The sequence below is a fragment of the Lampropedia hyalina DSM 16112 genome, from assembly GCF_900129055.1.
Lineage (GTDB): Bacteria > Pseudomonadota > Gammaproteobacteria > Burkholderiales > Burkholderiaceae_C > Lampropedia > Lampropedia hyalina.
Genome location: NZ_FQUZ01000019.1, coordinates 1 through 57,671 on the forward strand (window position 1 = coordinate 1; position 57,671 = coordinate 57,671).

Consider the following 57,671-nt stretch of genomic DNA (forward strand, 5'->3'; position numbering starts at 1 on the left):
TGGTCGGGCGGGATGTTGGTGGCCGTGCCACCGAAGAACACCAGCAGAACCTGCCCGGAATGCGGCTGCGTCAGCAAAGACAACCGGCAAACGCAGGCGCGTTTTGCGTGTGTGGAATGCGGTTACGAAGAAAACGCCGATGTGGTCGGCGCGATCAATGTCTTAAGGGCGGGACACGCCCGGTTAGCCTGTGGAGAGGACGTAAGCCCCGCCAAGCCTGCAAAGGCAAGGTGCGCAGCCTCGGTGAAGCAGGAACCCACCGAAGCGACTCATACTGGCTTCGGGCCGGTATGAGCACCGTAGGAATCCCCTGACTTTAGGCAGGGGAGGATGTCAAGCCATTCAATGTCTATGGATATGGCAATGGGCGATAAGCCATTGCTGCATCTGGCGCAAATGCGGCACTCAGGGCCATCGCGCCATGCCAAAAGCATTCGATACGTCCCCATTTTTGCCAGACACCAACCCCACACGATCCCGTCATGCCGGGCTTGACCCGGCATCCAGAAGCATTGCACGCCCCAGGCTATTGGAGTTTTCAATGCAGACGTTGCCACTGGATGCCGGGTCAGGCCCGGCATGACGCTGTGGGTGAGTTTCACCATCATGCAAACTGTATGCGGTACCGGCTGGACTGGCGGGCATCAGGCTTTCAGGTAGTCCCATTTGCCGCCCAGCCAGCGGGCCATGTGGGCTTCGGCCAGAGCGGGGTCGTGTTGCAGCATCCGGGGAGCGAGTGCGCGTGCCCATTCCAGCAGGTTCTGGTCGGTGGCCAAGTCGGCAAAGCGCAGCAGGGCCGCGCCCGACTGGCGCGCGCCCATGAATTCACCGGGGCCGCGAATTTCCAGGTCGCGCCGTGCAATCTCGAAGCCATCATTGGTCTGCGCCATGGCTTGCAAGCGTTCTTTGGCGGTGTCGCTGAGCTTGCCGTGGTCGTTGGTGGCGTACAGCAGAATGCAGGCCGATGCCGTGCTGCCGCGCCCCACGCGCCCGCGCAACTGGTGCAGTTGCGACAGGCCAAAGCGTTCGGCATGTTCCACGATCATCAGCGAGGCATTGGGCACGTCCACGCCCACTTCGATGACCGTGGTGGCCACCAGCAGGTCGATGTCGCCAGCGGCGAAGGCGGTCATGACGGCCTGTTTGTCGGCCCCGGACATGCGCGAGTGCAGCAGGCCCAGGCGGGCATGGGGCATGGCCTCGCCCAGCGTCTCGTAGGTGGCCGTGGCGTTGGAGAGGTCGAGGGCCTCGCTTTCCTCGATCAGCGGACACACCCAGTAGGCTTGCCGCCCCTGGGCAATCTGCCGTGCCAGCCGCTCGATGAGTTCGTCGCGGCGGTGTTCGGCAATCAGCCGCGTGACGATGGGGGTGCGCCCCGGCGGCAGTTCGTCGATGGTGGAGACGCTGAGGTCGGCGTAGTAGGTCATGGCCAGCGTGCGCGGGATGGGCGTGGCCGTCATCATCAGCATGTGTGGCTCCATGCCTGCGCCTGCGAGGGCAGTGGCTGCGTTATCCGCATCGGTTTGGGCATCGGCAGGGGTGTCGTGGCGGCGCAGGCTCAGGCGTTGCGCCACGCCGAAGCGGTGCTGTTCGTCGATCAGCACCAGCCCCAGCCGTGCAAACTGGACGTGCTCCTGAATGATGGCGTGGGTTCCGACCACCAGCGCGGCCGTGCCATCGGCAATGGCTTGCAGCATCTGCTGGCGTTGTTTCTTTTTCTGCGCGCCCACCAGCCATGCGACGCTCTGGCCGCGCTCGGCCAGCAGCGGGTTCAGCCATTCGGTGAGTTTGCGGAAATGCTGCTCGGCCAGAATTTCGGTGGGAGCCATCAGCGCACATTGCCAGCCCGCATCGATGCCGATGGCCGCCGAGATGGCCGCCACCACGGTCTTGCCGGAGCCGACATCGCCTTGCAGCAGGCGGTGCATGGGGGTGGGGCGGGCAATGTCGAGGGCGATTTCTTCACAGACGCGGCGTTGCGCCGCCGTCAGCGCGAAGGGCAGCCGCCCCAGCAGTTGCTCGTGCAGCGGCAATGGTGCATCGGTGCCAGCGGGGGCGGTGTGTGGCTTGAGCACGGGGGCGACCAACTGCGCGCGCGCCTGCCGCAGCTTGTACTGCGAGAGTTGCTGCGCCAGCAGTTCTTCGGCCTTGAGGCGTTGCCAGGCGGGGTGGGTCTTGTCCTCCAGCGTGGCCAGGGCCACATCGGGCGTGGGGTGGTGCAGAAAGTGCAGGGCTTCGTGCAGCGACCAGGTGCGCATCGGTGCGCCCTGTGTATTAGGGAAGGGCGGTGGCGGAGCCTGGGGTGGCAGGGTTTCGGGCAAGGCCACGCGCTGCAATGCCGTGGCAATGACGCGCCGCAGATACGCCTGGGGCAGGTTGCGGCTGGTCGGATAGACGGGGGTGAGGGCAGCGGGCAGATTGCCTTCGGCAGCCTTGACCTGGGGATGCAGCATCTGCCGCCCCCAGAAGCCGCCGCGCACCTCGCCCCGGATGCGCAGCCGCTTGCCCACCGCCAGGCTTTTCTGCTGGTAGGGGTAGAAATTCAGAAAGCGCAGGGTGCAACTGCCGCTGGCATCTTCCACCTGCACCACCAACTGCCGCCGGGGCGAGAGCTGCACTTGCTGATCGACCACGGTGGCCTCGATCTGCGAGGTCTGCCCCTCGCGCGTGGCGGCAATGGCGATGATGCGGGTTTCGTCCTCGTAGCGCAGCGGCAGGTGCAGCACCAGGTCGATGTCGCGCACCAGTCCCAGTTTTTCCAGGGCTTTTTTCAGAACCTCACTCATGGGAAAAAGCGGCGGGACGGTGGCTGGCGGACTCAGGCGACGCGGCGTACCCAGCCGCGTGTGTCGGCCTGCTTGCCGCGTTGCAGGCCGGTGAGTTCCTCGCGCAGTCGCAGGGTCAGCGGGCCGGTTTCGCCATCGGCAATCTGGAATTCACCGTCGGCAAACTTCACACGCCCCACCGCAGCGACCACGGCGGCGGTGCCGCAGGCAAAAACTTCCTTGAGCTTGCCGCTTTGTGCATCGGCCTGCCATTCGGCGAAGGAGTAGGGGCGTTCCTCGATGACGATGCCTTTTTCCTCGGCCAGTGCCAGCAGCGATTTGCGGGTGATGCCTGGCAGAATCGTGCCCGATAGCGGGGTGGTGACCAGGCGGCCATCGTCCATCACGAAGAAGATGTTCATGCCGCCCAGTTCTTCCACCCACTGGTGCTCGGCACAGTCGAGAAACACCACCTGATCGCAGCCCTGCTCATAGGCTTGGGCCTGTGCCACCAGACTGGCCGCATAGTTGCCGCCGCACTTGGCCGCGCCCGTGCCGCCCTTGGCCGCGCGGCTGTACTCCTGCGACACCCAGACGGTGACGGGCTTGGCCCCGCCCTTGAAGTAATCGCCCACCGGCGAGGCAATCACGCAGAACGTGTAGTGGTGCGAGGGGCGCACGCCCAGGAACGCCTCGCTGGCGAACATGAAGGGGCGCAGATACAGGCTGCCATTGCCCGCCGGAATCCAGTCCTTGTCGGCCTTGACCAGGGCTTCCACGGCTTCCAGGAATACTGCTTCGGGCAGCGTGGGCATGGCCATGCGCACTGCCGACTCGTTGAAGCGTTGCGCGTTCTGGTCGGGGCGGAACAGCGTGATGGCATCGTCCGCACCCCGGTAGGCTTTCAGGCCCTCGAAAATCTCCTGCGCATAGTGCAGCACCGCAGCGGCAGGGTCCAGCAGAAAAGGCTCGCGCTTGCGCAGCTCGGCCTTGTGCCAGCCTTGGCCTTCGGACCACTCGATGGTCACCATGTGGTCGGTAAAGGCCGTGCCGAAGCCACCGCGATCCAGCAAAGCCTGACGTTCTGCGGCGGGGGTGGGCGTGGGATGGGGGATATGGGTGAATTGCAATGGTTGTTGTGGCATGACGCCTCCTGAAAACACGGCCAGGGCGACACACAGAATGCGCCGGTCGTGACTGTGAAAAATGCAGTGCCCAGGGTCAATTCCTGTGCCGAATCGCACATGATACTATTTGTGCAGACTTGGCAGTGCAACCGCCCTGCCGACTGCGTTCGCGCCCCCATTCAACCCATGCCAGGAGAACACGCCATGCCAGCCACCCCCCAGTCTGCTCCAGCCCTGCCGCCCGCCGACCCGCAACGCCGCCAGACGCTGGGCTACCTCACCGCCACGGCATTGACGGCCACCTTCGCGCCCCTGACGGCATCGGCAGCCGGCTCCAGGCCTGCTGCGCCCACGCCTGCCAGCCCCAGCACATTGCCCGCACTGCCCTATGCCTACGATGCGCTGGAGCCGCACATCGATGCGCAGACCATGGAAATTCACCACACCAAGCACCATCAGGCGTATGTGAACAACCTCAATGCCGCCATCAAGGGCACGGCATGGGACGGTGTGCCTGCCGAGCAGTTGATCGTGCATCTGGACAAACTGCCCGACAACATCCGCACCGCAGTGCGCAACAACGGCGGCGGCCATGCCAACCACAGCCTGTTCTGGACGGTGCTGGCCCCGGCTGGCAAGGGTGGTGGGGGCCTGCCCCAAGGTGCGCTGGCCGCAGCCATCGAGCGCGATCTGGGCGGCTTCGAGCCGTTCAAGGAAGCCTTCACCAAGGCGGCACTGACGCGCTTTGGCAGCGGCTGGGCCTGGCTGTCCACCGACAAGAGCGGCAAGCTGCTGGTGGAAAGCTCCGCCAACCAGGATAGCCCACTGATGCAGGGCATCGGCTCCGGCCACACCCCGATTCTGGGGCTGGACGTGTGGGAACACGCCTACTACCTGAAATTCCAGAACCGCCGCCCCGAGTACATCGGCGCATTCTTCCATGTGGTGAACTGGGCCGAACTGGCACGCCGCTACCAGCAGGCGCAGGGCAGGGCATAAGCCCCGGACGGGCCTTAGGGAAGGTCTGCAAAGCCCGTTGCGCCGCCCGCATCCCGCCATTGACCGCAAAAGCCGCCTTGCGCTGCATCCCACTGGCGGGCGCGGGCTTACCGCAAGGGTTTTGCAGACCTTCCTTAGAACTGAATGCGTGCCACGCTCTCGTTGCTGCCGCGCGGGTCGTCCTTGCCGTTCTTGACGGTCACGAACAGGGCATTGCGCCGGGCATCCAGTGCCAGGCTGTTGGGGTGCGTGGGCAGGGCCACCGTCTGCAATGGCTGGTTGCGGGCACTGTCGAACACACTGACGGAGCCTGCGCCACGGTTGGTCACATACAGGCGTTGGTGGGCATCGTCCACCAGCACGGCAATCGGGCCTTCACCGGTCGGCAGGCTGGCCAGCAGCTTGCCATCGGCTGCATTGAGTGCCACTACGCGGTTGCCCTCACCCCGGCGGCGGTGGTTCTCGATGCCGCCCTGCTTGCCGCGCATCTCCTCGATGTTCTGCGCGCCCTGATCGGTGGCGAACACGCGCTGGCCGCTGCGGTCGAATGCCAGATTCAGCATCTGGTCGGAATCCACCTCTGCCTTGGACACGGCCAGCGTTTTCGTATCCACCGTGAACAACTGCCCCTGCTGGTTCGAGACGTAGAGCCTGCCGCCCTGCGCATCCAGGGTAATGCCGGTGGCAAGGAAGCCAAAGCCGCTCAGCACCTTCTCGACTTTCAGACTGCGGGTGTCCACCACATACAGCACACTGTCCTGGAACCACAGGCCGGGCATGTAGAGGCGGTGATTGGCCGCATCCACCACCAGCTCACGGAAGCCGTGCGGGAAACGCTCGACCTCCTTGCCTTCAGGGTTCGTGGTCTTGATTTTTTCGGCCAGTTGAATCGAGCCAATGGTCTGATGGGTCGCCACATCGATCACGGTGACTGCGGCATCGCTCCCGTTGCCCACATGCAGGCGACCGGCGGCATCATCCAGTGCCAGACCATAGCCCCTGCGCTCCAGCACGATCTCGGCCTGCACAGCCAGCGTTTGCGGGTGCAGGCGCAGAATGCGCGAGGGCGGCGCACCTTCGCCACGGCCACCAGCCGAAGCGACGAACACCGCATCCTGCCGGGCGGAATACACAATCTCATACAGGCCGGGTGCGATGGCCTGGCGCACCACCTGCGCTTGCGCTACCGCCGGTGTCGCCGCCGTGCTTTGTGCAGGGGCCTGTGCCGCAGAGGTCGTGCTGTCGGTAGCGCAACCGGCCAGCAATGCTGCGAGTGCAGCCGCAATGAGGGAATGACGGGCGAATGGTTTCATGTTCATCCGATTGCGCGAGAAACCCCGGCTTTCATGCCGGGTAGGGATAGCGCGGCACGCAAAGCGTGCCCCTGTCTCGCTTCCTTTCTATGGGAGCTATCTTTTAGTGAAACAATACCAGCGTGGACATCAAACGCGCCTACCGATTCCGGTTCTACCCGTCGCCCGAGCAAGCATCGACGCTTGTCCGCACGTTCGGCTGCGCGCGTTTTGCCTATAACTACATGCTGCGCCTTCGCACCGATGCCTGGATGCAGCGGCAGGAAAAAGTCGGCTATCACGAATCGTCTGCCGCGCTCACGGCTTTGAAAAAACAGCCTGAATATGAATGGCTCAACGAAGTCTCCAGCGTTCCGGTGCAGCAGGCCTTGCGCCATCTGCAAACCGCCTTTGGCAACTTCTTTGCCAGGCGTGCCCGCTACCCGCAGTTCAGGCGCAAGGACGGAAAGCAGTCTGCCGAATACACCACCAGCGCATTCAAGTGGGACGGCTCGGCCTTGAAGCTGGCGAAGATGGATGATCCGCTGGATATTTGCTGGTCGCGCCCGATTCCGAAAGCGGCCAAAGTCACCACCGTCACGGTTTCCAAAGACACGGCAGGCCGCTACTTCGTCAGCCTGCTGTGTGACGATGCCGTGGCCGCAAAGCCCGAGGCTGATGGCAAGGTCGGCATTGATCTGGGCCTGACTCACTTTGCCATCCTTTCCACCAGCGAGAAAGTCGCTGCACCCAACACATACCGCAAGAACGAAGCCAAGCTGGCCAAGCTCCAGAGCCGCCTTGCCAAGAAAACCAAAGGATCGAATCGAAGGAGAAAAGCCAAGCTCAAGGTTGCCAGGCTGCACGCGAAGATCGCAGACTCGCGCAAGGATTTCCTGCACAAACTTTCCACCCGGCTGATAAACGAAAACCAAGTGATCGCCGTGGAAAGCCTGTCTGTCTCGAACATGCAGAAAAACCGCCATCTCTCGAAATCCATTGCCGATGCAGGCTGGTCGGATTTCGTGCGGCAACTGGAGTACAAGGCCCATTGGTATGGCCGTGAACTGATTGGCATCGACCAGTGGTATCCATCGTCCAAACGCTGTTCGGACTGCGGATACACGATGCCAAAGATGCCATTGAATGTGCGGCAGTGGACGTGCCCGGAATGTGGAGAACACCACGACCGGGACATCAATGCTGCACGCAACGTACTGGCCGCCGGACTGGCGGTGTCAGCCCGTGGAGAAGCGGTAAGTCCTGTGGCTCTTTGAGGCATCGGCTGGGTTCTGTGAAACGGGAATCCCCTGCCTTTATTTGGGTAGGGGAGGATGTCAAGGCCTTGTGAAGTGAGGAAGAAAAAGAAAACAGAATCGGCAGGCAGCGGCTCTCAGCGCACCGCCATGTGCCGACGCTCCTGCCAGCGGTTGAACAGCAGCAGGAAGACAAACACCATGGCCGCTGCCGCACTGGTGTGGCCGCTGTAGGCCACCAGCCCCAGGCTCCAGCCGCGTGCCGCCACCGCCAGCCACAGGGCGGCCAGCAGCGATGCCCAGCCCGCCGCCCGCAGGCAGCGCGAGGTGCGCGGCTGGAGTTCGCGCCCCCACAGGTCTTCCTGGTGCCTGCCCATGGCCAGTGCCAGCGCAGCAAAACCCACCAGCGAACCCATGAAAACCAGCAGGTGGCCCAGCCAGGGAATGTGCAGCATGCTCATGCCATCTCTCCCTCGGCCTCGATGGCCTTGGCTGTGGGCTTCGTTTTGCGTACCGGCTTGGCCTTGGGCTGGTACTGGTGCGTGCGCCATGCCAGATGCGCGTGCAGGGCGGCAAAGGCCAGCAAGCTCAACTCGAAGCCAGCGAATACCCAGTCGCCCCCCCACAGACTGCGCCACAGCGGCCTGTCGGTGCTGAAGGCATTCAATACCGGCAGCAGGGCCAGCAGCACCGTCGCCAGGGCCAGCAGTTCCACCCAAGCCTTCTTGGCCGGGCGCACCAGTGCCCAGGCCAGCGTGCCGGCCCAGACGATGAAGAAGCCGTGAATCTCCCACTGGGCACGCTCGGCGGTGTGCAGCGGCAGCAGCCGGTTGCACCAGAAGAACGCAGCCATGGCCGCGCTCAATCCCGCAATCGCGGCAACATTGAGCCGCTCCACCAGTGCAAAGCCGAAGTAGGGTTTGAGCGGATCGGGCAGCTTGGTGCGGCGTTTGACCGTCCACAGCACCAGCCCGGAACCCACCATCGCCGTGCCCGCCAGACTGACGAGAAAGTACATCCAGCGCGTGACCGTGTCCGCAAAGCGGCCCAGGTGCAGGCCGTAGAGCACACCCCGGGTCTCGGCTGCTGCACCCACGCGATCCTTGGTTTCCATGATGTCGCCCGTGGTGCCATGGAAGACGATGTAGCGCGGGCTGGTGCTCACGCGGCCTTGCTCGCTCGGCACCAGCGTGACTCTGGCACTGGCATCGCCGGGGTTGTGGATGGTGATGCGGCCCACCTGCTGCCCCTGCCAGTGCTGCCGGGCCTTCTGCACCATCGGGGCAATCGGGGCCAGCTCTGCGGCCTGGCCGCTTGGCGGCCCGGCAGGCACGAAGGCACTCATTTCAGCGGTGAGCTGCTGGCGTTGCTGCGGGGTCTGGAAGGCCACATCGCTGGCAAACGGCAGGTACAGCAGCATCAGCGTGACCAGCCCGCTCCAGGTAATCATGAAGTGGAACGGCAGGCCCAGCACCGACAGCGCGGCATGGCCATCGAGCCAGCTGCGCTGGCCCTTGCCCCAGCGGAACGTGAAGAAATCCGCAAAAATCTTCTTGTGCGTAATCACCCCGCTGACGATGGCCACCAGCATGAACATGGCACAGAAGCCCGCCAGCCAGCGCGCCCACAACACCGGCATGTAGTGGAAATTGAAATGGAAGGCGTAGAAAAAGTCGCCCCCGCGCGTCTCGCGCGCTTGCAGCCGCTGGCCGCTGGTGGCATCGAAAACGCCATTGCCAAAGCGGGGGCCTTCACCGGGCGGATTGCGCCAGAACGCCGATGCCGTCGCGTTGCGGGGCGTGGGCAGGGTGATCGTCCACTGCGGCGCGCCGGGTGCATGTTCGCGGGCCATGGCATCGACCAGACGCTGGGCGACGATGGCCGCATCTTCGCGCTGCACGGCAGCGGGCAGTTCCGGGCGCATCCAGGCACTCATCTCGTCGCGGAAGTAGGCGACCGTGCCAGTGAGGAACATGGCATACAGAATCCAGCCCACCAGCAGGCCCGTCCAGATGTGCAGGTCGGACATGGTCTGGCGGATGCCCTTGGGTTTGACGGGCTTGCCGGGTTTTGCGGATTGGATGGCCTTGGGCGGCACCGTCTGGCTCTCTGTGCTGCTCATGCCCCGGCCCCATGCCACACCCACAGGGCCAGTGGCAGCAATACCAGCGCGGCCACCACCAGACCGACCCAGGCACGGGTGGCCGAGCGCACGGCAAACACCCACACCACCGCACCGGCATAGACGAGGAAGGCCAGTTGCATGCCCCACAGCACCGCTTCGGGCCGCGAGATGGGCAGTGCCAGCACCGCCACGGAAAACAGCGCGGCCAGCGCATAGCCACCCAGCAACGCAGCGACGATGCGCGAGATCAGGCCGCTCCAGCGGAGACACCAGCTCAAGAAAGCTTGTAACCGCAAAGAAATGCGGTCAGCAAACACCAGCATGTTCAGCTCCATTCATGCCTTGCGTACAAACACGATGAAAAGAAATAAAGGATTGGTTTGCTATCGGCACCGTGTACTGCATACGATGGAGTTCTTTTAAAAATCGACGGTTGCTGATACCAAGAAGGTGCGAGGAGCCCCCAGTCCACTGGAGAGCGTACTGGCCCAATATGCTTTGTTGGTAACGTTTTGAACTGTGGCTCGCAATGTCAGTGGGTGATCGCCAAATGCGGTTGTGTAACGTGCTCCGATGTCGTAAATGGTGCGACCTGGTACCCACAGCGAGTTGTCTGCGTTGATGTACTGCTTGGTTGCCGATGAGGCATTGGTAGTCAGGGTCAGACCTTGGATGGCGGCAATATCCCATTCCGCCCCAAGCTTGGCCTGAAGTTTGGGAGCACCGGTTGCCAACTTGCCCTGATTGACTCCACCAGAGGTTTGGGTGAGTTTGGGCTCCAGGTAGCCAATACCCCCCATCAGGCGAATACCTTGGTAGGGCATACCAAAGAAATTCCATTCCACGCCACGGTTGCGTTGCTCGCCACCAAAAGCATAGACGTTGGTCACGGGGTCTGTGTACGAACTGGGACGCTCAATCTCGTAGAGGCTGAACGTGTGTGCGAAGTCGCCGTGGTCGAATTTGAAGCCAATTTCCTTCTGCTTGGTCTTATAGGGCGGGAAAACCTGCCCGGCATTCGCTGCACTGGCTGGAGCGGTCGCCCCCTGGCTCAGGCCTTCAACGTAGTTGCCGTACATGGAGAACGTGTTGCTGATTTTGATCAGCAGTGCCCCCGCAGGTGTGGTGGCATGGGCATCGTAGCGGGAGGTGCGTGCGCCGCTGGCAGCGTCGAAGCTATCGCTTACCACCTGCTGGCGGCGAATGCCAAGCGTCAATTGCACTCTGTCTTCGGCAAACGACAGTGTATCTGCCACTCCATAGCTGCTCATGCGTACTGCACCGGTTTTGCTCAGTGGTTCCTGACTGAAGCTTGTATCCACCGATGGCCCCCAAACCGGCGCATAAATATTAGTGACCCATGGCTCTGTCCACATGTTGCGTAGAAAACCAAATTTGGTCGTGCTTTTGAAGTGCGTGGTGTTCATTACCCATTCATGGCCGATTGCTCCGGTCTGAAATGTTCCGCGCAAGCCAAGCTCGCCAGTGCGGCGACTGATGATTGAGCGTTGATGTGAAACGTTATTGCGGATGTCCCCAGCCTCGTTGAAAACTTGGTAGGTTGATGCAGCCAGTGCGTCGAAATCCACTTTGCTGCCCCCCAGTGCTGCGTAGGCTGTCAGGTGATTGGTGATATCCACTTCGCCACGAAACACCGCAGCACGGTCTTCTGTGTTGGTAAACGTCCAGGTTGGGTTCAACAGGGTTTCGGGCTTTGGTGGGCGGAGCACTGGCAGACCCGATGCGAGACTCACGCCACGGTTGAGGCCATCCACATGGTCCTTGCTGGTATACAGGTCTGCCGAGAAACGCGCACCCTTACCACGCCAATCCATTGCCAGCGAGGCCAGGTTGGTTTCCTTGTCCTGATGGTTCACGGCCCCCTCGCCATCCCGATACACGCCATTGACACGGATGCCCAACTCCTTGTTTTCGCCGAAACGTCTACCGACATCAATGTGTCCGCCAAACTGTGCATCGGACATATAGGTTGCCGTCAGTTGTGTCAGGGGCGTGTCTCCTGCGCGTTTGGGCACCAGATTGATGCTGCCTCCTACCGAACCACCCGGAGGCATGCCGTTGAGCAAGGCTGATGGACCTTTCAGCACTTCGACACGTTCATACATTTCCGGTGTCGTACGGTAATAAGGCTCGACACCATGTAGCCCTGCTACGGTGGCACTCGCACCAAAACCACGAATGGAGTAAGACTCGCCGATCATTCCAGATGCACCATTGCTGAACACAGCAGGATCGGTTGCTGCCACCACACTTGGCAAGTCGCGCGCTTGTCTGTCCTGTGCGTAAGTATCTGTATAACTGATAGTCGCAAACGGCGTTTCCATGAAATCCTTGTTGCCCAGCATCCCGATGCGGCTGCCGCTGGCGACCTGTCCTCCTGCATAGACTGGTGGCAATTCCCCCGGTGCATATCCCGAGGAGGCGGCCACCACCACTTCGGGCAACGCTCCAGTGGCAGAAGAGCTGCGACTGGCGCGAAGCACCGTGAATGCGCCCGGCACACTGTCATTGACCTGCAAATCCGTGCCTGCCAGCAGCAGATTCAATGCCTGGCGGGGGAGGTAGCTGCCCTGGACAGCCGGGGCCGTATGACCTGCCACCACTTGCTGGTCAAACAGCACCTGATGGCGCGATTGCTGCGAAAACCGATTGAGCGCGTGGGCCAGCGGCTGGGCTGGAATATGGAAGGTGATGCTCTGCTGTGCAGAAGCTGCGGTACTGGGTTGCTGGGCGCACAAGGTTTGAGGGGCCAGGCTGACGAGGGCGGCCGCGCTCAGCACCGACAGGCTCACCAGCGGGCGTACCTGTGCGCGAGCAGCCAGGCGGTTGCGATTTTTCATTCCACGATTCCTTTGACGGGCTGTGCTGAATGGGCACCAGATTGAATGCTTCAAACAAAAAAGGCGGGTGGTGGCTGGGCAGAAAAATGCGTGGCTGGCAACCGCAGGCCCGGTGCACTGCCCCACGATTCCCCTTGGGTTCAAAGCCGGTGCAGTGTGTGTGGCCCTATCTATATCAACCCTCCAGATGTGCCAAGTGGGAAGCAGGGAATGAAAATTATTTGTAATTTATTGCAACAAAACTGCCGTTGTGGTGTTGGCAGCCGGGGCCGGATGCGATTGGGCAGGAGTGCGGCGATAATCAGAATTTCAAGCTATTATCGAAGGTAGAATCGTTCTTATTCTAATATCGTGAACGCGTTCTAAGATTGATCGCAGCCAGTCGCCTGAATTTTTGAGTAAACGATGGCGTTCAGAGACTGGCAGTGGCCGCCCATCAGCCCAATTCCTGCAAGAATGCCCCGTGGAAAAACGCCAGCTTGCTTCCTCCGGCCAGTTGGCCCACGCCTACACCAGGCTGCGTGCACCCTTGCTGCGCGTGTTGCAGCGGCTGTTGCCCAGCCCGCACGATGCGGAAGATGCCTTGCACAAGACCTTCGCGCGCTATGCCAATGCCGCCCGGCAGGTGCCTGAGGATGAACAGGCACCGTACCTGCACCGCTGTGCCGTGAACGTGGCGCGGGACTTCTGGAAACTCCCCGAGCAGAAGCTGGAGCATCTTTCCTTGGAAGACAACATCGATTTGCTGGAAGCACTGGCCGCCGAGCAGGAAAGCACCGACCCCGCTGCCTTGCTGGAGCAAACCCAGCGCGAGCGGCTGCTGGAGCAGGCCATGGCCGAACTGCCCGAACGCCAGCGCGATGTGCTGGTGTGGCATCGCATCGATGGACTCTCGCAAAGCGAGATTGCCGAGCGCATGGGAGTATCGCGCCGCACGGTGTACAGCCAGTTGCAGGCCGCGCTGGATTACTGCCAGCAGCGCGTGCGTTACCCCAGTGCCCAGGCCATGCAGCAGGCCATTGGGCAGCAAAACCAGCGGCACAATGCCAAGCAGCCTGCCGATGCAGCGCAGCAGGCAAACCACAAGAGCCAGACGCAAGGCCCGCAACAAGGCCCTATCCGATGACCCATGACCCCAGCCCACCAGAGCTGAACCAGATCGCCACGGATTATTTTCTGCGCCGCCGTGAGCCGGACTGGAGCGAAACCGACGAAGCGCAGTTGAAGCAGTGGCTCAAGGCCAGCCCCCACCACACGGCCATCTACGCCCATGTGGCACGCACCTGGGCGAGCTTGGCGAAGGTGCCACGTCCCGTATTGGCAAGCGATGCCGCTGCACAGGCACAGCCTGATGGCACATCAGCAGGAACATCCATGCCAGAACCTGCCGTGGTTCCGGCGCGTGCGAGCGAATTCGCCTGGACTGCGCCACCAGCCGGTGTGCGGGGCACTCGTCAGGATGAAAGACCGCCAGTGGCCCACGGTTGGCTGGCCCACATCTTCGGCAGACTGGCCCCCGTCATGCTGGTGCTGGCCGTGCTGGGCGGCGCCGCAGGCTGGTACTGGTGGGACACCACGCCCGGCTATCGCCAAACCATTGCCCATACAGCACCGCAACCGTACACACTGGACTTGCCCGATGGCAGCCAGATCGTGGTGAACACCGGCAGCGCAATCGAAGTGCGCTACTACCCGCGCAGACGTGAGGTGGTGCTCTCCAGTGGCGAAGCATTTTTTCAGGTCATGCCCGATGCGCAACGTCCATTCACCGTCGATACCGGCCCCAGCCGCGTGACGGTTGTCGGCACAGCATTCAACGTCCGCGCTGCACCGCCGGCCATGCAGGTCAAGGTGCAGGAAGGCATCGTGCAGGTACAGCCCGACCGCACAGACCCCCGCCGCCAGGCCGTGCTCCTCAGGGCAGGCCAGGGCATCAGCATCCAGGAAGACGGCAGCCAATATGCCGCCATCCCCACCGATGCCGACACCGTGGGCGACTGGCGCAAAGGCCAGCTCATCTTCCGCCAGACACCCTTGCAAACCGTCGTGGAAGAACTGCAACGCTACACCCGCCACCCCATCCGCCTGGCCAGGGATCAACGCCTGATCGCCCTTCCAGTGACCGGCAGTGCCATCACCCACAACCCCGAAACTTTCCTGCAAGCCCTGCCGCAACTCTTGCCGGTGCGGGTGCAACAGCGGAGAGGGGAGTGGGTGATTTCGCGCAGGTGAACGGATGGAGTGGCCGCACAGGTGTGGAAATTTAGGGAAGGTCTGCAAAACTCTTGCGGTAAGCCCGCGCCCGCCAGTGGGATGCAGCGCAAGGCGGATTTTGCGGTCAATAGCGGGGCTATTGACCGCAAAAGCCAACGCGGCGATGCGCCCAGTGGCGGGATGCGGGCGGCGCAACGGGTTTTGCAGACCTTCCTTAGCAGGTGTAATTGAATGTCTGTTTCGCAGCGAGGCTGTGTAAAAACTCAAAAAGTCACGTTTTTGGGAGTAGCACAACCAACTTCCGCTTGGGTGTGAAAACGGCCAGAAAGACTTTATTTGCTGCCTGGATATTGGCCGTGCACACCCTTTACGTTTATTCCACCGTCACGCTTTTGGCCAGGTTGCGGGGTTTGTCCACGTCCGTGCCTTTGCCCAGGGCCGTGTGGTAGGCCAGCAGTTGCAGCGGGATGACGTGCAGGATGGGGCTGAGCGGGCCGCTGTGTTCGGGCATGCGGATGGCGTGCAGGCCCTTGTCGCTGTGGATGTGGGTGTTGGCATCGGCCAGGACGTAGAGCACGCCGCCACGGGCGCGCACTTCCTGCATATTGCTTTTGAGTTTTTCCAGCAGTGCGTCGTTCGGGGCGACCACGACGACGGGCATCTGGCTGGTGACGAGGGCCAGCGGGCCGTGCTTGAGTTCGCCAGCCGGGTAGGCTTCGGCGTGGATGTAGCTGATTTCCTTGAGCTTGAGCGCGCCTTCGAGGGCAATTGGGTAGTGCATGCCGCGCCCCAGGAACAGGGCGTTGTCCATGCGGGCGAAGTCGTCGGCCCAACTGATGATTTGCGGCTCCAGTGCCAGCACGGCCTGCACGGCACTGGGAATGTGGCGCAGGGCTTGCAGGTGTTCATTGATCTGTGCTTCCGACAGAACGCCTTTGGTTTGCGCCAGTGCGAGGGTCAGCAGGAAGAAGGCGGCCAGTTGCGTGGTGAATGCCTTGGTGGAGGCGACGCCGATTTCCACCCCGGCGCGGGTGATGTAGCTGTGGCGGCATTCACGCACCAGGGTGCTGGTGGCGACGTTGCAGATGCTGAGGGTGTGCTGGTGCCCCAGCGACTTGGCATGGCGCAGGGCGGCGAGGGTGTCGGCGGTTTCGCCGGACTGGCTGACGGTGATGACCAGAGCGCGCGGGTTGGGCACGGAGTCGCGATAGCGGTATTCGCTGGCAATTTCCACCTGAACCGGGATTTTGGCCAGGGATTCGATCCAGTATTTGGCCACCAGCGCGCTGTAGTAGCTGGTGCCGCAGGCCAGAATCAGCAGGGAGTCGATGGCCTTGAACGTGGAGTAGGCTCCGTCGCCGAACAGTTCGGGGCTGATCTCCAGTACGTCGGTGAGGGTGTCCGAGAGGGCGCGGGGCTGCTCGAAGATTTCCTTCTGCATGTAGTGCTGGTAAGGCTCCAGTTCGGCGGCTGCGGCGAAGGCCTTGACGGCCTGCACCGGGCGTTGCGCGGCTTCCAGCGGCTGTCCCTGGCTGTCGCTGAGCCAGTATTTGCCGGTCTGCAAGTCCACGAGGTCGCCTTCTTCGAGGTAGATGATCTGGTCGGTGACACCGGCCAGTGCCATGGCATCGCTGGCGAGGAAGTTGCGCTGTCCGGCGGCATCGATGCCCAGCACCAGAGGCGATCCGGCACGCGCGCCCACCAGCCGGTGGGGTTCGTCGCGGTGGATGACGGCCAGCGCGTAGGCTCCGCGCAGTTGCGTTGTGGCCTCGCGCAGGGCCTGGAACAGGTCGCCTTCGTAGAGGCTGTCGATCAGGTGGGCGACCACTTCGGTGTCGGTGGCACTGGCGAATACATAGCCCTTGGCTTCCAGTTGCTGGCGCAGGGTTTCGTAGTTTTCGATGATGCCGTTGTGTACCAGTGCGATGCGGGCGGTCTGCTCGGGGCTGTCGGCACTGTGTGGGCCAGGGCCAAAGCTGAAATGGGGGTGGGCGTTCACCACCGAAGGTTCACCGTGGGTGGCCCATCGGGTGTGGGCAATGCCGATGGATTCGCGCAGTTCTTCGGCCTGGGCCTGGGCTTGCAGTTGTGCCACCCGTGCGGTGCTGCGGGTGCGGTGCAGGCCGGTGTGTGCACCGGGCACGAGGCTGCCGGTATGCACTGCGAGGCCACAGGAGTCATAGCCCCGGTATTCCAGCCGTTGCAGCCCTTGAATCAGTACGGGAACCACATCGTTTTGCCCTACGCCTGCCACAATGCCACACATGTCGAATCATCCTTTGCAAAAAAACTGTGCCGTATGCTACGCATTCGGTAAAAAATTAGTATGCAAATAAAGATCAATTAAGAAATAATATTTCATATCTATTGATGCTTGAAATTAAATTTCATAAAAATGACAAAAATAAAATATTTTGACGAAACAGACAGGGGCTTGCTGGCGGTGTTGCAGCACGATGCCAGTCTGAGCAACCAGCAACTGGCAGCACAACTGGGTATTTCGCCCGCCACCTGTCTGCGGCGCACCCAGCGGTTGCGGGAAGCCGGGGTGATTGAGAAACAGGTGGCGATTCTGAGCCCGTCTGCGCTGTCGGCATGCAGCGGGCAGGCCGAGGCTTTGTCGGTGCTGGCCGAGGTGTCCTTGAGTCAGCAGGTGCAGGAGGTGCTGGATGCATTCGAGACGCGCGCTGTGGCCATGCCGGAGGTGCAGCAGTGCTGGCGGGTCAGCCCTGGCCCGGATTTCGTGCTGGTGTTGCTGGCGCAGGATATGGCGCACTACCAGCGCATCGCCCAGGTGCTGTTCACGCAGGATGCCTGTGTGCGCAATGTGCGGGCATTCTTTGCCACCAAACGCGCCAAGTTCGGCTCCCAGGTGCTGTTGCCTTCGGTGCAGAGCGGGACATAATCGCTGAGGCGTGTCATCATTTAGATTCACCCCCGCGCGGCAGTTTCCGGATTTTCCTTTTCTTTGTACACAGGCCATGAACACTTCCAAGACACCCACTCGCCCCCAGGGAAAATGGCTGCACCGGCTGGCCATTCGTCTGTTCACCGTGGTGCTGGCGGTGCTGGTGTACTGGGTGCTGGGGTTTGTGGTGGACGATATCCGTGCCATCGATGGCCCCGATTACGAAGCGGTGGAGGCGCGGCATCTGGATGCGGGGCTGCTGGCGCGGCAGGATGCACTGGGCGGTGAGCTGGCGGAGTTGCAGGCGCAGATTCGGCACCAGAGCGAGAAGCAGCGCATCGTGCGCGACAGTGCAGCCAGTCTGCAACAGACGATGAACCAGTTGCTGGAATTGCAGCGGTTGAGTCTGGAGAAAGACCAGGGCGTGGCCGAGGCCGGGCAGGACAATATCCGCAACAGCCTGAACCTGTTTCTGGAGCAGCAGAAAAGCTACCAGAACCTGAGCCAGGAGCTGGCGGATTTGCTGGAGCGGCAGCAGGGCCTGCAACAGGAGCAGGCGCGACTGGAGCAGACTTTGCAGCGGCAGCGCGAACCGGCCCAGGCTGAGTATGCGGCCTTGATGCAGACGCACCGCTTCCGGCTGGCCCTGTGGCAGTTGGGGATTCTGCTGCCGGTGCTGGCGGTGGCCGCAGTGTTGCTGGTGCGCCAGCGCGGCAGCCTGTACTTTCCGCTGCTGCTGGCATGGGGTGGGGCCACGCTGCTGAAGGTGGCGATGGTGGCGCACGAGTATTTCCCCAGCCGTTATTTCAAATATTTGCTGATTGGCGGGTTGTTGCTGGCGGTGGCGCGCCTGCTGGTGTACTTCATCCGTGCCGTGGCGTTTCCGCAGGCACGCACCTTGCTGAACCAGTACCGGGAAGCCTACGAGCGGTTTCTCTGCCCGGTGTGTGAATACCCGATTCGCACCGGCCCTCGCCGTTTTCTGTTCTGGAGCCGCCGCACGGTACACAAGGTGGCCGTGCCATGCGACGGCATGCACCATGCGCAGGAGGGCGAGGGGCATTCCTGCCCGGCCTGTGGCACCACGCTGTTCGAGCCGTGCCCGGTCTGCCACAAGAGCCGCCATGCCATGCTGCCGTACTGCGAGCATTGCGGGGCGGAGAAAACAGGTTCTTAGGCGTTTCAGGAGAGCCGCTTCACGCCGTGCAGATGGCAGGCGTACACGGCGTTGCGCAGGGCGGCAATGGCCTCGTAGCGCGTGAAGCTGCGCCGCCAGGCCAGTACCACGCGCCGTGAAGGGGTGGCCGCCAGGCGGTCGTCTTCCTGCAAGGCGAGGTAGCGGATGTGTTCGTGCGCGAGGCGGGCTGCATCGGGCTGGCCGGGCTGCATGTCCTGGGGCACGGCCATCAGTGGCACCAGCGTCACACCCATGCCGGCGGCGACCATGTGCTTGATGGTCTCCAGCGAGGAGCCTTCAAATGAACGCTGGAAGCCGTCAGGCACATGTCCGCCGGGTGGGTGGGCGAATTCCGGGCAGACTTCCAGCACCTGGTCGCGGAAGCAGTGGCCGGCTCCCAGCAGCAGCATGTTTTCGTTCTTGAGTTCCTGGGTGGAGAGGGACTGGCGTTGTGCCAGCGGGCTGTTGCTGGGCACGGCGGCGAGAAAGGGTTCCTCGTACAGCGGGGCAATGGCCAGGTTGGCATCGGGGAAGGGTTCGGCGAGGATGGCGCAGTCCAGCTCGCCCATGCGCAGCATCTCCAGCAGCCGGGTGGTGAAATTCTCGTGCAGGATCAGCGGCATCTGCGGGATGGTTTCGATGACGTTGCGCACCAGTTGAGGCAGCAGGTAGGGGCCGATGGTGTGGATGACACCCAGGCGCAGCGGGCCGTTGAGCGGGTCTTTGCCTCGCCGGGCAATGTCCTTGATGAGGCTGGCCTGATCGAGCACGTTCTGCGCCTGATTGACGATTTCCTGCCCCAGCGGGGTGATGCTGACTTCGCCGGAACTGCGCTCGAAAATCTTGGTTTCCAGCTCGTCCTCCAGCTTGCGGATGGCCACGGACAGGGTGGGTTGCGAGACAAAACAGGCTTCTGCCGCGCGTCCGAAGTGCTTTTCTCGCGCGACGGCGACGATGTATTTCAGTTCCGTCAGTGTCATCTGGCTGCTGGTCGATGGAAAAAACCCGGCTGGCGTGCCGGGAGGGGGATATGTCAGGGAAGCAATGCAGTCTGTTTGTGTGATGGCCCAATGGCTTGGGTGTATCCAGCCACAATCTTGGTATTCTAATATCAATGATGTTATACTGGTGAAACAGTCATGGAATATCCTCATTATAGCAATGTAAAATATAAAATTTTAGGTAAGCTGTTGTTTATTCTAAAAATATCTTGTGCGAATGTATTCGTGACTGGTAAATTCTTAGATGGTGTTGTAATTTTCTAGTGAATCTTAGGGGTTGTATTTTGCTGTACATAATTTCAGATTTTAAAACTGAGATATCCGAATTTATATTTTCGTCATTGAATAGAGATGATGTAAAGTTAATAAATCATCCAAGTAAAACAAAAGGAGTGGTGCAAAAAATAAAAAGATTTGTAGAATGCGGAGTTCCTGTCAAGATGAATATATTTTACTCGGATGAATTGGTGTGTTCGCTTGAGAAAATAAAGCCTGATGATGATGTTTTGTTGTTTTCTATCGGAAATGTAAAAGATTTATTGATTTTGAAGAAATACCTTGAATCCAGGAGGGTTGGTTCTTTTTTGTGGAATCCTGTTATTGAGCATCATGGGGAGAAAATAAAAGCTGCTCGACGTTTGAATGGGTTGATGGATATATCGGATCAAATCTACACATTTGATAATTGCGATGCTGAAAAATTTGGTTTAAATTTTGTTTCTCAGCCATATAGATATGTTGATAATGAGAGTTGTGAGGGGATTTATGACTTTTATTTTGTTGGTTATGATAAAAATAGAATTGCTTGGCTGATGAGGTTTAAAGAGATTGCTGATGATTTGAGTATGCGGTGTTATTTTCATGTGCTTCCTGATAAAGGAAAAAAATATTCGAGTGCTGAAAAATATTTTTTAAAAAATGCTCATTTGTCTTATGCTGAGAATATAAAGATTGCAAGGTCGTCTAAGTGTCTGCTGGAAGTTTTGCAGAAAACACAATCCGGAGCTACCTTGCGCAGCGTGGAAGCATTGTTTTTGGGTAAAAAATTAATAACAAATAGGCCCGGAATAATTAATGAAGAATATTTTCACGAAAGTAGGAATTTATTTGTGTTCAATGTGGATGATCTTGATTCAAATTCTTTGAAAAGCTTTGTGGATGATCCATGTTTAGATGTTGGTGATAATATATTGATGAAGTATGATATTAATGGTTGGGTGGAAAATTTTATCAGCCTTTGTGAAAGACCTATGCCTATCATAAAATAGGGGGTTGTGCATAATCAGTAAGGGTTATTGTTGATTTTTGGTATTATGCCGACAGCCGTCAAAACCCTGAAACTCCGCGTGAAAGACAGGCACGCGTCGCTGCTGTTGCAGATGGCGCGGCAGGTCAATTTCGTCTGGAACTTTGTCAATGCGCTTTCCAGCCGCTCGATTCGGGAGCGTGGCCAATGGCTGTCGGCCTACGATATTCACCCGTACACCAAAGGAGCAGCCAAGGAGCTGGGCTTGCACAGCCAGACGCTGCAATGTGTGGCGCAGGAATATGTCACGCGCCGCCGTCAATGCAAACGCGCCCGCCTGAACTGGCGCAAATCCACTTGCAGCCAGCGCAGCCTGGGCTGGATACCCATCAACACCGGCGCGGCTTCTTGGAAGAACGGGCGGGTCTATCACAACGGCCATTATTTCGGCATGTGGGATTCCTATGGCCTGGGCCAGTACAAATTCAAGACCGCCAGCTTCAACGAGGATGCACGCGGTCGCTGGTATTTCAACGTGGCCGTGGAGATTGAAACCAAACCCACAGAAGCCACGGCATCCGTAGGAATCGACCTTGGCCTGAAAGACTGCGCCACCACCAGCACGGGCCAGAAGCTGCATGGCCGCTGGTATCGGGAACTGGAGCCGCAGCTTGCTGTGGCGCAGCGTGCACGCAAAAAGCAGCGCGTCAGGGCCATTCACGCAAAAATAGCCAACCGCCGAAAAGACGAAATCCACAAATTCACAACGAACCTTGTGAAGAACAACGCCGCCATCTTCGTGGGCGACGTGGCCAGCGCGAAGCTGGTCAAAACCGGGATGGCCAAATCCACGCTGGATGCGGGCTGGTCATCATTGAAAATCGCTTTGGAATACAAGTGCCATCAGGCCGGAGTGGTTTTTGAGGAAGTGAACGAAGCGTATTCAACCCAGACCTGTTCGTGCTGTGGGGCCATTCCCATCAGCAGTCCGAAAGGTATCGCAGGTCTTGGAATGAGGGAATGGACGTGCAGCGAATGCGGGGCGGTACATGACCGCGACGTGAACGCAGCACGCAACATTCTCGCGGCAGGGCATTGCCGTCTCGCTGGAGGAGTTCCCCGTTTTTAGACGGGGAAAGATGTCAAACCACCGCTCCGGCGTTGGGGTCATTGGGGTCGTGCCGGGCTTTGGTGCTCTTGACCAGGTCTTCACGGCTCACGCCCATCCACTGCACGAGTCCACAGCCGACGAAGATGGAGGAGTACACGCCAAAGACGATGCCGATGGTCAGGGCCAGCGAGAAGTAATGCAGGCTGGCTCCGCCGAAGAAGAACATGCACAGCACCATCGCTTCGGTGGAGGCGTGGGTGATGACGGTGCGGCTCATGGTGCTGGTGATGGCGTGATCCAGCACCTGGGGCGTGGTCATCTTGCGGTTCTTGCGGAACATTTCGCGCACGCGGTCGAAGATCACCACGGCTTCGTTCACCGAGTAGCCCAGCACTGCCAGCACCCCGGCGAGCACCGCCAGCGAGAATTCCCACTGGAAGAAGGCGAAGAAGCCCAGGATGATGACCACGTCGTGCAGGTTGGCAATGATGGCGGCCAGCCCGAACTTCCACTCGAAGCGCAGGGCCAGGTAGATGGTGATGCCAATGGCCACGAAGGCGAGGGCCAGCAGGCCGTTGGTCATGAGTTCATCGCCCACCTGTGGGCCGACGAATTCGTTGCGCAGCAGTTGCACGTCGGCATCGTGTGCGCGCAGGGCTTCGAGCACCTGGTGGCTTTGCTGGTCGGAGGTCACGCCTTCCTGCACGGGCAGGCGGATGAGCACGTCACGGGTGGTTCCCAGGTTCTGCACCTGAATGTCCGAGTAGCCCAGCGCGGCTACCGTGCCGCGCACCTGCTCCAGTTGCGCGGGCTGGGTGTACTGCACCTGCATGACCGTGCCGCCGGTGAATTCCACCGACAGGTTCAGGCCGCGCGTGAACAGGAAGAACACCGCCAGTACGAAGAAGATGATGGACACGACGTTGAAGATCAACGCGTGCTTCATGAAAGGAATGTCCTTTTTGATGCGGAAGAATTCCATGTTGCGTTTTCCTTCAGGCTTGGGGTTCGTTGGTGGAGGCTGCATCGGGCTTCCACACCTGACCGATGGAGATGCTCTTGAGGCGTTTGCGCCCGCCATACCAGAAGTTGGTCAGGCCGCGTGCAAAGAACACCGCCGAGAACATGCTGGTGAGTACGCCAATGCAGTGCACCACGGCAAAGCCACGCACCGGGCCGCTGCCGAAGGCCAGCAGCGCGAAGCCGGCAATCAGCGTGGTCACGTTGGAGTCCAGAATGGTGGCCCAGGCACGTTCATACCCGGCATGGATGGCTGCCTGTGGGCTGGCTCCTGCACGCAGTTCCTCGCGGATGCGTTCGTTGATGAGCACGTTGGAGTCGATGGCCACCCCGAAGGCCAGTGCCATCGCGGCAATGCCCGGCAGGGTCAGCGTGGCTTGCAGCATGGAGAGCACGGCCATCAGCAGCAGCACGTTCACCATCAGGGCCAGCGAGGAAATCACCCCGAAGACGCGGTAATAGATACACATGAAAATCATGATGATGGCAGTGCCCCAGATCACGCTATTCATGCCCCGGTCGATGTTTTCCTGCCCCAGGCTGGGGCCGATGGTGTATTCCTCGATGACTTCCATCGGTGCGGCCAGCGCGCCCGAGCGCAGCAGCACGGCCACTTCGGTGGCTTCCGCCGGGGTCATGGAGCCGGAGATCTGCACCCGGCCGCCGGGGATTTCCTCGTTGATGTTCGGGGCCGTCACCACCGTGCCCTGGCCGCGCTCGAACAGGATGATGGCCATGCGCTTGCCGACATTGGCACGTGTGATGTCGCGGAAGATGCGCGCACCGGGGGCATCGAACTCCAGGTTCACCACTGGGATGTTGCGCTGCTGCTCGAAGCCGGGCTGGGCATCGAGCAGGTTCTCGCCGGTCAGCACGACCTGGCGTTGCACGATCACGCGCCGCCCATCGGCATCCTCGAAACTCTCGGAACCGAAGGGCACGGGGCCGCTGCCGGTTTCGGCGGAACGGCCTTCGGTGCTTTCATCGACCATGCGGATTTGCAGCGTGGCGGTGCGGCCGATCATGCGCTTGGCCTGGGCCACGTCCTGCACGCCGGGCAGTTGCACGATGATGCGGTTTGCACCCTGCTGCTGGATGACCGGCTCGGCCACGCCCAGTTCATTGATGCGGTTGTGCAGTGTGCCGATGTTCTGCTTGAGGGCCTGCTCCTGAATGCGCTGGGTGGCTTCGGGGGAGAAGCGCAGGCGCAGCCGATCCGCGCTCTGCGCGTTGGAGTCGAGCGTCAGGTCGGCAAACTGGTCGGAGATCAGGTTGCGCACCGTGGTGGTATCGGCCTCGTTGCGCAGGGCAATCTCGATGACCTGGCCTTCACGGCGGATGCTGGCGGGGCGCACGTCCTTCTCGCGCAATTGCGTGCGCAGGCCATTGAGCAGGGCTTCGGCGCGTTGCGTCATGGCCCCTTCCATGTCCACCTGCAAGGTGAAATGCACGCCACCACGCAGGTCCAGCCCCAGGTACATGGGGCGGCCATTGATGGCTTGCAGCCAGTCGGGGGTGCGCGTGAGCAGGTTCAGGGCGACGGAATAGGAGGGGTGATTTTCGTCGGGAGCCAGCTCGGCGGCGATGGCATCGCGCGCAGCGGTCTGGTCGTCCTGTGCCAGCAACCGCACCCGCAGCGAGCCGTCTTCCTGCTCCACGCTCTTGGCGGAAATGCCTTGCGCTTGCAGAATGTTCTGCACCCGCGCTTGCAGGGCCGGGTTGATGGGGCTGTCCTGGCGCAGCGATGCCACCTGCACTGCGTAGTCGGAGCCAAAGATATTGGGCAGGGTGTAGAGAATGCCCACCAGCAACGCAATCAACATGATTGCGTACTTCCATACCGGGTATCGGTTCATTGTCGTGCTTCGATGTGGGCCAGATGCCGCTGTGGCAGAAGGTCTGGCCCGGTTGGTGGAGACAGGGGTTGGCGGCGCGTGCGCAGCGTCAGGCTCACTGTCCGGGGGCCGTCAGGGTTCCCTTGGGCAGCACCTGACCCACGGCAGAGCGTTGCAGCATCACGACCACGCCGCTGGCCACTTCTACATGTACCCATTGTTCCGACAGGGCCGCGACCTTGCCGACGATGCCCCCGGCGGTGACGACCTCGTCGCCCTTGGCCAGGGCTTCGAGCATGGCGCGGTGTTCCTTCTGGCGTTTCATCTGGGGACGGATCATGATGAAATACAGCACCCCGAACATCAGAATCAGTGGCAGCAGGCTGGTGAGCATGGAGGCACTGCCGGCAGCGGCGGTTTGCGCCTGGGCGTAGGCATTGGAAATAAACAAGGTGAAACTCCTGGAAAAGTGAGGGTGGCGGATGCACAGGGGCAACGCGGCAGGCGCATGACCCACACACTTGCAAACCTGACATTGTATGCGTGCGGCATATTTCAAGGCCATTTTGCCGCAACGGGTTTTGCAGACCTTCCCCAGGCCTGTGCCGAAGCTCGATGGAGAAAGGCCGGGAATTGGCGTGATAATTCGGCAAGTGGTGTTTGCCACACCTGAAAATCAGAAAAGAGAGCACTACAAGCATGGCCATCTATTGCATCGGGGACGTTCAGGGTTGCAACGGCGCGTTGGAGCGTTTGCTGGCGGAAATCGGCTATTCACCCAGCCGCGACTGCGTGTATCTGCTGGGCGATCTGGTCAATCGCGGCCCCAAGTCCCGCAAGGTGCTCGAACGCTGCATCCGTGACGAGGGCAGCATGTTTGCCATTCTGGGCAACCATGATCTGCACCTGATCGCCCATGCCTGTGGGGCGCGCAAGGCGGGCAAGCGCGATACGCTGGAGGCCATCATGGAGTCGCCGCGCAAGGCGGTGCTGATCGACTGGCTGCGCCGCCAGCCGCTGATGCGGCGGATTCAGATTGGCGACGATCCGCTGCTGATGGTGCATGCCGGGCTGTTGCCGCAGTGGACGGTGGCGCAGGCACTGGAGCTGGCGCAGGAGGCCGAGGCGGTGCTGCGCAGTGCCGATTACACGGACTTCATGCACCGCATGTATGGCAACCAGCCCGATGCCTGGGACGATGGCTTGCAGGGGCATGAGCGGGTGCGCGTCATCGTCAATGCCATGACGCGCCTGCGCTTTTGCACGCCCGAAGGGCGCATGGATTTCGACTGTGCCGAATCGCTGGCACAGGCCCCGCAAGGGTTGCTGCCGTGGTTTGCCGTGCCGGGCCGTGCCAGTGCCGACACCTGCATCACCTTCGGCCACTGGTCCACGCTGGGGCTGTACGATGACCACCATGTGCTGGCAATGGATACCGGCTGCGTCTGGGGCGGCTGCCTCAGTGCCATGCGCTATGGCACGTCGCTGGCCCAGCGGGAGCTGATTCAGGTGGCCTGCAAGGCGGCGCAGACACCGGGTTGAGCAGGTTGGCTCACTGGTTCTGGTTCCAGTCGCGCCAGTGTCGCCAGTGGCGCAGGGCCATGCGCATGTCGCGGATGACGGGGGCGACGGCCAGTACCACCAGAATCAGGGCCAGCCAGACGGTGGACACATAGCCCAGGTGCTTGAATCCCAGTGCGCCAGTCACGCCGCCAACGAAGAAGCTCAGCAGCATCAGGCTCAAAATCCACAGGTGGTCGCGGTCGGCCTGGATGTACAGCGGGTATTGGCGGCCGTGGCTGCGGTTCCAGTAGAACAGCCGTCCGAGTTCGATGCCCAGGTCGGTGACCAGTCCGGTGATGTGGGTGGTGCGGATTTGTGCCCCGCTGTACTGGCTGACCACGGCATTTTGCAGGCCCATGATGAAGCACAGCAAGGCCACGGTGACGGGAACGAACAGAAAGCCCTGCACACCGTGCAGGCGCGCGCCCAGCATGCCAAAGCCCAGCAGCAGCATGGCCTCCAGCAGCAGGGGCATGGCGTATTCGCTTTCCAGGCGGTGCCGCCGCGCGTAGCTGACCATGATGGCGGTACAGGCAGAGCCGCCGATGAAGGACATCAGGCCACCAATGCCGGTGAGGATGACATCCCAGGTGCCCAGTGCGACGGCATCGGCCATGGCCGAGACGATGCCGGTCATGTGGGAGGTGTATTGCTGGACGGCCAGAAAACCGCCGGCGTTGGCCGCACCAGCGACGAACGCCAGCACCAGACTGAGCGTGCGGTTGTTGCTGGCGGTGCGGGTGCGTCCCGTCAGGCGGCGCACATAACGCCAGGAATGCCAGAGATTCACGTCGCTCCCTTTGCAGCATCAGGCACAGGCTCCACTTTGGCAGCGGGGAGCCTGTGTTGGTTTATTGCTCTTCCAGCAGCGAACGCAACATCCAGGCGGTCTGCTCGTGGACGGTCAGTCGCTGGGTGAGCAGGTCGGCGGTGGGTTCGTCGCTGGCCTTGTCGGCAATCGGGAACAGTTCGCGGGCGGTACGGGCCACGGCTTCGTGGCCCTTGACCAGAATGCGCACCATCTCCAGCGCGGCGGGCGGGGTCAGGGGAGCATCTTCCAGCGAGGTCAGGCGGCCGTAGTCGGCGTAGGAGCCAGGGGCAATATGACCCAGCGAGCGGATGCGTTCGGCCACCGGATCGACGGCATTCCACAGTTCGGTGTACTGGGTCATGAACATGGTGTGCAGGGTGTTGAACATCGGCCCGGTCACGTTCCAGTGGAAGTTGTGTGTGGTCAGGTACAGGGTGTAGGTGTCGGCCAGCAGGCGCGAGAGTCCGTCGGCAATGGCCTGCCGGTCTTCGGCATCGATGCCGATGTTGATGGAAGGTACGCCCTTGGGCAGGGACGACGCATTTTTCGTTTTGGACATGGCTGCTTTCCTTTCAGTGAATGCAAGGTGAGCTGGCAGAAAATGAACGGCATTCCAATGCCGTGACCACCACCAGACTGCACCTCCATTATGGACACAAGCAGGCAGGGAAACCAGCATTCGCACCGATGCCAACCGTGTGTGCAAGGGCAAGCGGGCAGGCAAAACGGGCCGGTGGTTGCAAAGGATGTTACGAATGCAACCGCAGGAAACTTCATGTCTGGCGCGTACCTATGTGGCTGGGGTGCGGGCGAATACCAGTGCGCACACCCGGCTGGCTCCGGCGTGCAGGCAGGTCTGTGCCAGTGCGTGCAGTGTGGCTCCGGTGGTCATGACGTCGTCAATCAGCAACACATGCTGGCCGTGGATGTGCTGCATGGCTGCGGCGGTGAGGGTGAATGCGCCATCCCAGTGGCGCAGGCGTTGGCTGCGGCGCATGCCGGTCTGGTGTCGCGGGGTGTCCAGGCGGTCGATGCCGTGCGTGAGCAGCAGGGGCGTGCAGGATGGGGTGTGCCGCATGAGCTGGTGCCGCAGTGGCCGTGCAAGCAGCAGGCTCTGGTTGTAGCCGCGCTCGCGCCAGCGCGAGGCCGACAGGGGCACGGGCAGCAGCACCTGGGCCTGCTGGAGCAGGGCAGGGGTGGCGGGATGCCGCCACATGATGCGTGCCAGCGCAGTTGCCCAGCCGGTATCGCCGTGGAATTTGAATGCCGCAATGGCCTGGTTCCAGGGGTAGGCGTAGGGCACGGCGGCCACGCAGTGGTGCAGGGGCGGTGGCTGGAGCAGGCAGGCCCCGCAGACGCTGGTGCCCTCCGACACAGGCAGGGCGCAGTGCGGGCAGGCGGGTTCGGGGTGCAGAAAACGCCCCAGGCAATCGGTGCAGACGCGCCCGGTCGTGCTCCATACCGGCCAGCGATGGCAGAAGGCACAGACGGTGGGAAGCATATCGCCAAGCATGACCGGGATGCTCCGCTGGTGGTTTATTGCCCTTGTTGCGCCAGCCGGGCCAGGTGCGCCAGTGCGAGTTCCACCTGATCGACCAGCACGAGGCAGAAGTCCCCGGCTTGCAGGCGCGAGATGGCCAGATCGATGGCGGCGAGTTCGCCAAACACGCTGTCGATGCGCTGCACGCGGCTGGGGCGTTGCGGGTCTTCGGCCTCCAGGCCTTCGCGCAGCAGTGCAATGGTTTCGCCGTCGGCACGGCCGCGCTGGCAGGCATCTTCGTAGAGGATGGCTTCGTCGAAGGCGGTGCGCAGAATATGGGTCTGGCCCCGGATGTCTTCGTCGCGCCGGTCGCCTGCCGCGCTGATGACGAGCAGCCGCCGCTGGGCCGGGGTGGCTTCGACCACCTGCACGAGTGCGCGCATGGCATCGGGGTTGTGGCCATAGTCGGCAATGACGGTGGCCCCATGGATGCTGAAGCTGTTGAAGCGGGCGGGGGCGTTGTCGGCATCATTGACGAAGCTGGCCAGCCCCCGGCGGATGGTTTCGGATGGCAGTCCCAGCCCCCAGGCAGCGGCCACGGCGGCCATGACGTTCTCGACCTGGAAGCCGATGCGCCCCTGCTGGGTGATGGGGATGCTGCGCAGTGGGATGGTCTCGCGCCATGAGCCTTCGCTGGCGACGATGGCATCGCCTTCCACATAGACGCTGCGCAGGCCGCGTGAGCGGTGCGCGGCCATGACGGGGTGGTTCTTGTCGTGCGCGAAGTAGATGACGCGCCCCAGCGTGGTATTGGCCATGCTGGCCACCAGCGGGTCGGCGGCGTTGAGCACGGCATAGCCCTTGGGGGCGACGTTGCGCACGATCACGCCCTTGACCTGGGCCAGTTCTTCCACGGTGTGGATGTGGTTCAGCCCCAGATGGTCGCCCTCACCGATGTTGGTGACGACGGCCACCTGGCACAGGTCGAAGCCCAGCCCTTCGCGCAGGATGCCGCCGCGCGCCGCCTCGAATACGGCGGCATCGACTTCGGGGTGGAACAGCACGCTGCGGGCACTCTTGGGGCCGCTGCAATCGCCGCTGTCGATCTGGCGACCGTTGATGTAGATGCCGTCGGTGTTGGTCATGCCGGTGCGCAGGCCGTGGGCCGTGAGCAGGTGGGCGATCAGCCGCGAGGTGGTGGTCTTGCCGTTGGTGCCGGTGACGGCGACGACGGGGATGCGCCCATCCTGCCCCTTGTCGTACAGGGTGTCGATGACGTATTTGCCAATCGGGCGCGGCTGGCCGTAGGAGGGCGAGAGGTGCATGCGCAGACCGGGTGCGGCATTGACTTCGACCACGCCGCCGCTTTGTTCTTCCAGCGGGCGTTGCACGCTGTCGCAGACCACGTCCACGCCACAGATGTCCAGCCCGACCATTTGCGCGGCGGCCACGGCACTGGCGGCCACGGCGGGGTGTACTTCGTCGGTGACATCGGTGGCCGAGCCGCCGGTGCTGAGGTTGGCGTTGTGGCGCAGCACGACTTTTTGCTGGTCGGCGGGGATGGCATCGGGTGTCAGGCCCTGCAAGGCCATTTGTGCCAGCGCGATGTCGTCGAGGCGGATGCGGGTGAGCGAGGTGGCATGGCCGTCACTGCGGCGCGGGTCTTGATTGACCTGCTCGACGAGTTCGCGCACGCTGTGCTGGCCATCGCCGATGACCTGGGGCGGTTCGCGCCGGGCGGCGGCGGCCAGCCGGTGGCCGACCACCAGCAGGCGATAGTCCTGGCCGGGCAGGTATTTCTCCAGCAGCACGGTGCTGCCGTATTCGGCCGCGCTGCGGTAGGCGTGTTCGAGGGCTTCGCGGGTCTGGATGTTCACGGTCACGCCCTTGCCCTGGTTGCCGTCCTGGGGCTTGGTGACGACGGGCAGGCCGATTTCCAGTGCGGCTTGCCAGGCATCATCGACCGAATGCACGGGTCGGCCCAGCGGCACGGGGACACCAGCGGCCAGCAGCAGTTTCTTGGAAAGTTCCTTGTCTTGCGCAATGGATTCGGCCACGGTGCTGGTGGCATCGATCTCGGCAGCCTGGATGCGCCGCTGGCGCGACCCCCAGCCAAACTGCACCAGCGAGCCGCGCGTGAGGCGGCGGTAGGGGATGCCGCGCGCCACGGCGGCCTGCACGATGGAGCCGGTGCTGGGGCCGAGGCGTTCGCGTTCGTCGCGCGCACGCAGGCGAGCGATCACGGCGGCACTGTCGAAGGCCGGGGCATCGGCAGGGTGCAGCGCGGCGAGGATGAGCTGCTCGGCCGCCTGCATGGCTTCGCGCCCCACGGCTTCTTCGGTGTATTCGACGATGACCTGGTACAGCCCGGCTTCGCGGGTGGCCAGCGTGCGGGCGAAGTTCACGGCACTGCCCGCTTCGGTTTGCAGCGTGAGGGCGGCGAATTGCAGCACATGCGCGAGGCTGGCGGGCTGGCCGTCTTCGGTGCTGAGCACGCCGATGGCGGGGAACAGGCTGCGCAGGCGGGTCAGAAAGCCCGGCAGGCGTTGCACCTGGGTTTCTTCGGGCAGGCATTGCACGGTGGCGTGCATGGCGGTCTTGCGGCTCCAGAGGTTGGGGCCGCGCAGGGCACGCAGACGGACGATTTCCATGAAGGGGTCTCCTCGGGGCGTTGGGGTGGGGCGTGCGGACGGTGCGGGGTCAGCGCGTCATCATGGCGTGGGCGGGCAGGCGCGGCTCGAAGGTGCGGATGCCGGCCACGATGAGTTCGGGGGCGACGTCCATCGCCCAGCCGGTGGCGACGCTGGCCAGCAGCGCGGATGCGTCCAGGCCAAAGGCGGTGTGGGCGTGCTGGCACAGCGATGGCCAGTCGTCCAGGGTTTCGGCACTGCCATCGGGCTGGTACAGCTGGACGCTGTCGCCCTCGGCCACCACCCAGCGGGCAGTGGCGGGCGCGCTGGCATCGGTGCGGTCGCCATCGGCAGTGGGGTCTGGGGCTTGCGCGCGGGTGCGGGCGTACAGGCTGGCATCGGTGGTGTAGCAGACCACACCGCCATCGGACAGCTTTGCCAGATCGGCCACCTGCGCATCGTCGGCATTGAGGATGGCCAGGCCACTGCCCAGCACCACGTCCACCTGGGTGCGCAGCACGCGGGTCATCTGGGCGCGTTCCTGAATGTCGAACTCGGCCAGTGTCTCAAAGCCGTCCATGTCGGTGACGAGGCCAATGTGGCAGCGGTCGTAGGCGAGGCCGTCGCGCAGGATGCTGGCCGCGCCGTTTTCGATCACGGCCACCTGAATCTGCTGGTTCATCAGCAGGCGGTTGCCTGCCTCCCAGTGCGCACTGGGGCGTTTGTCCACCAGCCGTCGATCCAGAAAAATACCCTGCTGGCAGGCCACGCCGGTCTTGCGCCCGGCCAGGTGCAGCAGCCAGGCCACCAGCCGCGCAATGCCACTGCCGTGCCGCTCGCCCGCGATGCCGATGATGGGGATGCGCCCCACTGTGTCGCCATTGCCCTCCTGCGCCGATGGCGTGGGGAACAGGTATTCGACGATGGCCTGCCCGACCGGCTGGGGCGCGCCCACGGTGGGTTGCAGGTGCATCAGCAGTCCCGGCCCGGCATTGACCTCGATGATCGCGCCGCCCTGTGGCTCCAGCGGCTGACCGATGTCCTGTGCCATCACATCGACTCCGGCAATGTCCAGCCCGACGACCTTGGCGGCCAGTGCGGCGGCATGGGCGGTTTCGGGATGTACGTCGTCGGTGCAGTCGGTGACTTGGGTGCTGCTGCGCTGCACCATCACCAGCTTGCCCGCTGCGGGCACGGACTGCGGCGTGAAGCCCTGGCGCACCAGTTCGGCCTGCACGCTGCTGTGCTCGATTGCCACGCGCGGCAGCAGGCCCTGTCCGGCCTCGTCGGCCTGGGTGTCTTCGGTATCGGCGGCACTGCGGCGGCGCGGGTCGCTGTTGAGCTGGCTTTCCACCAATTGCGCAATGCTGGACTGGCCGTTGCCGGTGACGTGCAGTGAGTCGCTGCGGGCAGCGGCCACCACCTTGCCATCGACCACCAGCAGGCGGTGCTCGTTGCCGGGCACCATGCGCTCGACCATGACCTCGTAGCCGTGCGGCTCGGCCCCGGCCCAGGCGGCCCGCACTTCGGCTTCGGTGTGCAGATTGACGAACACGCCTCGGTTGCGCGAGGCGTCCGATGGCTTGACGACCACGGGCAGGCCGATGTCCTGCGCGGCCTCCCAAGCCTGTTCCGGGCTGTCGGCCACCTGCCATTCGGGCACGGGCACGCCGCAAATCTGGATCAGCGATTTGGTCAGGTCCTTGTCGTGGGCAATGCCTTCGGCAATCGCGCTGGTATCGGCGGTTTCTGCCGTCCAGATGCGTTTCTGCGCCGCGCCATAGCCCAGTTGCACCAGGTTGCCATCGTTGAGGCGGATGAAGGGGATGCGCCGCTCGAAGGCGGCATCGACGATGGCGGCGGTGCTGGGGCCAAGATAGCGTTCCTCGATCACCTCGCGAATGGCCGCCACCGCCGGGGCCACCTCGAACGGCTGGTCGTTGATGGCTGCCATGATGAGGCGATGCCCCTGTGCCAGGGCGGTGCGGGCCACCTGCTCGTCCTTGGCGCGGAATACCATCCGATACACGCCTTCGCGCGAGGTGCTGCGTGTCTGCCCGAAGGCGGTGGGCATGCCGGCCAGGTTCAGCAATTCGATGATGATGTGTTCCAGAATGTGGCCGCACCAGGTGCCTTCGTCCAGCCGCATCAGAAAGCCGCCGCGCTCACCCACGCCGCAATGGTGCTCGATCAGGCCGGGCAGCCAGCTCTTGAGGCGTTCGGGGAAACCGGCAATCGTGTGGGATGGAAAGGCTTCCAGTTCGCCCAGGTCCAGCCAGACTTCCAGCACCTCGCGGTAAGTCCAGATGCTGGGGCCGCGCAGGTAGCGAACCTTCAGGAGGGCGATGTCATCGAATGTGCGCATGGTGTGCTCAAAACCTTCAGGGTGATGCCCAGGGGCTGTGCTTCGGTCGCGTGCGGGCTGGCAAGACAGCGGGCAGCGGCAGAATGGCAGTGCCGGGGCGGAAAAAATCCGGTGCAGCGCAGGCGGCCCATCTGGCCGACACCAGCCTGTGTAGAAAAGGTAGGATGTCATCCAGAACCGATTGCTTTGCGTTAGCAAAAGGGAGCATGGGAGTGGTCGGTGCGGCGTGTGCGTTCCTGAATGCCGATTGTCGTACAGGCCGATGGCCCCATCCATTCATTCCAGAATTTCCGGTGAAAAAAAGCACAATGACCCTTGCCCATCCGCAGACTCCAACCCCTTGGCCTGTGCTGCATCTTCCTCCTGCCGAAAACGCGCTGACCGTGCTGGCGGTTGACCTGAGTCCCGATCTGCGCTTTGCCCTGGGGCGGCTGGTGCTCAGCGACCAGGCCCTTTACGTCTGGCAGCAGGGCCAGCCGGACTGGCAGCGTTTCGCGCTCGATGCCGGGCACACGCTGCGCCTTGCCGAACACGCCGGGCTGGTGACGCTGGGCCTGCACGATGCCCACCAGCGGCTGGCCGTGTGGCACCTGAGCCAGACCGGCAGCGTGCAGGCGCAGCGGCTGGTCGAACACTTCAAGGCGCAATTTCGCCACGATGCCGCCAGTGCCCGGCGCGTGCAGGACATGGATGTCTGTGCCGTCTGCGCGGCGGCCCTGCCCATCGACAGCAGCCATTGCACCGCCTGCGACGAGCAGGACGAGGCCGCACCGGTCTCCAGTTGGGTGCTGTTGCGGCTGGGGCGTTTTGCCAGGCCGTATCGCAAGCTGATCGCGCTGGGCTTTGTGCTGACGCTGGCATCGACGGCGGCCACGCTGGTGCCGCCCTACCTCACCATCCCGCTGATGGACGACATCCTCATCCCCTACCAGTCGGGCCAGGCGATTGATCCATCGCTGGTGGCGTTCTACCTGGGGGCCTTGCTGCTGTCGGCCATCGTCGCCTGGGCACTGGGCTGGAGCCGCACCTATGTGCTCTCGCTGGTGTCCGAGCGCGTCGGTGCGGACTTGCGCACCACCACGTTCAACCACCTGATGCGCCTGTCGCTGGACTATTTCAGCAACCGGCGCACCGGCGACCTGATCGCTCGCATTGGCTCCGAGACCGACCGCATCAACACCTTTCTGTCGCTGCACGCGCTGGACTTTGCCACCGATGTCATCATGATCGGCATGACGGCGGCCATTCTGATCTCCATCGATCCGATGCTGGCACTGGCCGCACTGGTGCCGCTGCCGTTCATTTTCGTGCTGATCCAGCGGGTGCGTGCCCGCCTGAAAGTGGGCTTTGAACGCGCCAGCCGCATCTGGTCGCAGGTCACCAACGTGCTGGCCGATGCGATTCCAGGCGTGCGCGTGGTCAAGGCGTTCGCGCAGGAACGCCGCGAGGAGCAACGCTTCCATGATGCCAACGTGCAGAACCTGCAAGCCAACGACAAGGTGAACCGCACCTGGTCGCTGTTCTCGCCCTCGGTGTCGCTGCTGACCGAAATCGGCACACTGGTCGTCTGGGGCTTCGGCATCTGGATGGTGGCCGAAGGGCGCATCACCGTGGGCGTGCTCACCGCCTTCATCGCCTACATTGGCCGCTTCTACACGCGGCTGGACTCCATGAGCCGCATCGTCAATGTCACGCAACGTGCGGCGGCCGGGGCCAAGCGCATCTTCGACATCCTCGACCATGTCTCCACCGTGCCCGAGGCGGCCAGCCCCGTGCCCATGCCGCAGGTGCAGGGGCATATCGCGCTGCGCAACCTGGGCTTTCGCTACGGCAGTCGCACCGTGTTGCGCAACGTGAACCTGGACATCCAGCCCGGTGAGATGATCGGGCTGGTGGGGCACAGCGGTTCGGGAAAGTCCACGCTCATCAATCTGATCTGCCGCTTCTACGACGTGAGCGAAGGCGCGATTCTCTGCGACGGCGTGGACGTGCGCCAGATTGGCGTGTCGGATTACCGTCGTCACATTGGGCTGGTGTTGCAGGAGCCATTCCTGTTCTTCGGCACCGTGGCCGAAAACATCGCCTACGGCAAGCCCGAGGCCACACGCGAGGAAATCATTGCCGCCGCGCGCGCCGCCCATGCACACGACTTCATCCTGCGTCTGCCACACGGCTACGACTCGCTGGTGGGAGAGCGCGGCCAGACGCTCTCGGGTGGCGAACGCCAGCGCATCAGCATTGCCCGCGCATTGCTGATCGACCCCGAAATCCTCATCATGGACGAGGCGACTTCGGCAGTCGATACCGAAACCGAGAAGGAAATCCAAAGGGCACTGGACAACCTCGTGCAGGGCCGCACCACGATTGCCGTGGCACACCGCCTGTCCACACTGCGCAAGGCAAACCGGCTGGTGGTGATGGACAAAGGCGAGATCGTGGAAGTCGGCTCCCACGAAGTGCTGATGCAGCAGCAGGGCGCGTACTGGCGGTTGTACCAGGCGCAGTTGCGGCATCAGGCCGATATGCAGGAGTGATGCCGCTTGATGCTTGACGCTCCTGCAATGTTTCACGTGAAACATTGCAGGGAAGGGCTGCGTTATTTCAGCAGCCCTTCCGCCTTCAGGGCGGCCTGTACGGCAGGGCGGGCGGCAGTGCGTTCGCGCAGGGCCTGGAGATGACTCCATTTGGACAGATCAACCTGCACCAGAGCGGCCCAGTTCAGCGTGGTGAACAGGTAGGCATCGGCCACGCTGAAGAATTCGCCCAGCAGGTAGGGGCGATCCTGCAACAGACCATTGAGGTGGCCGTAGCGGTTTTGCAGGGTCTCCACCGCCTGCGCCTTGGCTTCAGGCGTGCTGCCGGGCTTGAACAGCGGCGTGTAGTTCTTGTGAATTTCCGTGGCAATGAAGTTCAGGTGGCTTTGCAGGGTGTAGCGTTCCCATGTGCCGTTGGCCGGAGCCAGGTTTTTCTCGGGTGCCTGGTCGGCAATGTATTGCAGAATGGCCGCACCTTCGGCAAGGTGGCGACCATCGTCCAGTGCCAGAAAAGGCACATAGCCCAGCGGGTTGATGGTGTAGAAATCCGTGCCATCTTCCAGCTTGTGGGCCTTGACATTGACCTTGGCCAATGTGTGCGCCAGTCCGGCTTCGTGAAGGGCAATGTGCGAGGCCAGCGAACACGCGCCGGGGCTGTAATACAGTTTCAGTGTCATGAGGAGGTTTCCTGTTAGGCAGGACAATCTGCCGCTGCCAGTATAGGTTTTTTGGTTTTGCCGTGCCGGGCGGGCATTGTTTCACGTGAAACATCGGGGCATTGTGCTGTGGGGACAGCCTCGTTTGCCGGTCGGTGTTTCACGTGAAACATTCGCGCATGTGCCGTTCAAGGGCAACGCGGTAAAATTGCCATCTATTTGATTTTGTACCGGCCCTGGCCGGTTTTTTCCGATGAACACCTCACCTTATACCCACCCCCAAGCGTTCGATGTCATCGTCGTCGGCGGTGGCCATGCGGGCACCGAAGCGGCACTGGCAGCGGCACGCATGGGCTGCAAGACCCTGCTGCTGACCCACAACATCGAGACGCTGGGGCAGATGAGCTGCAACCCGTCCATTGGCGGCATTGGCAAGGGGCACTTGGTCAGGGAGGTGGACGCGCTGGGCGGAGCCATGGCCCTGGCCACCGACCGGGGCGGCATTCAGTTCCGCACCCTCAACGGCAGCAAGGGGCCGGCCGTGCGTGCCACCCGCGCCCAGGCCGACCGCATTCGCTACAAGGCGGCGATTCGCCATGTGCTGGAAAACCAGCCGAATCTGTGGCTGTTCCAGCAGTCGGTGGATGATCTGCTGGTGCAGGGTGACCGCGTGGTGGGGGCGGTGACGCAGGTGGGCATTGCCTTTGAAGCGCGCACGGTGGTGCTGACGGCGGGCACGTTTCTGGACGGGCGTGTGCATGTGGGACTGAACAACTATCAGGCGGGGCGCGCGGGCGACCCACCGGCGGTGTCGCTGTCGGCACGGCTCAAGGAACTGCAACTGCCGCAGGGCCGCCTGAAGACCGGCACGCCACCCCGGCTGGACGGGCGCAGCATCGACTTCAGCCGCTGCACCGAGCAGCCCGGTGATGGCGTGCCCCACGGCGACAACCCCGAGCACATGCCGGTGTTCAGCTTCATGGGGCGTGCCGACATGCACCCGCGCCAGATTTCCTGCTGGATCACGCACACCAATGAGCGCACGCACGACATCATTCGCAGCGGCTTTGACCGCAGCCCGATGTTCACCGGCAAGATCGAAGGGGTAGGGCCGCGCTACTGCCCCAGCGTGGAAGACAAGATCAACCGCTTCGCCGACAAGGACAGCCACCAGATTTTTCTGGAGCCAGAGGGGCTGGACACGCACGAAATCTACCCGAATGGCATTTCCACCAGCCTGCCGTTCGACATCCAGTACGCGCTGGTGCGCTCCATGCCGGGGCTGGAGAATGCCCACATTCTGCGTCCGGGCTACGCCATCGAATACGATTACTTCGACCCGCGCGCGCTGAAAAGCAGCTTCGAGACCCGGCAGATTCAGGGGCTGTTCTTTGCCGGGCAGATCAATGGCACGACCGGCTATGAAGAAGCCGCCGCGCAGGGCCTGTTCGCCGGGCTGAATGCCGCGTTGCAGGTGCGTGGCGAAGCAGCCTGGATGCCGCGCCGCGACGAAGCCTATCTGGGGGTGCTGGTGGACGATCTGATTACCAAGGGCGTGACCGAGCCGTACCGCATGTTCACCAGCCGCGCGGAATTCCGCCTGCAACTGCGCGAGGACAATGCCGATCTGCGCCTGACCGAAACCGGTCGCCGGCTGGGTCTGGTGGACGATGCCCGCTGGGATGCCTTCTGCCGCAAGCGCGATGCCATCGAGCGTGAAACCCAGCGGCTCAAGAGCACCTGGGTGAACCCGCGCAACCTGCCTGCCGCCGAGGCCGAGCGGGTGCTGGGCAAGGCCATCGAGCACGAATACAAGCTGTTCGATCTGTTGCGTCGCCCGGCAGTGGGCTATGCGGCACTGGCCGATATGCAGCAGGGCGAGTGGCGCAGCCTCGATGTTTCACGTGAAACATTGGGCGATCTGTACGACACGGTGGTGGAGCAGGTGGAGATTTCTGCCAAGTACAGCGGCTACATCGACCGCCAGAAAGAAGACATCGGCAAGGCATTGCACTACGAGAATCTGCTGCTGCCCGACGATCTGGACTATGCGGCGGTGACGGCCCTGTCTTTCGAGGTGCGGCAGAAGTTGCAGCAGCACCGCCCGCGCACGCTGGGGCAGGCCTCGCGCATTTCCGGCATCACCCCGGCGGCCATTTCGCTGTTGTTGATTCACCTGAAAAAAAGCGGCAAGAAGTGGGATGCCAGCGAGGCGGTTGCTTCCACCCGGCAGGAGGAGGGCGCGTCATGAATCTGGAACAGGCCCTGCCGCTGGCCTTGCAGGACATCGGGCTGGCACTGGATGCGAGCCAGCAGGCGCAGTTGCTGCATTACCTGCAACTGCTGCAAAAATGGAACAAGGTCTATAACCTCACGGCGGTGCGCCACCCGGACGATATGTTCCATCTGCACCTGCTGGATTGCCTGGCGGCCATGCCGCTGTTTGCCGAGGCCATCGGGCAGCGGCAGGCCACGCGCATTCTGGATGTGGGCGCAGGCGGTGGTCTGCCGGGCGTGGTGCTGGCCATCTGTTTTCCGCAGGTGCAGGTGCATTGCGTGGATGCCGTTGCCAAGAAAATGGCCTTCGTGCAGCAGGTGGCCGCCAGCCTGCCACTGCCGAACCTGAAGGCCATTCATGCACGGGTGGAGCATCTGCCCGGCCAGTACGACATCGTGACCTCGCGTGCCTTTGCCAGCCTGCCTGATTTTGTGAGCTGGACTGGCAGCGCGCTGGCTCCGCAGGGCCTCTGGCTGGCGATGAAGGGCAAGCACCCGCAGGCGGAAATCGACGAATTGCCGGCCCATGTGCGCATGTTTCACGTGAAACATTTGCAGGTTCCGGGGCTGGATGCCGAGCGTTGCCTGGTGTACCTGGCCCCTGAGGGAGCAGGCTGATGCTGCCGAATGTGCTGGGCATTGCCGACTACGGGGCCTTTGTGCTGGCGGTGTGGCTGTTCCTGATGGTGCCGGGGCCGGGCAATCTGGCCATCATTGCGTCCACCGGGCACGGTGGCATGCGCGGTGGGCTGGCGGCCACGCTGGGCATCGTGCTGGCCGATCAGGTGTTGCTGTGGCTGGCCGTGGCGGGCGTGGCTGCTTTGCTGGCTGCGCATCCGGGGGTGTTTCAGGCCGTGCAGTGGCTGGGAGCCATCTATCTGGCATGGCTGGGCATTAGAATGCTGCTGGCCCGGCCCGGCGGCAGCAAGGTGCTGGACATCCAGCCCCGCCAGTTTGCGATGCAGGCATTCTGGATCACCCTGCTGAACCCCAAGGCGATTGTGTTCTACATGGCCTTTTTCCCGCTGTTCGTGCAGCCTGCCACCCACCGGGGATTGACCACGTTTGCTGCGATGGCGGTGACGATTGCCGGGCTCACGCTGCTGTACGGAGCCATTGCCGCATGGCTGACCCGCGCGCTGGCCGGGCGCATGCGTCGCCATCCGCGCTGGGGACAGGGGCTGGAGAAGCTCGCGGGCGTGGCGTTGGTGGCATTCGGCATCAAGCTGGCACTGGGGCGTTAAGGCATTGGATGTGCCACAGGCGCAGGCCATCGGATACCATGTCAGGTGCTGCATTCGGCGCGAATGAGGAGAAAATCGAAATGGCCCAAATCTACTGTGTCGCCAACCAGAAAGGCGGCGTTGGCAAAACCACCACCAGCGTGAACCTGACGGCCGCGCTGGCCAAGATCGGCCAGCGTGTGCTGCTGATCGACCTCGACCCCCAGGGCAATGCCACGATGGGCTGCGGCGTGGACAAGCGCAAGCTGGAGCATTCGGTCTATGACGTGCTGCTGGGTTCCTGCTCGCTGGAGCAGGCGGTGGTGACTTCGCCCGCGTCGCCTGCCGCACCGTTCCAGGTGCTGGGAGCAAACCGCGATCTGGCCGGGGCTGAGGTGGAGCTGGTCTCGCTGGAGCAGCGCGAGAAACGCCTGAAAAACGCCCTCCAGGGTGTACATGCCCATTACGACTTCGTCATCATCGACTGCCCGCCTTCGCTGGGCATGCTCACGCTCAACGGCCTGTGCGCCGCGCATGGCGTCGTCGTGCCCATGCTGTGCGAGTACTACGCGCTGGAAGGGCTGACCGATCTGGTCAATACCATCAAGCAGGTGCACGCCAATCTGAACCGCGACCTGAAAATCATCGGGCTGCTGCGCGTCATGTTCGATGCGCGCATCACCTTGCAGCAGCAGGTGAGCCAGCAACTGAAGAACCACTTTGGCGACAAGGTGTTCGAGGCCATCATTCCGCGCAACGTGCGTCTGGCCGAAGCCCCCAGCTATGGCCTGCCCGGCGTGCTGTTCGACCCCGGCGCGAAAGGCAGCAAGGCATTTGTCGCTTTTGCCCAGGAGATGGTGGGGCGCACCCGCGTGGATGCCCCGGCCACCGCCGTTTCCCCATCCTGAGCGGGCAGGGGAGCAACGCCATGTCCGAACTGGCCCATACCCACAGTGTCCTGCTGCTGCCCGGCTGGAACGATTCCGACGCGCAGCACTGGCAAAGCCACTGGGAGCGCGACCACGGCTACCAGCGCGTGCAGCAGCACGACTGGACGCGTCCGCGCAGTGGCGACTGGCTGGCGCGGCTGGATGAGGTGGTGCTGCTGCAAGCCCACGACCGCCCCATCGTGCTGGTGGCGCACAGTCTGGGCTGCCAACTGGTGGCGCGCTGGGCCGCTCACAGCCGCCATGCCGCTCGTGTGCAAGCGGCCCTGCTGGTCGCGCCACCCGATACCGAAACCCTGGAGAACCAGCACCTGCTGCCCGGCTGGAGTCCCATGCCGCGCCAGCCCCTGCCTTTCCGCTCCCTGCTGGTGGCCAGCCGCAACGACCCGTTCTGCTCCTTCGCACGCGCCCAGGCATTGGCCGGGCACTGGCAGGCCGACTTGGTGGATGCGGGCGAGGCCGGGCACATCAACACCGCCAGCGCGCTGGGAGCATGGCCCCAGGGACACCGGATGCTGCTGGACTGGATGCAAGAACACGAGGAGAACACGACAACATGGCAACCCGAAAGAACCTGAAAGGGCTGGGCATGGGGCTGGATGCCCTGCTCGGCCCCAAGGTGGACGAAAGCCCCGACAGCAGCCGCTTTGCCAGCCGCCACGGCACGCCACGCGACATTGCGCTGACCGAGCTGGTGCCCGGTCAGTACCAGCCGCGCCTGCGCATGGACGAAGGCGCGCTGTATGAACTGGCCGAAAGCATCAAGACCCAGGGCGTGATCCAGCCCCTGCTGGTGCGGCAGTTGCGCAGTGGCGACAACGCCGGACGCTACGAAATCATTGCCGGAGAACGGCGGTTCCGTGCCAGCACGCTGGCCGGGCTGGAAGAAGTGCCGGTGCTGGTGCGCGACGTGGACGACCACACCGCCGCCGCGCTGGCCCTGATCGAAAACCTCCAGCGCGAGAACCTCAACCCGCTGGAAGAGGCACGCGGCATCCAGCGGCTCATCGACGAATTCTCGCTCACCCACGAGCAGGCCGCCGCCGCACTGGGGCGTTCGCGCAGTGCCGCCAGCAATCTGCTGCGCCTGCTGAATCTGGCCGAGCCGGTGCAGACCATGCTGGTGGCGGGCGACCTGGAAATGGGCCACGCCCGCGCCCTGCTGCCGCTGGCCAAGGCACAGCAGATCATGGCCGGGCAGGAAATCGTTTCGCGCCAGCTCTCGGTGCGCGAGGCCGAAGCCCTGGTGAAGAAGATGCAGGAGGCCAAGACCGCTGCGGCTGTGTCGGCATCCGGCTTGCCTGCCGCTGCGGCCAAGTCGGGCGATTTGCTGCGGCTGGAGGAAACCCTGTCCGATCTGCTGCTGGCGCAGGTCGATATCCAGATCAAGAAACGCCGCCAGAAAAACGGCACCGTGCAGCAGTCCGGCGAAATCCGCATCCCGTTCTCCTCCCTTGATGAACTCAATGGCGTGCTGGAACGCATCCAGGCCGGGCGCGAGTTCTGACCATTCCGCTTCCCAGACTGGAGCCGCCATGCCCATTCCCGCAACCGACGATGCCTTCTGGATGCAGCATTGCCTGCAACTGGCTGCCCAGGCATTGACCCTCTCGAATCCCAATCCGCGCGTGGGCTGTGTCATCGTCGGCCCTGATGGGCAGGTGCTGGGCAAAGGCCACACCCAGGCGGTGGGCGGCCCCCACGCCGAAGTCATGGCCTTGCGCGATGTGCAAGCACAGGGCCACGATCCACGCGGAGCCACCGCCTACGTCAGTCTGGAACCCTGTTCCCACCACGGCCGCACCCCGCCGTGCTGCGACGCGCTGGTGGCTGCCGGTATCGCACGGGTCGTCGCGGCCCTGCCAGACCCGAATCCGCTGGTGGCGGGGCAGGGCTTTGCCCGCTTGCGGGCTGCCGGTGTGCAGGTGCAGTGGGGTGTGGGCGCGGTGGAGGCCGCAGAACTGAACCTGGGGTTTCTGAGCCGCCTGATGCGCCAGCGGCCCTGGGTGCGCCTGAAAGTGGCGGCTTCGCTGGACGGCATCACGGCCTTGCCCAACGGCCAGAGCCAATGGATTACCGGCCCCGCCGCGCGGCTGGACGGGCAGGCATGGCGTGCCCGCGCCTGCGCCATTCTCACCGGCGTGGGCACGGTGCTGCACGACGACCCGCTGTTGAACGTGCGCGATATTCCCGCCACGCGCCAGCCGCATCTGGCCATCGTGGACAGCCAGTTGCGCACCCCGCCCACGGCGCGGCTGTTCGAGGTGCCACAGCGACAGGTGCTGATCTACACGGCCTGCACCGATGCCGCCCGCCAGCACGCCTTGCAGGCACGCGGGGCCACCGTGGTGGCCGTGCCTGCGGCGCAGGGCGCACGGGTGAACCTGGCAGCGGTGATGGCGCATCTGGCGCAGTGGCCGGTGAACGAATTGCACGTCGAGGCCGGGGCCACGCTCAACGGCGCGTTGCTGGCGGGCGACTGGGTGGACGAATGGCTGCTGTACCAGGCCCCGACCATCATCGGCGGTGGCCTGGGCATGGCCCAACGTCCCCAGCCGCTGGAGACGCTGGCAGGCGTGCAGCCGTTGCAGGTGCTCTCGCACACCGCTGTGGGCGACGATGGCCGCTGGCTGCTGCGCCCAGCCCGGCGCACCGACTGGCTCGCACCGTTGTTCCCGGCGCATGGTGCAGCAGAACGGCCCGACACAGAGCCGTCATAGACCTCGCATAGGGTGCGTGATGTGCCATTGGGCATACTTCTTGCTGTGTTTTTCCTGTTTTCAGAAACTACTTGCTTGCCATGACCATTCACGTTGCCCTTCATCACGTTACCCATTATCGGTACGATCGCCCGGTCAAGTTGGGTGCGCAGGTGGTTCGCCTGCGACCTGCACCCCACAGCCGCACCCGCATCCTGTCCTACAGCCAGACCATCGATCCCGCGCAGCACTTCTGCAACTGGCAGCAGGACCCGTTTGCCAACTACCAGGCGCGGCTGGTGTTTTCGGAGCGCACCCGCGAGTTCAAGGTCACCGTTGATCTGGTGGCCGAAATGGCGGTACACAACCCGTTCGACTTCTTTCTGGAGCCTGTCGCCGAGCAGTTCCCGTTTGCCTATGATGCCGGGCTGCAACAGGAGCTGGCCCCCTATCTGGCCAAGGCAGTGCTCACGCCCCGGCTGGATGCCTATTTGCAGAAGGTGGATCGGCGGCCCCGGCGCACCATCGACTTTCTCGTGGCCCTGAACCAGCAGTTGTACGAGGACATCGACTACACCATCCGCATGGAGCCGGGCGTGCAGACCCCGGAAGAAACGCTGACGCTGGCTTCCGGCTCCTGCCGCGATTCCGGCTGGTTGCTGGTGAACCTGTTGCGCCACATGGGGCTGGCCGCGCGTTTCGTCTCGGGCTATCTGATTCAGCTCACACCCGATGTCAAATCGCTGGATGGCCCTTCCGGCCCCAGCTCGGACTTCACCGATCTGCATGCCTGGTGCGAGGTGTTCCTGCCTGGCGCAGGCTGGATCGGGCTGGACCCGACCTCCGGCCTGCTGGCGGGCGAAGGGCATATTCCACTGGCCTGCACGCCCCAGCCGTCTTCGGCTGCACCAATCGAGGGCGCGGTGGAGAAGAGCGAAGTGGAGTTCTCGCACCAAATGGGGGTGACGCGCATTTTTGAGTCGCCGCGCGTCACCAAACCGTACACCGATGGGCAATGGCAGGCCATTCTGGCCCTGGGCGAGCAGGTGGATGCCGACCTGCAAGCGGGCGACGTGCGCCTGACCCAGGGCGGAGAGCCGACTTTCGTGGCCGACAGCGACCGCGATGCACCAGAATGGAACACCACTGCATTGGGCCCCACCAAGCGCGGCTATGCCAACGCCCTGGTGCAGAAGCTGCGCCAGCAGTATGGCGACGGTGGCTTTCTGCACTTCGGGCAGGGCAAGTGGTATCCGGGCGAACAGTTGCCACGCTGGGCCTTGTCGATTTTCTGGCGTGCCGATGGCCAGCCTGTCTGGCAGAACCCGGCTCTGTTTGCCGATGAGCGCGAGCCATCGGGCTACACCACCGACGATGCGCACCGCTTCATCACCACGCTGGTGCGCACGCTGGGACTGACGGACGAATACATCACCCCCGGCTACGAGGACATCTGGTACTTCCTCTGGCGTGAACGCCGTCTGCCGGTGAACGTCGATCCCTTCGATGCCCGCATCGACGACGAACTCGAACGCGAACGCCTGCGCAAGTGGGTACAGCAGGGGCTGGGGCATACGGTGGGCTATGCACTGCCCCTGACCCCCGGCAATGCCGTGGGCTTGCAGGGCGTGCCGTGGCAGACCGGGCCGTGGTTCTTCCGCGACGAGCGCATGTACCTGTTCCCCGGTGATTCGGCCATGGGCTACCGCCTGCCGCTGGATTCCCTGCCCTGGGTGTCCGAAGGCGACATGCCGTACTTCCTGGAGCGCGACCCGTTCGCGCCGGTGGACGATTTGCCCACGGCGCAGACCTTCCAGCAACGCTACCGCCCGCATGATGCGGCGCACCCGGCCACGCGGGTATTGCAGCAGACCCAGCGCGACTGGGCACTGGAGCAAGCCCACGACGGCGCGGGCAAGTCCGCTGCCACCGCGCCCGGCTACGAACCCGCTGTGCCCACGCTGTTGCCGCAGCAGCCACCGGCCCGCTTCGAGTCGGCGCATTGGCTGACCCGCACCGCCCTGGTGGTGGAAGTGCGGCAGGGCATTCTGTACGTCTTCATGCCCCCACTGGCGCGGCTGGAAGACTACTTCGACCTGTTGGCAGCCGTGGAAGCGACGGCCGAGCAGCTTCAGGTGCGGCTGGTGCTGGAAGGTTATCCGCCGCCCCGTGATGCCCGACTGAAGGTGTTGCAGGTCACGCCCGACCCCGGAGTCATCGAGGTGAACATTCACCCGGCCAGCAACTGGAAGGAACTGGTGGAGCACACCGAGTTTCTGTATCAGGCTTCGTTCGAGAGCCACCTCTGCGCGGAGAAGTTCGCCCTCGATGGCCGCCATACCGGCACGGGCGGTGGCAACCATGTGGTGCTGGGCGGAGCTACCCCGGCGGATTCACCATTCCTGCGCAAGCCCGAATTGCTCACCAGTCTGGTGGCCTACTGGCACAACCACCCCAGCCTGTCGTACCTGTTCAGCGGCCTGTTCCTGGGGCCGACCAGCCAGGCTCCCCGGCTGGACGAGGCGCGCAACGACCAGATTTACGAACTGGAAATTGCCATGCGGCAAATCGAGGCGCATGGCCGCATCTACGGCGGGCAGATGCCGCCGTGGCTGGTCGATCGCACGCTGCGCAACATCCTCATCGACGTGACCGGCAACACGCACCGCAGTGAGTTCTGCATCGACAAGCTCTACTCCCCCGACAGCTCCACCGGACGGCTGGGGCTGCTGGAGATGCGCGCGTTCGAGATGCCGCCCCATGCCCGCATGAGCATCGTGCAGCAATTGCTGTTGCGCGCGCTGATCGCCCGCTTCTGGCGGCAACCCTACCGCACGCCGCTGACACGCTGGGGCACCACGCTGCACGACCGCTTCATGCTGCCCACCTTCATCCGCATGGATTTTGCCGATGTGCTGGCCGAGCTGGCACTGCCGGAACATGGCGGCTGTGCGTTCGACTCCCAGTGGTTCGCACCGCATTTCGAGTTCCGCTTTCCGCTGCTGGGCGATCTGGCCGTGCAGGGCATGCACCTGGAAGTGCGCAGCGCGCTGGAGCCGTGGCACGTCATGGGCGATGAGGGCACGCCCGGTGGCACGGTGCGCTATGTGGATTCCTCGCTGGAGCGGCTGGAAGTGCGCGTCACCGGCCTCAATGGCAGCCGCTACGTCGTCACCGTGAACGGCCAGGCCCTGCCGCTGCAACCCACCGGCGTGGCGCAGGAATACGTCGCCGGAGTGCGCTACAAGGCCTGGAATCCGCCGTCGGCCCTGCACCCCGGCATTCGGCCCCATGTGCCGCTGGTGTTTGACATCGTGGACACCTGGATGCAGAAAAGCCTGGGCGGTTGCCAATACCATGTGCAACACCCCGGTGGCACGAACCCATCGGTGTTCCCGATCAATGCCTACGAGGCCGAGGCGCGCCGCCTCTCGCGCTTCTTCCGCATCGGCCATACCCCTGGAAAAATGTGGGTGCAGCCGCCTGTCATCAGCCCGGAAACCCCCTGGACGCTGGATTTGCGCCGCCAGTGAATGTGCGGCAGATCGGTTTCTCCCACGGTTTTCTGGCTGGAAAAATACATGGGATGGTGTGCCGGTCTGCCACAATGGCCTGCCGCGCGAATACCATCGCCAGTACACCCACCCTGAAACGCCATGTCCCTGTCCGAAGCCATCCCTGCCGACGTTCCTCCCGCTCCCCCTGCTGTGCAGGCTGACCCCGTGGTCAGTACCGCACATGCAGCAGAAGCAGGAGTGGGCGCAGGCAGCGGGGCAAGGGGCACTGGCGCAGCAGAGGGCATCGATGGCATCGTTCGCCAGATGGCGCAGCCCGCCCCCGCAGGCCACCTGAACGTCCTCTACGGCATGGCCTCCCCGGCGAGTGCGGCCACCACTCTGGAGCCACACTGGCAGCGGTTTTTTGCGCAGACGCTGGCCGCCCACCAGCGTCCCGGCAGGCACCGGCCCGCCGCGCAGACACTGGCCGATGCCTTCACCCACTTGCAGCACAGTCTGCGCAAGCGCGTGGAAGACAACGGTGTTTCCTACAACCTCTATGCCGATGCGGTGAACAAGCCGCGCCCCTGGGCACTCGATCTGTTCCCGATGATTCTGCCCCCGGCAGAGTGGCAGCACATTGCCGCCGGGGTGCGCCAGCGCGCCGAACTGCTCAACCGCATGCTGGCGGATGTCTATGGTGCGCAGAGCCTCGTGCGCGATGGCCTCTTGCCCAGCGCACTGGTACATGGGCATCCCGGCTATCTGCGCCAGGCACACGGCGTGCAGCCCGCCGGAGGGCGGTTTCTGCACGTTGCGGCCTTCGATCTGGCGCGCGGGGCGGATGGCCACTGGTGGATCATGTCGCAGCGCACCCAGGCCCCTTCCGGGCTGGGCTACGCGCTGGAGAACCGGCTCATCGTCTCCAGCCTGTTTCCGCAGGCGTTCGCGGCCTTGCAGGTGCAGCGGCTGGCCGACAGCTACCGCATCCTGCTGGCCAGTCTGGCGGCGCACAGCGTGCCTGGCCACGATGCGCGCGTCGTGCTGCTCACCCCCGGCCCGTACAGCGAAACCTATTTCGAGCACGTCTATCTGGCGCGCTACCTTGGCATCACACTGGTGGAAGGCGGCGATCTGGTGGTGCGCGAGCAGAAACTCTGGCTCAAGACCTTGCAAGGGTTGGAGCCGGTGGACGTGGTATTGCGCCGTCTGGACGATGATTTCCTCGACCCGCTGGAGTTGCGTGCCGACTCCGCGCTGGGCATTCCGGGGCTGATGCAGGCATGGCGGGCGGGCAACGTGGTGCTGGCGAATGCGCCGGGCACGGGCTTTCTGGAGTCATCCTCCACGCTGGGTTTTCTGCCTGCCATCTGCGAGAGGCTGCTGGGCGAGCCGCTGAAGCTGCCCTCGCTGGCCAGTTGGTGGTGTGGTGAACGCGCCATCCTGCCCGAGCTGTTCGAGAACCTGGGCGACTACGTCATCAAGCCCACCTTCAACGACCCGGCCCGGCGGTTCGTGCCCGCACTGGGGCGCAGCCTGAAGGCGCAGGAGCAGACCACCTGGCAAGGCCGCATCGAAGCCCATCCGGAAAACCACTCGGCCCAGGCCTACATCCCGCTGGCGCACATGCCCACCTGGCAGGGCAGGGCAGATGCCGATGCGCAGTCCGCCGCACCTCTCATGGGCAGTCAGGCGATGGCCGTGCGGGTGTTCGCGCTCTCCAATGGGCAGGGCGGCTGGCACATCATGCCCGGCGGCCTGACGCGGCTGGCCCCGCCCCACCGGGATGTCGTGTCCATGTATCGGGGCGGCAGTTCCGCCGATCTGTGGGTCATGGGCGAGGCACACAGCAGCCTGCTGCATGCCGACACCGGCAAGGGTGGCTCTCTGACCGCCACCACTGCGGCCCCGGCGGCTCTGGTCGCTCATCCCCCTGCCATTGCCGGCCTGCCATCCGCACCCTGGCAGGCCCAGCGGCATGCCACCGTCATCAGCAGCCGCGCCGCCGAAAACCTGTTCTGGCTGGGGCGTTACACCGAGCGGCTGGAAAACAGCGTGCGCCATGCGCGGCTGGTGCTGGAATCGCTGGGCGACAGCGAGGCAGCCAACACCCCCGCCAGCCTGCAATGGCTGTATCAGGTGGCCATCTGCAACGGGCTGGTGCATGAGAAAACCCCTTCACCCGCCAAATCCCTCAGCGATTTCTGCGATACCCTGCTGACCGCGCTGGCCGATACCACCGGCAGTCACGGCATCTACAGCGTCGCCTCCACCCTGGCCTGTCTGCGCCAGTCGGCCTTCGCCGTGCGCGAACGCCTGGCGCAGGAGCAGTGGTTCCTCGTCAATAGTGCCGCCGCCCAGTTCGAGGCCGCCATGCACGGCTTCGGCCACAAGCCCGGCCCTGCCAGCCCAGCTGCCGTGCCGCTGGCCAGCACCGCACTGCCCGCGCTGGAGCAACTGGCCACCCACGTCATGGCCATGACCGGGGCGCAGATCGACCGCATGACCCGTGACAACGGCTGGCGGTTGCTCTCGATGGGGCGGCAACTGGAGCGCATGGGCACGCTCTCGCAGGCCCTGCGGCTGGCCTTCAGCACCGAAGCCATCCACTGCGAAAGCGGCTTCGCCCATGTGCTGCGCCTGTTCGACAGCACCATCACCTACCGCTCGCGCTACCAGCAGCAGCGCAGCATCCAGTCCCTGCTGGAGCTGCTGGTGCTTGACCGCGAGAACCCGCGCTCCCTGAGCTGGGTGTCCGACAATCTGGTGGGCCGCATGCAGAAAATGACGCAGGGCAACCAATTGCTGTTGCAGGCCGGGGCCATCTCGCACCTGCCGCACACCTGGTCGGAAGCGCAGTTGCGCGCCATGACCCGCCAGTGCGACTACCCGCAGATCGCCCGCTGGCTCGATCAGGCCGCCGACCACGCCGCCCGCCTCTCCGACCTGCTCTCGCAGCAGTACTTCGCGCATGTGGAGGCCGAAAACCACACGCTGGGTTCCTGAGAACCTGCTTCGAGGACTGCCATGAAACTCTCCGTCATCCACGAAACCCGCTACATCCACGACTCGCCCGTGCTCCAGGCGCACCACATGGCCTATCTGCGCCCGCTGGACAACGACAGTCAGCGTCTGCACAGCCACAGCCTGCACATTGCCCCCACGCCGGATACGATTGCCCGCAGCACCGACCGCCAGGGCCAGTACCGCACCTACTTCGAGCTGGCCACCCCGCACGAGGAAATGGTCGTCATCGCCCACAGCGTGCTGGAAACCAGCGAACTGCCGCCCGGCCTCGACGGTGCCCTGCCCACCCTCACCATGCCGCCCAGCCAGCCCTGGGAAGAAGTGGTGCGCCACATGCGCTACGAAGCCGGACAGGGCTTCGATGCCGCGCGGGAATACGCCCAGCCTTCCCCACTGGCCCCGGCCCACCCGCACTTTGCCGAATACGCCCAGGAACTGCTCGCCCCCGAGTTGCCCGTGTACCAGCTGGCCCAGGGCCTGTGCCAGAAAATCTTCGAGGAATTCCAGTACCAGCCCACCGCCACCGATGTCAGTACCCCGCCACTGCACGCCCTGCAACTGAAACAGGGCGTTTGCCAGGACTTCGCCCAGGTGATGATCGCCACGCTGCGTTCGCTGGGGCTGGCCGCCCGCTATGTGAGCGGCTACCTGCTGACCCAGCCACCACCGGGCAAACCCCGGCTCATCGGGGCCGATGCCTCGCACGCCTGGGTCAGCGTGTACTGCCCCCAGGCTGGCTGGCTGGAATACGACCCCACCAACAACTGTCTGGCTGGCTCCAGCCACGTCCGGCTGGCCTATGGCCGCGACTACAGCGACATTGCCCCGTTGCGCGGCGTCATTCGCGGCGGCGGCAGCCACGAACTCAAAGTGGCCGTCACCATCAGCCCCGATGGCGAAGCCCCTCCAGTGCCAGCCCCTGCAAAGTCACCACCCGAGGCATGAAAAACCACAGGGGCATCTGCTGGCGTAACGCCTTCCCCTTCCTGCTGCAAAGCTGAATCACGATCAGGACCAGCGGCAATAACACCCCACCACCAGCATTCCGAATGGCTCTACGGGCTGGCCATCCATCAAGTTATCGATGATCGGCTCCACGAAGCTGTTGGCAGAGGTGCATACCATGCCAACGCTGTAAGGCCCAGCGTACGCGAGCTGGCCTTGCGCGTCCCAGATGGCGACGGATGGGCTGGCCGGAATGCGTTCCATGCCTTCGATGGCATCCAGTGGTTGCAGTTTCCCCTGAAGAAACGGCGGAAGTTTCCCCTCTGTTCCCGGCTTTCTGATGCTGTAGAAGTCGATGTTGGCGCGTTGATACATGCTGATCAAATAGCTCAAATGCGCGCTGGTTTCCCGGTTGCAACTCGTGCAGTCTGGATCCCAGAAGTGAACCAGCCGAATGCGACCGGTTGCGCCTGCGAGTGCGGCAGGCAAGCGCAGATCGGCATCCTCGAAGACAACCGCCTGTTCCGCGTATGCACTCTGGCCACCCATGCCGAAGTAGTTCCAGAGGCTCACTCCTGCCGCCACCATAATGGCAATACCGGCCAGCAGAAATAGCAGGTAGGCATGCTTCTGAATGAAGCGACCGAATCGGGGATGCTGCTGGTGCAGGAACATGGCTATGGCTTTTCGTCGAACTTGTGCATGTACTGCTTTTCCATTTCCTGGCATGCCTGCACCAGTGAACTTCGGAAGATGGCAGATCGGCTCATATCTTCGCTACGCTCCCGGCACTTGAGGATCGCGTTACGCTCGGCGGCCTGGACTTGTGCCGTTTGGGGACGGGAGCAGACGTAGATCAGGGCTGCAAGCATGAGCAGCACGAATACAGCACATGCCCCCATCACCAGATGGAACCTCCTTCTGCCACGGATTTTGCTGTCAATCATGGCACACCCCGTCAAAAATCCATACATCATGGTATTATTGCATACAAAATATATTTGTATGGAGTTTGCTTTATGATTGATGCGGTGAGTGTCCGGACGACCCGGGTTCCTGCGGTGGATGCCCAGGGTCAGCCAGTCATCCTGGAGCGGCAAACCATCCTGCAACACCGCGCGGGCAAGGACGTTGAAATGGGCCACCAGTATCACTACGACAATTCACACGTCAGCGAAGAGTCCAATGGAATCCTGGTGGTTCTTGCGACAGGGGAAGAGTTGCGACTTTGCCCCGAGGCATCGGATGAGACTCGGGATGGGGCAGACCTTTCCTAGACGATGACGGCCATCCGCTGGTTGCGGCCATTGGCCAGGATGTCGGCCAGCTTTTCCAGCGCGGTTTTCAGGCTGGCCTGATCGACCGCGCCCCCAAGGGAAACCCGCAGGGCGTTGGGCGTGACATCCGCCACGCTGAAAGCCTCGGAACTGGCGATGCCCAGGTCCTGTTCCTGCGCGGTCTGGATCAAACGATATTGGTCAAGCTTCGGTGGCAACGCAAGCCATAGATGCAGGCCATGTGGGTGGAAGCCCTGAATGCCCGGCAGAATGTGTGCGGCCAGTTTCTGGCGTTTGCCCATCTCCTGCTGGATTTTTTGCAGCATTTCCCGAGCGGCCCCACTGCGGATCCAGTGGGTTGCCATGGATACCATCGCCTGAGGTGTCATCAGGGTGATCGAGCGCAAGGCATCCAATATCGGCTCCAGTGGTTCAGATGGCGGTGCCACCAGATAGGCGGTGCGCAGACCCGGTGCCAGGCACTTGGACAAAGTGGACAGATAGAACACCGGCGCGCCCTTGCCAGAGGGCTGCAATGCCGCCAGCGGCGGGGGCGCATCGCCTGCCAGGAGCCAGTAAGGATCGTCCTCGATGATGGCGATCTGGTGCCGGGATGCCACTGCGTAGATGTCGTGGCGTCGCTGCGCAGGCATGGTGATTGCCGTTGGGTTGTGGATGGAGGGCACCAGATAGATCAGGCTGGGGCGATTCTTTTTGCAGACCTTGTCCAGCTCATCCGGCAGCATGCCATCTGGGTCGGCCCCCACCTGTACAACGTTGCGCTGCAAAAAGCGTGCGGCTGCGAGAAAGCCGGGGTACGTCAGACTGTCCGTGACCACCGTGTCGCCAGGCTGAGAGCGCGTCAGCAGCAGTGCCGCAAGCGCGGACTGCGCACCAGGGCAGACCACGACACGATCGGCATTCACGCGCCCCAATGCAGGCTCCAGCCATGTCGCTGCGGCCTCGCGATCGCCGCGTGAGCCTGCGCCTACGTGGTAGCTCATCAACTCGCCCCCACCGAGTTGATGGCGAACCTGCGCCAGGCCTGATTCCATCAACCGGGCAAACGAAGGGCTTGCCAGCAGCGGCGGGATGTTCATGCCCAGATCCACGGTTCTTTCCCTGTCCACGGCAGATGTGGCGATGAACGTTCCGCCTGCACCATGTGCGTCGAGCAGACCGGCCAGCCGGACTTCCGAGTAGGCGCGCGTCACTGTCGTCAGATCCACACCCATGGCTTGCGCCAGGTCTCGTTGCGGTGGCAGCCGGTCTCCGGGGCGCAGTACGCCATCCTTGACTGCATTGACGATCTGGCGGGCTATTTGCTGGTAACGCGCCCCGGCTCCCTCCTCGAATGGGCGCACCCAGGCGCGATTGGGCTTCTTGAGCTTGCGGTCGGTGGGCAATGTGTCCATGTCGAGCGGCATTCCTTTCTCTTTCAGTGTGTGCAAAATTGCCATACAATACAAATTTGTATGTATTTATGTATGGATGCTGATTGGGCTTTGTATTCGGCCAGATGGCCATCCAGTCAGTGTACCTGCTCCCATGTATGGCATGGCATCCTGCGCATCCGTCGCATACCCGCCTGCTGTTGTTTCCAACTCACTTCGACAAGGTCTGAGCATGAAAACTTGCTGGAACCGCGCTCGCCATGTGCTCGCAGCATTGGCCGTCCTGAGCCTGGCCGGCTGCGACTGGGTGCTTTTCAACTCCAAGGGGGCGGTGGGCATTGCCCAGCGCGATCTGATCCTCATCTGTATCGGCCTGATGCTGATCGTGGTCGTTCCAGCCATCGTGCTTTCCTTCGTGTTCGCCTGGCGTTTTCGGGCCTCGAACAAGAGTGCGAAGTACACGCCGGACTGGGCGCACTCCACCAGGATCGAGGTGGTGGTCTGGGGCGTGCCCTTGCTCATCATCGTGATCCTGTCCGTGATTGTCTGGAAATCGACCCACGAACTCGACCCGTACAAACCGCTGGACGTGGCCGGTGAGCCGATCCACGTCGAGGTCATCGCAACCGACTGGAAGTGGGTGTTCGTCTATCCCGACCTGGGCATCGCGACCATCAACCAGCTCCACTTTCCCGCCGGCCGCCAGCTCGTGTTCGACATCACGTCCAACTCGACCATGAACACCTTCTTCATCCCGCAACTGGGTGGGCAGATCTACGCGATGGCGGGCATGCGCACCAAGCTGCATCTGGTTGCCAATGAGCCGGGGGAGTTTCGCGGCATGTCCGGCAACTACAGCGGCCATGGCTTTTCCAAGATGAATTTCACCGCCACCGCCACCTCGGAGGAAGACTTCCAGCGGTGGGTGCGGCAGGTCAGAAGCGGGCCGCCCATTCGGCTGGACTTCGAGGCGTTCCAACGCATCGCCCAACCGACTCAAGGGCATGCCGTGGTGCATTTCGCACAGGTAGAGCCTGGCCTGTTCAAGAAAGTCATCGATCAGTTCATCGGCGTTGGCGAGAACGCCAGCCCGCAAGCGGTGCTGCACGACAGCCCGGCACACACCTCGAAGGAGTAAAACGCATGTTCGGAAAACTGACATGGGATGCGGTGCCCACGCACGACCCGATCATCGTCGTCACGCTGATTGCAATGGCCCTGGGTGGCGTGGCATTGCTGGGGGTCACCACCTACTACAGGCTCTGGGGGCCGCTCTGGCGGGACTGGTTCACCACCGTCGATCACAAACGCATCGGCATCATGTACATCGTCGTGGCACTGGTGATGCTGGTGCGTGGCTTTGCCGATGCCCTGATGATGCGCGCCCAGCTGGCCGCCGCAGGGCCGGGCAGCGAGGGCTTTCTACCGCCCGAGCACTACGACCAGATTTTCACCGCCCACGGCGTGATCATGATCTTCTTCGTGGCCACGCCCCTGGTGGTCGGCCTGATGAACATCATCGTGCCGTTGCAGATCGGTGCGCGGGACATGGCGTTTCCGTTCCTGAACGCCTTCAGCTTCTGGGTATTCGTGGTCGGCGCGGCGTTGATGATGATCTCGCTGGCCGTTGGCGAGTTCGCCATGACTGGCTGGGTGGCCTATCCGCCGCTGTCGGGCATTGAGTTCAGTCCGGGTGTCGGGGTGGATTACTACATCTGGGCACTGCAAGCGTCGGGGTTGGGAACGCTGCTGACCGGCGTGAACCTGTTCATCACCATTCTCAGAATGCGCGCGCCGGGCATGACGCTGATGAAGATGCCGGTGTTCACCTGGACGGTGTTCGTCACCAGCGTGATCATCATTGCCGCGTTCCCGATCCTGACCGTGGCACTTGGCGCACTGACGCTGGATCGCTACCTCGACTTCAACTTCTACACCAACACGCTCGGCGGCAATCCGATGATGTACGTGAACCTGGTGTGGGCCTGGGGCCACCCCGAGGTCTATATCCTGGTGCTGCCTGCATTCGGCATCTTTTCGGAAGTCACCGCCACGTTCTCGCGCAAGAAGCTGTTCGGCTACACGTCGATGGTGGGGGCGACCCTGGCGATCGGCATCCTGTCGTTCATCGTCTGGCTGCACCACTTCTTCACGATGGGATCGGGTGCCAGCGTCAATGCCTTCTTCGGCATCATGACCATGATTATTGCCATTCCTACTGGCGTGAAAATCTTCACCTGGCTGTTCACCATGTATGGCGGGCGCGTCGAATTCACGCCGCCGATGCTGTGGACCATCGCCTTCCTGGTGACGTTCACCATCGGCGGCATGACCGGCGTGCTGCTGGCCATTCCCGGTGCCGACTTCGTGCTGCACAACAGCCTGTTCCTGGTCGCGCACTTCCACAACACCATCATCGGCGGGGCCTTGTTCGGCTACTTCGCCGGCCTGGCCTATTGGTTCCCGAAGATATTCGGCTTCAAGCTCAATGAGCGGTGGGGCAAGTATTCGTTCTGGAGCTGGGTGATCGGCTTTTACCTGGCCTTTATGCCGCTGTACATGCTGGGCTTCATGGGCATGACCCGGCGGCTGAACCAGTACGACAACCCGGCCTGGCAACCGTACCTGTATGTGGCATTTGCCGGTTCGCTGTTCGTGCTGGCGGGCATCGTTTTCATGCTGGTGCAGGTCTTCGTCAGCATTCGTGACCGCAAACAGAATCTGGACCTGACAGGCGACCCCTGGGATGGGCGCACGCTGGAGTGGGCCACGGCATCGCCGCCCGCGTTCTACAACTTCGCCGTGGTTCCCCAGGTGGATTCGCTCGATGCCTTCCATGAAGCCAAGAAGCGCGGCCTGCCGCCGCCACCCGAGCGGTACGAGCCGATTCACATGCCGCGCAACACCGGGGTTCCCTTCGTCGTCAATGTCTGGATTCTGCTGCTGTGCTTCGCCCTGGTCTGGCACATCTGGTGGCTGGCCGGTGCCAGCTTTCTGGCGATGATCGTCACGTTCATCGTGCGCTCCTATGACGAGGATACCGACTACCACGTCCCTGCCGAGGAAGTCGCGCGCATCGAGAACCAGCGCACTGGCGCAATTGAGTACAAGGGCTGAGCATGTCAAGCACCACCTATCCACCATCCCATGCGGCACAGGATGAATCCCCTCACGACGGCCATCACGATGGCCATGACCAAGGCTCGATGAAGGTTCTGGGCATGTGGATTTACCTCATGTCCGACTGCATCCTGTTCGGTTCGCTATTCGCCTCGTTCGCGGTGCTCAGCAACGCCTTCGCAGGCGGCCCCACCGGCCAGGAACTGTTTTCGCTGCCGTTCATCCTGACCGAAACCTTCCTGCTGCTGTGCTCCAGCATCACCTACGGCTGGGCGATGCTGGCCATGCA

Annotated in this window: 46 protein-coding genes (1 of these 46 running past the window's edge); 25 read left to right on the forward strand and 21 right to left on the reverse strand. The window is 62.8% G+C overall.

Annotation, left to right across the window (positions count from 1 at the left end):
- Positions 1-294, forward strand: a 294-nt coding sequence (locus BUE21_RS08765) for a zinc ribbon domain-containing protein (protein ID WP_143164473.1), incomplete at its 5' end; no start/stop codon positions are given.
- Positions 295-644: 350 nt separating this feature from the next.
- Here the strand turns inward: BUE21_RS08765 and recG are convergent.
- Positions 645-2,786, reverse strand: a complete 2,142-nt coding sequence (gene recG, locus BUE21_RS08770) for an ATP-dependent DNA helicase RecG (RefSeq protein WP_073356313.1) — start codon at positions 2,784-2,786, stop codon at positions 645-647.
- A 32-nt stretch (positions 2,787-2,818) separates the two neighbouring features.
- Complete coding sequence (locus tag BUE21_RS08775; protein WP_073356314.1) at positions 2,819-3,910, reverse strand: branched-chain amino acid aminotransferase; 1,092 nt, start codon at positions 3,908-3,910, stop codon at positions 2,819-2,821.
- 186 nt (positions 3,911-4,096) lie between these two features.
- Between BUE21_RS08775 and BUE21_RS08780 the strand changes: the two genes are divergently transcribed.
- Complete coding sequence (locus BUE21_RS08780) at positions 4,097-4,891, forward strand: superoxide dismutase (protein WP_084523079.1); 795 nt, start codon at positions 4,097-4,099, stop codon at positions 4,889-4,891.
- Between the two features lie 134 nt (positions 4,892-5,025).
- On the opposite strand, the gene BUE21_RS08785 is transcribed toward BUE21_RS08780, so the two are convergent.
- Positions 5,026-6,204 (reverse strand): YncE family protein, encoded by a 1,179-nt coding sequence (locus BUE21_RS08785; protein WP_073356353.1) that lies wholly within the window; start codon positions 6,202-6,204, stop codon positions 5,026-5,028.
- Positions 6,205-6,326: 122 nt separating this feature from the next.
- On the opposite strand from BUE21_RS08785, the gene BUE21_RS08790 reads away from it, so the two are divergent.
- The gene (locus BUE21_RS08790) at positions 6,327-7,460 is read left to right on the forward strand and encodes an RNA-guided endonuclease InsQ/TnpB family protein (RefSeq protein ID WP_084523083.1); all 1,134 of its coding nucleotides are present in this window, start codon (positions 6,327-6,329) and stop codon (positions 7,458-7,460) included.
- Between the two features lie 116 nt (positions 7,461-7,576).
- Here BUE21_RS08790 and BUE21_RS08795 read toward each other — a convergent pair whose 3' ends face one another.
- The 4 genes from BUE21_RS08795 to BUE21_RS08810 form a co-directional block, all read right to left on the reverse strand.
- Positions 7,577-7,900 carry a DUF3325 domain-containing protein gene (locus BUE21_RS08795; RefSeq protein WP_073356315.1) on the reverse strand — a complete coding sequence of 108 codons (324 nt, stop codon included), beginning with the start codon at positions 7,898-7,900 and terminating at the stop codon, positions 7,577-7,579.
- Positions 7,897-9,561 carry a PepSY-associated TM helix domain-containing protein gene (locus BUE21_RS08800; protein WP_073356316.1) on the reverse strand — a complete coding sequence of 555 codons (1,665 nt, stop codon included), beginning with the start codon at positions 9,559-9,561 and terminating at the stop codon, positions 7,897-7,899. The genes BUE21_RS08795 and BUE21_RS08800 overlap by 4 nt, the downstream gene beginning before the upstream one ends.
- Positions 9,558-9,842: a DUF3649 domain-containing protein gene (locus BUE21_RS08805; protein ID WP_073356355.1), complete on the reverse strand. Its 285-nt coding sequence runs from the start codon at positions 9,840-9,842 to the stop codon at positions 9,558-9,560. Before BUE21_RS08805 ends, BUE21_RS08800 begins: the two co-directional genes overlap by 4 nt.
- Before the next feature lie 141 nt (positions 9,843-9,983).
- Positions 9,984-12,425: a TonB-dependent receptor gene (locus BUE21_RS08810; RefSeq protein ID WP_084523085.1), complete on the reverse strand. Its 2,442-nt coding sequence runs from the start codon at positions 12,423-12,425 to the stop codon at positions 9,984-9,986.
- A gap of 463 nt (positions 12,426-12,888) precedes the next feature.
- Between BUE21_RS08810 and BUE21_RS08815 the strand changes: the two genes are divergently transcribed.
- Positions 12,889-13,551, forward strand: a complete 663-nt coding sequence (locus BUE21_RS08815; RefSeq protein WP_073356317.1) for an RNA polymerase sigma factor — start codon at positions 12,889-12,891, stop codon at positions 13,549-13,551.
- Positions 13,548-14,657 carry a FecR family protein gene (locus BUE21_RS08820; protein ID WP_073356318.1) on the forward strand — a complete coding sequence of 370 codons (1,110 nt, stop codon included), beginning with the start codon at positions 13,548-13,550 and terminating at the stop codon, positions 14,655-14,657. Before BUE21_RS08815 ends, BUE21_RS08820 begins: the two co-directional genes overlap by 4 nt.
- 355 nt (positions 14,658-15,012) lie before the next feature.
- Here BUE21_RS08820 and glmS read toward each other — a convergent pair whose 3' ends face one another.
- A complete protein-coding gene (glmS, locus tag BUE21_RS08825) occupies positions 15,013-16,905 on the reverse strand; it encodes a glutamine--fructose-6-phosphate transaminase (isomerizing) (RefSeq protein ID WP_073356319.1) in 1,893 nt (630 codons plus the stop codon).
- 129 nt (positions 16,906-17,034) lie between these two features.
- Here glmS and BUE21_RS08830 point away from each other — a divergent pair, with 129 nt between their 5' ends.
- Positions 17,035-17,544, forward strand: a complete 510-nt coding sequence (locus tag BUE21_RS08830; protein ID WP_073356320.1) for an Lrp/AsnC family transcriptional regulator — start codon at positions 17,035-17,037, stop codon at positions 17,542-17,544.
- A 76-nt stretch (positions 17,545-17,620) separates the two neighbouring features.
- On the forward strand, positions 17,621-18,724 hold the full coding sequence (locus BUE21_RS08835) for a zinc ribbon domain-containing protein (RefSeq protein ID WP_073356321.1): 1,104 nt from the start codon (positions 17,621-17,623) through the stop codon (positions 18,722-18,724).
- A 5-nt stretch (positions 18,725-18,729) separates the two neighbouring features.
- Here BUE21_RS08835 and BUE21_RS08840 read toward each other — a convergent pair whose 3' ends face one another.
- Positions 18,730-19,704 (reverse strand): LysR substrate-binding domain-containing protein, encoded by a 975-nt coding sequence (locus BUE21_RS08840; protein ID WP_073356322.1) that lies wholly within the window; start codon positions 19,702-19,704, stop codon positions 18,730-18,732.
- A 362-nt stretch (positions 19,705-20,066) separates the two neighbouring features.
- On the opposite strand from BUE21_RS08840, the gene BUE21_RS14505 reads away from it, so the two are divergent.
- On the forward strand, positions 20,067-20,993 hold the full coding sequence (locus tag BUE21_RS14505; RefSeq protein WP_143164474.1) for a WaaS/CpsH family glycosyltransferase: 927 nt from the start codon (positions 20,067-20,069) through the stop codon (positions 20,991-20,993).
- Positions 20,994-21,038: 45 nt separating this feature from the next.
- Entirely contained in the window at positions 21,039-22,100 is a 1,062-nt protein-coding gene (locus tag BUE21_RS08845; protein ID WP_073356323.1) for an RNA-guided endonuclease InsQ/TnpB family protein, read from the forward strand.
- Between the two features lie 13 nt (positions 22,101-22,113).
- Here the strand turns inward: BUE21_RS08845 and secF are convergent, their stop codons facing one another.
- The 3 genes from secF to yajC form a co-directional block, all read right to left on the reverse strand.
- Positions 22,114-23,064 carry a protein translocase subunit SecF gene (gene secF / locus BUE21_RS08850; protein ID WP_073356324.1) on the reverse strand — a complete coding sequence of 317 codons (951 nt, stop codon included), beginning with the start codon at positions 23,062-23,064 and terminating at the stop codon, positions 22,114-22,116.
- 13 nt (positions 23,065-23,077) lie between these two features.
- The gene (gene secD / locus BUE21_RS08855) at positions 23,078-24,958 is read right to left on the reverse strand and encodes a protein translocase subunit SecD (protein WP_073356325.1); all 1,881 of its coding nucleotides are present in this window, start codon (positions 24,956-24,958) and stop codon (positions 23,078-23,080) included.
- Positions 24,959-25,052: 94 nt separating this feature from the next.
- Positions 25,053-25,388, reverse strand: a complete 336-nt coding sequence (gene yajC / locus BUE21_RS08860; protein WP_073356326.1) for a preprotein translocase subunit YajC — start codon at positions 25,386-25,388, stop codon at positions 25,053-25,055.
- 248 nt (positions 25,389-25,636) lie between these two features.
- Between yajC and BUE21_RS08865 the strand changes: the two genes are divergently transcribed.
- Positions 25,637-26,479: a symmetrical bis(5'-nucleosyl)-tetraphosphatase gene (locus BUE21_RS08865; RefSeq protein WP_073356327.1), complete on the forward strand. Its 843-nt coding sequence runs from the start codon at positions 25,637-25,639 to the stop codon at positions 26,477-26,479.
- A 10-nt stretch (positions 26,480-26,489) separates the two neighbouring features.
- On the opposite strand, the gene BUE21_RS08870 is transcribed toward BUE21_RS08865, so the two are convergent.
- The 5 genes from BUE21_RS08870 to BUE21_RS08890 form a co-directional block, all read right to left on the reverse strand.
- Positions 26,490-27,290: a YoaK family protein gene (locus BUE21_RS08870; protein WP_073356328.1), complete on the reverse strand. Its 801-nt coding sequence runs from the start codon at positions 27,288-27,290 to the stop codon at positions 26,490-26,492.
- A 61-nt stretch (positions 27,291-27,351) separates the two neighbouring features.
- Complete coding sequence (locus tag BUE21_RS08875; protein ID WP_073356329.1) at positions 27,352-27,870, reverse strand: Dps family protein; 519 nt, start codon at positions 27,868-27,870, stop codon at positions 27,352-27,354.
- Positions 27,871-28,101: 231 nt separating this feature from the next.
- A complete protein-coding gene (locus BUE21_RS08880) occupies positions 28,102-28,824 on the reverse strand; it encodes a ComF family protein (RefSeq protein ID WP_073356330.1) in 723 nt (240 codons plus the stop codon).
- Positions 28,825-28,847: 23 nt separating this feature from the next.
- Positions 28,848-31,442: a cyanophycin synthetase gene (gene cphA / locus BUE21_RS08885; protein ID WP_073356331.1), complete on the reverse strand. Its 2,595-nt coding sequence runs from the start codon at positions 31,440-31,442 to the stop codon at positions 28,848-28,850.
- A 49-nt stretch (positions 31,443-31,491) separates the two neighbouring features.
- A complete protein-coding gene (locus tag BUE21_RS08890; RefSeq protein ID WP_073356332.1) occupies positions 31,492-33,786 on the reverse strand; it encodes a cyanophycin synthetase in 2,295 nt (764 codons plus the stop codon).
- A gap of 308 nt (positions 33,787-34,094) precedes the next feature.
- On the opposite strand from BUE21_RS08890, the gene BUE21_RS08895 reads away from it, so the two are divergent.
- Complete coding sequence (locus BUE21_RS08895) at positions 34,095-36,320, forward strand: cyanophycin metabolism-associated ABC transporter (RefSeq protein WP_073356333.1); 2,226 nt, start codon at positions 34,095-34,097, stop codon at positions 36,318-36,320.
- 62 nt (positions 36,321-36,382) lie between these two features.
- On the opposite strand, the gene gstA is transcribed toward BUE21_RS08895, so the two are convergent.
- Positions 36,383-36,991, reverse strand: coding sequence for a glutathione transferase GstA (gene gstA / locus BUE21_RS08900; protein ID WP_073356357.1), 609 nt, complete (start codon positions 36,989-36,991; stop codon positions 36,383-36,385).
- A 238-nt stretch (positions 36,992-37,229) separates the two neighbouring features.
- Between gstA and mnmG the strand changes: the two genes are divergently transcribed.
- From mnmG to BUE21_RS08950, 10 genes are all read left to right on the forward strand, one after another.
- A complete protein-coding gene (mnmG, locus tag BUE21_RS08905) occupies positions 37,230-39,227 on the forward strand; it encodes a tRNA uridine-5-carboxymethylaminomethyl(34) synthesis enzyme MnmG (protein WP_073356334.1) in 1,998 nt (665 codons plus the stop codon).
- The gene (gene rsmG, locus BUE21_RS08910; protein ID WP_073356335.1) at positions 39,224-39,871 is read left to right on the forward strand and encodes a 16S rRNA (guanine(527)-N(7))-methyltransferase RsmG; all 648 of its coding nucleotides are present in this window, start codon (positions 39,224-39,226) and stop codon (positions 39,869-39,871) included. The genes mnmG and rsmG overlap by 4 nt, the downstream gene beginning before the upstream one ends.
- Before the next feature lie 11 nt (positions 39,872-39,882).
- Positions 39,883-40,497: a LysE family translocator gene (locus BUE21_RS08915; protein WP_073356358.1), complete on the forward strand. Its 615-nt coding sequence runs from the start codon at positions 39,883-39,885 to the stop codon at positions 40,495-40,497.
- An 80-nt stretch (positions 40,498-40,577) separates the two neighbouring features.
- Positions 40,578-41,384, forward strand: coding sequence for a ParA family protein (locus BUE21_RS08920; protein WP_073356359.1), 807 nt, complete (start codon positions 40,578-40,580; stop codon positions 41,382-41,384).
- Between the two features lie 20 nt (positions 41,385-41,404).
- Complete coding sequence (locus tag BUE21_RS08925; protein ID WP_073356336.1) at positions 41,405-42,001, forward strand: RBBP9/YdeN family alpha/beta hydrolase; 597 nt, start codon at positions 41,405-41,407, stop codon at positions 41,999-42,001.
- Positions 41,980-42,930 (forward strand): ParB/RepB/Spo0J family partition protein, encoded by a 951-nt coding sequence (locus tag BUE21_RS08930; protein WP_073356337.1) that lies wholly within the window; start codon positions 41,980-41,982, stop codon positions 42,928-42,930. Before BUE21_RS08925 ends, BUE21_RS08930 begins: the two co-directional genes overlap by 22 nt.
- Positions 42,931-42,958: 28 nt before the next feature.
- Positions 42,959-44,143: a bifunctional diaminohydroxyphosphoribosylaminopyrimidine deaminase/5-amino-6-(5-phosphoribosylamino)uracil reductase RibD gene (gene ribD / locus BUE21_RS08935; RefSeq protein WP_073356338.1), complete on the forward strand. Its 1,185-nt coding sequence runs from the start codon at positions 42,959-42,961 to the stop codon at positions 44,141-44,143.
- An 80-nt stretch (positions 44,144-44,223) separates the two neighbouring features.
- On the forward strand, positions 44,224-47,655 hold the full coding sequence (locus BUE21_RS08940; RefSeq protein WP_073356339.1) for a transglutaminase family protein: 3,432 nt from the start codon (positions 44,224-44,226) through the stop codon (positions 47,653-47,655).
- Between the two features lie 123 nt (positions 47,656-47,778).
- Positions 47,779-50,625, forward strand: coding sequence for a circularly permuted type 2 ATP-grasp protein (locus tag BUE21_RS08945; protein ID WP_073356340.1), 2,847 nt, complete (start codon positions 47,779-47,781; stop codon positions 50,623-50,625).
- 21 nt (positions 50,626-50,646) lie between these two features.
- A complete protein-coding gene (locus tag BUE21_RS08950; RefSeq protein ID WP_073356341.1) occupies positions 50,647-51,591 on the forward strand; it encodes a transglutaminase family protein in 945 nt (314 codons plus the stop codon).
- 63 nt (positions 51,592-51,654) lie between these two features.
- Here the strand turns inward: BUE21_RS08950 and BUE21_RS08955 are convergent, their stop codons facing one another.
- Positions 51,655-52,266, reverse strand: a complete 612-nt coding sequence (locus BUE21_RS08955; protein WP_073356342.1) for a DUF6436 domain-containing protein — start codon at positions 52,264-52,266, stop codon at positions 51,655-51,657.
- A 2-nt stretch (positions 52,267-52,268) separates the two neighbouring features.
- Complete coding sequence (locus tag BUE21_RS08960; RefSeq protein WP_084523097.1) at positions 52,269-52,538, reverse strand: hypothetical protein; 270 nt, start codon at positions 52,536-52,538, stop codon at positions 52,269-52,271.
- 72 nt (positions 52,539-52,610) lie between these two features.
- Here BUE21_RS08960 and BUE21_RS08965 point away from each other — a divergent pair, with 72 nt between their 5' ends.
- The gene (locus tag BUE21_RS08965; RefSeq protein WP_073356343.1) at positions 52,611-52,868 is read left to right on the forward strand and encodes a hypothetical protein; all 258 of its coding nucleotides are present in this window, start codon (positions 52,611-52,613) and stop codon (positions 52,866-52,868) included.
- On the opposite strand, the gene BUE21_RS08970 is transcribed toward BUE21_RS08965, so the two are convergent.
- Positions 52,865-54,283, reverse strand: a complete 1,419-nt coding sequence (locus BUE21_RS08970; protein WP_073356361.1) for an aminotransferase-like domain-containing protein — start codon at positions 54,281-54,283, stop codon at positions 52,865-52,867. The two genes, BUE21_RS08965 and BUE21_RS08970, sit on opposite strands and share 4 nt — an antisense overlap.
- Positions 54,284-54,494: 211 nt before the next feature.
- On the opposite strand from BUE21_RS08970, the gene cyoA reads away from it, so the two are divergent.
- The 3 genes in view from cyoA to cyoC are tightly spaced (at most 5 nt apart) and all read left to right on the forward strand, a layout consistent with a single transcriptional unit that may run on beyond the window.
- Positions 54,495-55,400, forward strand: a complete 906-nt coding sequence (gene cyoA / locus BUE21_RS08975) for a ubiquinol oxidase subunit II (protein WP_073356344.1) — start codon at positions 54,495-54,497, stop codon at positions 55,398-55,400.
- Positions 55,401-55,405: 5 nt separating this feature from the next.
- Positions 55,406-57,379 (forward strand): cytochrome o ubiquinol oxidase subunit I, encoded by a 1,974-nt coding sequence (cyoB, locus tag BUE21_RS08980; protein ID WP_073356345.1) that lies wholly within the window; start codon positions 55,406-55,408, stop codon positions 57,377-57,379.
- 2 nt (positions 57,380-57,381) lie between these two features.
- Positions 57,382-57,671: the 5' portion of a cytochrome o ubiquinol oxidase subunit III gene (gene cyoC / locus BUE21_RS08985; RefSeq protein WP_073356346.1), read on the forward strand. It continues 343 nt past the right edge of the window; only the first 290 of its 633 coding nucleotides appear in the window; its start codon is at positions 57,382-57,384; its stop codon lies off the right edge, out of view.

What these genes read in the sequence shown, in the direction of transcription:
- recG (WP_073356313.1), bottom strand. Translation starts at nt 2,786, where the DNA reads ATGAGTGAGGTTCTGAAAAAAGCCCTGGAAAAACTGGGACTGGTGCGC.
- BUE21_RS08775 (WP_073356314.1), bottom strand. Translation starts at nt 3,910, where the DNA reads ATGCCACAACAACCATTGCAATTCACCCATATCCCCCATCCCACGCCC.
- BUE21_RS08780 (WP_084523079.1), top strand. Translation starts at nt 4,097, where the DNA reads ATGCCAGCCACCCCCCAGTCTGCTCCAGCCCTGCCGCCCGCCGACCCG.
- BUE21_RS08785 (WP_073356353.1), bottom strand. Translation starts at nt 6,204, where the DNA reads ATGAAACCATTCGCCCGTCATTCCCTCATTGCGGCTGCACTCGCAGCA.
- BUE21_RS08795 (WP_073356315.1), bottom strand. Translation starts at nt 7,900, where the DNA reads ATGAGCATGCTGCACATTCCCTGGCTGGGCCACCTGCTGGTTTTCATG.
- BUE21_RS08800 (WP_073356316.1), bottom strand. Translation starts at nt 9,561, where the DNA reads ATGAGCAGCACAGAGAGCCAGACGGTGCCGCCCAAGGCCATCCAATCC.
- BUE21_RS08810 (WP_084523085.1), bottom strand. Translation starts at nt 12,425, where the DNA reads ATGAAAAATCGCAACCGCCTGGCTGCTCGCGCACAGGTACGCCCGCTG.
- BUE21_RS08820 (WP_073356318.1), top strand. Translation starts at nt 13,548, where the DNA reads ATGACCCATGACCCCAGCCCACCAGAGCTGAACCAGATCGCCACGGAT.
- glmS (WP_073356319.1), bottom strand. Translation starts at nt 16,905, where the DNA reads ATGTGTGGCATTGTGGCAGGCGTAGGGCAAAACGATGTGGTTCCCGTA.
- BUE21_RS08830 (WP_073356320.1), top strand. Translation starts at nt 17,035, where the DNA reads ATGACAAAAATAAAATATTTTGACGAAACAGACAGGGGCTTGCTGGCG.
- BUE21_RS08835 (WP_073356321.1), top strand. Translation starts at nt 17,621, where the DNA reads ATGAACACTTCCAAGACACCCACTCGCCCCCAGGGAAAATGGCTGCAC.
- BUE21_RS08840 (WP_073356322.1), bottom strand. Translation starts at nt 19,704, where the DNA reads ATGACACTGACGGAACTGAAATACATCGTCGCCGTCGCGCGAGAAAAG.
- BUE21_RS08845 (WP_073356323.1), top strand. Translation starts at nt 21,039, where the DNA reads ATGCCGACAGCCGTCAAAACCCTGAAACTCCGCGTGAAAGACAGGCAC.
- secF (WP_073356324.1), bottom strand. Translation starts at nt 23,064, where the DNA reads ATGGAATTCTTCCGCATCAAAAAGGACATTCCTTTCATGAAGCACGCG.
- secD (WP_073356325.1), bottom strand. Translation starts at nt 24,958, where the DNA reads ATGAACCGATACCCGGTATGGAAGTACGCAATCATGTTGATTGCGTTG.
- BUE21_RS08865 (WP_073356327.1), top strand. Translation starts at nt 25,637, where the DNA reads ATGGCCATCTATTGCATCGGGGACGTTCAGGGTTGCAACGGCGCGTTG.
- BUE21_RS08875 (WP_073356329.1), bottom strand. Translation starts at nt 27,870, where the DNA reads ATGTCCAAAACGAAAAATGCGTCGTCCCTGCCCAAGGGCGTACCTTCC.
- BUE21_RS08880 (WP_073356330.1), bottom strand. Translation starts at nt 28,824, where the DNA reads ATGCTTGGCGATATGCTTCCCACCGTCTGTGCCTTCTGCCATCGCTGG.
- cphA (WP_073356331.1), bottom strand. Translation starts at nt 31,442, where the DNA reads ATGGAAATCGTCCGTCTGCGTGCCCTGCGCGGCCCCAACCTCTGGAGC.
- BUE21_RS08890 (WP_073356332.1), bottom strand. Translation starts at nt 33,786, where the DNA reads ATGCGCACATTCGATGACATCGCCCTCCTGAAGGTTCGCTACCTGCGC.
- BUE21_RS08895 (WP_073356333.1), top strand. Translation starts at nt 34,095, where the DNA reads ATGACCCTTGCCCATCCGCAGACTCCAACCCCTTGGCCTGTGCTGCAT.
- mnmG (WP_073356334.1), top strand. Translation starts at nt 37,230, where the DNA reads ATGAACACCTCACCTTATACCCACCCCCAAGCGTTCGATGTCATCGTC.
- rsmG (WP_073356335.1), top strand. Translation starts at nt 39,224, where the DNA reads ATGAATCTGGAACAGGCCCTGCCGCTGGCCTTGCAGGACATCGGGCTG.
- BUE21_RS08920 (WP_073356359.1), top strand. Translation starts at nt 40,578, where the DNA reads ATGGCCCAAATCTACTGTGTCGCCAACCAGAAAGGCGGCGTTGGCAAA.
- BUE21_RS08925 (WP_073356336.1), top strand. Translation starts at nt 41,405, where the DNA reads ATGTCCGAACTGGCCCATACCCACAGTGTCCTGCTGCTGCCCGGCTGG.
- BUE21_RS08930 (WP_073356337.1), top strand. Translation starts at nt 41,980, where the DNA reads ATGGCAACCCGAAAGAACCTGAAAGGGCTGGGCATGGGGCTGGATGCC.
- ribD (WP_073356338.1), top strand. Translation starts at nt 42,959, where the DNA reads ATGCCCATTCCCGCAACCGACGATGCCTTCTGGATGCAGCATTGCCTG.
- BUE21_RS08940 (WP_073356339.1), top strand. Translation starts at nt 44,224, where the DNA reads ATGACCATTCACGTTGCCCTTCATCACGTTACCCATTATCGGTACGAT.
- BUE21_RS08945 (WP_073356340.1), top strand. Translation starts at nt 47,779, where the DNA reads ATGTCCCTGTCCGAAGCCATCCCTGCCGACGTTCCTCCCGCTCCCCCT.
- BUE21_RS08950 (WP_073356341.1), top strand. Translation starts at nt 50,647, where the DNA reads ATGAAACTCTCCGTCATCCACGAAACCCGCTACATCCACGACTCGCCC.
- BUE21_RS08955 (WP_073356342.1), bottom strand. Translation starts at nt 52,266, where the DNA reads ATGTTCCTGCACCAGCAGCATCCCCGATTCGGTCGCTTCATTCAGAAG.
- BUE21_RS08960 (WP_084523097.1), bottom strand. Translation starts at nt 52,538, where the DNA reads ATGATTGACAGCAAAATCCGTGGCAGAAGGAGGTTCCATCTGGTGATG.
- BUE21_RS08965 (WP_073356343.1), top strand. Translation starts at nt 52,611, where the DNA reads ATGATTGATGCGGTGAGTGTCCGGACGACCCGGGTTCCTGCGGTGGAT.
- BUE21_RS08970 (WP_073356361.1), bottom strand. Translation starts at nt 54,283, where the DNA reads ATGGACACATTGCCCACCGACCGCAAGCTCAAGAAGCCCAATCGCGCC.
- cyoA (WP_073356344.1), top strand. Translation starts at nt 54,495, where the DNA reads ATGAAAACTTGCTGGAACCGCGCTCGCCATGTGCTCGCAGCATTGGCC.
- cyoB (WP_073356345.1), top strand. Translation starts at nt 55,406, where the DNA reads ATGTTCGGAAAACTGACATGGGATGCGGTGCCCACGCACGACCCGATC.